Origin of the sequence: Cryobacterium sp. TMT1-2-1, from assembly GCF_004403955.1 — a bacterium.
Lineage (GTDB): Bacteria > Actinomycetota > Actinomycetes > Actinomycetales > Microbacteriaceae > Cryobacterium > Cryobacterium psychrotolerans.
The window spans coordinates 57,672-106,341 of the sequence record NZ_SOHC01000066.1; the positions used below are offsets into that span (position 1 = coordinate 57,672).

Sequence of the window (48,670 nt, forward strand, 5' to 3'; positions counted from 1 at the left end):
TCAGAGATGCGCTGGGCCAGGTTCGACGGGATGGCGAAGCCGACGCCGATGCTGCCGGCTGCGGCTTCGGAACCTCCGCCGGCGTTGGCGATGGCCACGTTGATCCCGATCAGCTGGCCCTTGCCGTTGAGCAGCGCGCCGCCGGAGTTGCCGGGGTTGATCGCGGCATCCGTCTGGATGACGGGCAGGGAAATGCTGCCACCCGACTGGCCGGACTGCGGCTGCTGGCTGCCGTCCTCGTTCGGGATGTCGAAGTTCCAGAAGTCGAACGGGTTCTGGCCGTCGTTCTGGTCCGGCGTGGCCTCTTCGGTCTTCGGCGCGGCGGAGGAGGCGACCGTGATGCTGCGGTTGAGCGCGCTCACAATCCCGTTTGTCACGGTGCCGGCCAGCCCCAGCGGTGCGCCGATGGCGATCGCCGTGTCGCCGACGTTGAGCTTGGCCGAGTCGGCCCAGTCCATCGCCTTGAGCCCCGAAGCATCGGTCAGCTTGATGACCGCGAGGTCGGAGACCGGGTCGGTACCGACGAGGGTCGCCTTGTACAGCTTGCCGTCCTGGCCGGTCACCGAAATCTTCGCGTCGGCCACGGCGCCGTCGAGGGTCACGACGTGCGTGTTCGTGAGCACGTAGCCGTCTTCGCTGAGGATGACGCCGGAGCCCGTGCCGCCGGCACTGCCGCTGGCCACGCTGATCGTGACGACGCTCGGCGATGACTTTGCGGCCACCGCGGTGATTTCGTTAACGCTTTCGCTGTTGTTGACGACGACGTTGCCGGGTCCCTCGGCCTGGCTGACCGGCACGCCGCTGCCCTGCTGGGTCAGGACCAGCGCGGTGACGCCGGCACCGGATGCGCCGCCGACGAGGGCGCCGATGGCCAGGGCCGCGATGAGGGCGACGCTCCCTTTGCGTCGCTCCTTCGGCGGGGCGGAGCCGAGCTGTTCGGTCGGGTAGTCGCCGGGGTATGCGGCGGTCGCCTGGGCCTGCGGCGCGCCCTGGACACCGGGGCCCGCGGCGCCGGGCACCGGGAACGGGCGTCCGAACGCATCGGTGCCGTAGGACTCGGTCGGACCGGTCTCGTTGAATTTGGGGGCCGTGGGGGCCGAGGGGGCCGTCGGTTCGGCGGGGACCTCGGGCGTGCCGTAGCCTCCGGATGCCTGCGGCCGGGCCGGCGGAGCATCCGTCACGGGAGGCGCGACGGGCGCGGCCTCGACGGGCGCAGACCCGGCGGGCTCGGGGGCCTTCGGCTGGTCTGGAGTGCTGCCTGGTTCTTCAGTGCTGTCGGTCATGGTGTGCTCCTTCCAAGCGTTGCCAGCTTTGCGCCCGAACCTGAACGTTTTATATGCACAGACTGAGAGCGTCCCATGACGAGGCCGTGACCTTACCCGGGGTGGCGCGGCTGCGTTCGGTCAGCAGCCGGGGCCGCTCGGGTTGCGGGTGCACTCCCGATCGACCAGCACGGTTCTCGCTGTGCCGGCGCGGGCGGTGATCGGGTTAGCCGGCACGGCCAGCGTACCCCCAATGCCCCGCCACGGCTGGCCCGCGAAACGGTACTGGGCCGAGTAGTCGACAGTGAGCGCGATGACGAAATCCCCGGCATCGAGGTAGGTGTGGCTGGTCGCCGTTTCCGAGAACTCGGGCAGGTGCAGATCGGCCCAGCTGGCCCCGCCCGTGGCCGAACCGCCCGTCGTTCCGTCGCCGTAGGCCCAGCGGTAGCCCGCGGGCGTGAACCTCACCTCGGCGGGGAACCCGAGCAGCAGTCCCGACCTGGTGTGCGCGGATGCCGCGGCGAAGAAGTTGGTGGGGAGCCCGATCACGATCCAGCCGTTGGGTTCCATCCCCTGGGTCGGGATGACGGGCTGGAAGTTCACCAGGTCGCTCATGCTCACCACGAGGCTCGGGTCGCAGGGCGATCCCGGCGCGCAGTTGACGAAGAAGGGGTCCCGCACGATCACCAGCGGGTCCACGACGGTGACGGTGCCCTGGTCGCCGTTCTGGTCGGGGTTCTCATCGGTCTGGGCCCCTCCGTCGGCCCCGGGAGGCGCTCCACCGCCTCCGCCGGAGTTGCTGTCGAACCCTGCCGACAGGTCCACCCCGCCGTGGTCGAACACGCCGTTGGCTTCCGGGCAACTGCCCATTTGTACGTCTGCGCGACTGCAATCCCCGCCCGCGGCCGACGCCGCTGGCGGGCCCCCGATCGACAGAATAATTCCGATGAGCACTACTATCAACGCGGCCTGTCGGATCATCAGCAGATCCCCGCGCCTTGCCAGACGTCGGCACTTGCAACGAGGAGTTCTACGGGATCCATGGATGCGAGATCGAATGACACCTCGAAAGGGGTGCGATCTGGCCGACTCGGCGAAACCACGGATTGACCGCGTGAGTCCAGGAAGTCCACCTCAGACACGTCTGAACACAGGTACACGGTGAGCACTCCGCGACCCTGCACCGTAGCGTCACCGCGCGACTGAATTGTCATGTTTGAGAACAGGCTCCCGCCCGTGCTTCTCAGTCCTTTTGCCTTGGTTCGCCCGTAGCTTTCGATCTCAAGTTCCGCGAGGCGTGTCGACGCGTATCCCTTGATGCGCTCTGGACCGGACCCCCCATCCATAAGAATCTGATCGGACATGTGTAGGTAGCCGGCGTAGGCCTTCTTGGCAGCGGCGAGTGCTTCCTCGTCTGACGCGAAGACCGGGGCATCCGTGGCGGCGGCCGTGTGGCCGGGAACGGGAGTCGGCGCCGGGGCACACGCGGCGAGCGCCGGCAGCGCGAGCATCACCGTGGCGCACACGGCGAGTAGGTGATGGGACTGAGTCCGCATGCGCTCACGCTAGGGCAGAAGCCCACCGCAGCGCGCGATCTATCCACAGGGTCCGAGACACGAGGCGACGACACATGTCGTAGCTTGGACCCATGCAGGTGACACGATGACGATTCCCGGCGGCTGGCAGCGCACGGCCCGCGGGGCCGGACTCCTCGCCGATGACGGCAGCGTCACCGCGAGCATCTTCGCCGAGATGAGCGCCCTGGCCGGTCGAACCGGAGCCATCAACCTCGGCCAGGGCTTCCCCGACGAGGATGGGCCAACCGAAGTACTCGAGGCCGCCCGGAAGGCGATCGCCGACGGAATCAACCAGTACCCGCCGGGGCGCGGCATGCCGGTGCTCCTCGAGGCCATCGCCCGGCACCAGCACCGGTTCTACGGCCTCACCGTCGACCCCGGATCCGAAGTACTCGTGACCGCCGGCGCGACCGAGGCGCTCGCCGCCACGATGCTCGCGCTCCTCGGGCCGGGCGACGAGGTCGTCACGTTCGAGCCGTTCTTCGACGCCTACGGCGGACTGATCGCGCTCGGCGGGGGCATCCATCGCACGGTGCGGCTGCGTGCCCCCGATTTCCAGCCCGACCTGGATGAGCTTCGCGCCGCCGTCACCGACCGCACCCGCCTCATCGTCGTGAACAACCCGCACAACCCGACCGGCGCGATCTTCCCCCGGGAGACGCTCGAGCTCATCGTGCAACTCGCGCACCGGCACGACGCGATCATCGTCACCGACGAGGTCTACGAGCACCTCACCTTCGGCGAGCCCCACGTGCCCGTTGCGACCCTGCCCGGGGCGAGGGAGCGCACCATCTCGATCTCCTCGGGCGGCAAGACGTTCAACACCACCGGCTGGAAGATCGGCTGGCTCACCGCGCCCGCCCCGTTGGTGACGGCGATCCTGGCGGTCAAGCAGTTTCTCACCTACGTCAATGGGGCACCGTTCCAGCCGGCGATCGCCACCGGCCTTGACCTGCCCGACACCTTCTTTGCCGGAATCGCGGCGGACCTCAGAACCAAGCGCGACGTTCTGGCTCGCGGGCTGACAGCCGCGGGGTTCGGCATCACCGTGCCGCAGGGGTCTTATTTCATCGTCGCGGATGCCGCGCCGCTGGGTTACCCGGACGGCGCGGACTTCTGTCGCCGGCTGCCCGATCTCGCCGGGGTCGTCGGGATTCCGATCTCGGCCTTCTGCTCCCCGGAACACCGGGCCGAGTACGCGTCGCTCGTGCGCTTCGCGTACTGCAAGAAGCCGGACCTGCTCGAACAGGCCGCCGCCCAGCTGTCCGGGATCTCGCGGGGTTCCGCCCACTGAGTTGCGGACAAAGTACCTTTACCAGCGACATGAAGGTGCGATGTCCGCAACTCAATCGGGAGGCGGGCGGATGCGGCGGGTGGCTAGTGGACCAGCGCCGGGTAGTCGGTGTAGCCGGCCGCACCGTCGCCATAGAAGGTCAGCGGGTCCGGCGTGTTCAGCGGCAGGTCTTCCAGCCACCGGCGCACGAGGTCGGGGTTGGCGATGGCCGGGCGCCCGACGACGACGGCGTCGGCGAGCCCGTCCGTCAGGAGCCCCCGCGCTTCGTCGCGGGTCGTGACGGTGCCGAAGCCGCTGTTGATGAGCGCCGGTCCGCCGAACCGTGCCCGCAGCTCCTGCACCAACTCACCGGCCGGGTCCTTGTGCAGGATGCTCAGGTAGGCGAGCTTGAGCGGGGCGATCGCGTCGACCAGGGCGCCGTAGGTGGCCAGCACGTCCGCGGCATCCGGCTCGAGGGCATCCTGGATGTTGTGCTCCGGCGAGATCCGCAGACCGACGCGCCCGGCGCCGATGGCCTCGGCCACGGCCGTGACCACCTCGGCCACGAAGCGCGCCCGGTTGGCCGGGGATCCGCCGTAGGCGTCGTCACGCACGTTCGAGGCCGGGGAGAGGAATTCGTGCAGCAGGTAGCCGTTGGCGGAGTGAATCTCCACGCCGTCCAGGCCGGCCGCGATGGCGTCCCTGGATGCCTGGATGAACTCGGCAAGGATGCCCGGCAGCTCATCCGTGGCGAGCGCCCGTGGCACCGGGAATGCCTGCTTGCCGTCATAGGTACGCGTTTCGCCGTCGATCGCGATCGCGCTCGGTGCGACGACCTCGCGGCCACCATTCGTTCCCTCGTGCGAGACACGTCCGGCGTGCATGACCTGCGCGACGATGAGGCCGCCTTCCGCGTGCACCGCCTCGGCCACGTTCTTCCAGCCCTCGAGCTGCTCCGGCGTCACGAGGCCCGGCTGACCGGGGAAGGCCCGCCCGGCATGGCTGGGGTAGGTGCCCTCTGAGACGATCAGCCCCAGCGACGCCCGCTGCCGGTAGTGCTCCACCACGAGCGGCCCGGGCACGCCCGCAGTTCCGGAACGCAGGCGGGTCAGGGGAGCCATGACCATCCGGTTGGACAGTTCCAGCTCGCCGAGGGTCAGGGGGGTAAACAAATTCACAGAGAACTCTTTCCGTTGAAGCGGTAGTACGTGGGGGAAGCGGGTTCCCCCTGTCGCCAACCTCGCCGTCCACAGCCCTATTCCGCCACCCGGCCAATCCACAGCCCCCGCCGGCGCCGAACTCCAGCCATGAGCACCCTGTTCCCGCCCACGCGACCCGCAGCGGAGCGCACGCCAATTCCCTCGGGATACTGCCCCTTCCCGATCACGACGGATGCCCGGACGTTCGGCCTGGCGACCAGTTCCGTGGCGGTGGGTTCGGGCCCCGTCACGGTGCGGCACGGCCGCCGAACGGGCGGCGACACCGCAACGATCCTGCTGCACGGCGCGGCCGGGTCGTGGTCGACCTGGACTCCCCTGCTGCGCGCCGCCGACGCGCTCGCGACCGGCGATACGCCGTCCGGCGCCTCCCTCGGCGACCTGATCATCCCGGACCTCCCGGGCTGGGGCGACACTCCCCTGCCGAGCGACGAGGACGCGCTCACCACCGAGGCGATGGCGGCCCTGGTTGCCGAGCTCGCCCGGGCGCTCGGCTACAGCCGCTGGGTGGTGATCGGCCACTCGATGGGCGGCTTCATCGCGCTGGAGCTGGCCTCAGCCGAGGTGCGCGCGACGGTGTCCGTCGGCCTGGTTTCGGCCACGACGTTCTCGGTGATCGAGAGTGTCCGGCATCCGCTGGCCCGGTTCACGCTGCTGCCCGGATTCACCGCGCTCCGCCAGGTCATGCGGGCCCTCGGCCTGGCCGGGCGGGCCGGCACGGCGTTCGTTCGCGGCCTCGAACGGATGTCGCTGCTCCGCCCTCTCGTGGCGCCCCTGTTCAGCCGGCCCGGCCTGATCAGCGCCAGCGTCGTCGCCGCCCTCGGCGCCGAGGCCCGCCCGCGCGCGTTCGGCCGCGCCTCGAGGCGCGCCGGAGACTACGACCCCGAGTCGGCGTGGTCACGCATCGAGTGCCCGGTGCGTGCCCAGCAGGGCGACACGGATGTCTTCGTCGCCGACTCCGACGCCGCGCGGCTGGGCCGCGTCATCCGCGACTTCACGTCCTGCACTCTGGTCGACACCGGACACTTCGGGCACATCGAGCGGCCCGAGGAGACGCTGCGTCTGCTCCCCCGCCGAGGCTAGGGAACCCTGGACACCTTGTTCTCGACAGCGGCCAGGCGTGCGTCGAGCGCGTCGAGGCGAGCCAGCACCTGCCGATTGACCTGAGCGTTGTCCTCGCCGGCCCGCGTGGCGCCGGTTCCCGCCAGGGCGATGTCCTTCTTGTTCTTGAAGTACATCGCGAAAATGGCGATCGTGATCCCGCCGATGATCGCAGCCAGGGGTATTGAGTAGACCCAGTAGTCCATGTCAGTGCGTCCTTTCCCGGTGCGGGCGCCGACTCAGTCGTTCTGACACCCGCTGGGCCACACCCTACCCACGGGGCCGCCCGGTGTCGCTTCTCTTGCGGTGGGCTTGTGAAGCGAGGATAGTTGAGAGAACCTCCAGCTCCTTTGTGAGTGGTTATAATCGCTTTCATCAGCTTCCGGAACCCCAATTTACCGACCGACTGAAAGCGGCACCATGGGCTCGTTGACATACGACAGGGTGACAGTCGATTTCGATGATCGAATTCTGGCTCACTTGCAGATCGTCATTGTGCAGAAGCTCCGCCGGGGCGAGAGCTTCCTGCTCTCCTGGAGGAATGCCGCGGAGGTCGGTGACGGCCGCAGCTCAGCCTGGCTGCACCCCGCCATCCCGCTCTACTTCAAATTCTCGGGAGGCCAGCCTCCCTCGATCAATCCGCTGTGGCTCGCCCAACTCACCCGCTCCGCCAACAGCTCGCAGGGGCTCGTGGCCACCGGTGAGGACCGCTCAATGGTCGAACCGGCTCATTCCTCCCGGCCCGAAGCCTCGTTCCACATCCACGCCGCTCCAACCTCGCAGTCGACCGTGGCAAGAGAAGGCTGAGCCGTGCTGCCGGCCCAGGCTAGCGAGGGCCGACGCCGAATCGACGCAGGGCGAGAGCCGGGTTGAGGGCCCGCACGGCCGCGATACGCTGCGCCGAGACCCAGGCCACCGCGACGTCCGTCGCCTCGCCGATCGTCACGAGTTCGACGCCCATCGGATCGACGACCATGCTGTTGCCCGCCCCCACGGGCGGGGCGTGGTCCGCTGCGGCCAGATAGATCGTGTTCTCCAGGGCGCGGGCCGTGACGAGTGTGCGCCAGTGGTGTTCTTTCAGCGGTCCGCGCACCCACTCGGCCGGCACCAGCACGAGCTCGGCCCCCGCGTCGACGAGGCGCCGGGTCACCTCGGGGAACCGTATGTCGTAACAGGTCTGAAGTCCGACGCTCAGGCCGGCCAGGCCGAACGTCTCCGGCGGCTCGATCTCGCCCGCCAGCACCCAGTCGGATTCGCGATCGCCGAAGGCATCGTAGAGATGAAGCTTGCGGTACTTCGCCACCAGGCGCCCCGCGGGGTTCACCGCGACGACGGTGTTGGAGAACCGCTCCCGCCCTGCGGTCTGCTCCAGCATCCCGGCCACGACGTACACGCCGAACTCCGCGGCCAGCTCGCCGAGCGCGACCACGAACGGGCCGTCCAGCGGCTCAGCCGCGGCGACGAAGGCCGGCCCCATCACCGGCTCGAAGAAGGCCGAGTACTCGGGGAACACGACCAGGGCCGCCCCGCGGTCGACCGCGGTTGCGGTGAGCGCGCGCATTGCCCGAAGGTTCTCTGCCCGGTCGGCTCCCGGCCGGAACTGCGCGACGGCGACCCCGATGGCGGCCGCGGAGCCGGCGGCGGGAAGGCGGGGGGGCAGGGGATGTTTCATGGCGCCAGCCTATCCGCGGTGCGGCGGTGCGGCGGTGGGGCGGCCGTGCGGCGGCCGTGCGGGCGTTCCGAATGGGCGGGGTCGCGATAACTGCATCACGTCGTGGCACCATGTGGGCAGGGCTCAGCCGACGCAGAGGACGTGACGATGAGGATCCTGGTCGTGGAAGACGACGATCAGATGGGCGAGCTGATCGAGCGCGGGCTCAGCGCCGAGGGCTACGACGTCGTTCGGGTGTCCAACGGGGTCGACGCCCTCATCGCCGCATCCGCCGACGGGTTCGCCCTGGCTGCAATCGACGTGATGCTTCCGCACATGTCCGGATTCGAGATCTGCCGCCGCATCCGCGAAACCGGCAACACGATGCCGTTGCTCCTGCTCACAGCCCGGGACACGGTTGACGACCGCGTGTTCGGGCTGGACAGCGGGGCAGATGACTACCTCACGAAGCCGTTCGCCTTCCCCGAGCTCACCGCCCGGGTACGCGCACTCCTGCGGCGTCACGCGATGGGGACGCCTCCGATCCTGGAGCTGGGCGCGCTCGTGCTGGATTCGCGCGACCTCACCGTGACGGTGGCCGGCCGCCCGGTACCGATGAGCCCCAAGGAAGGGGCACTGCTTCGCCTGCTCTGCAGCCGTGCCGGAACCACCGTGAGTCGGACGACGATCCTGGAAGAGGTCTGGCACGGCACCGGGCACATCGACCCGAACATCGTCGACCAGTACGTCAGCTACCTGCGTCGGAAGATCGATCCGAGCACTTCCGGAGTGCGGATCGTGACCGTGCGCGGCTCGGGGTACCTGGCCGAGGCGGCGGAATGAAGGGGCTGCGGGCGCTCTCGATCCGCGCCCGCATCACCCTGGGAAGCCTGCTGATCGCCGCGGTCTTGTTCGGCATTGCGGCCACGTTCTTCCGGCTCGAGGTGCAATCGATCCTCGATCAGACAACGGCGACGTTGCTCGAAAACGACACGGCGCCGGTCGCGGCCGAGCTCGGCAACGACCCGACCCGGGCGCCGGACCCGGCGGGCGAGGGACAGCTCATCGCCGTGGTGGATCCCAACGGCACCGTTCGGGTGAGCTCCCTTCCCCGGAGCCTCATCAAACGCATCTCGTCACTGGTCACGCTGGGCGACGATCCCGAGCTCGTCGATACCGGCAGGAACACCTATCGCGTCGTGGCAGAGCAGGTTCGCACACCGGACGGAACCTGGATTGTCGTGGCCGCCCGCAACCAGGAAGCGTTGACGCTGCTCCTCGACGAGCTCACCCGGGTGCTCATGATCGGTGCCGCCGTGCTGCTGGTCGGCTTCGGCATCGCGTCCTGGCTGCTCACCGGGGCCGCCCTGCGACCGGTGAACCGGCTGCGAGCAGAGGCAGAGAGCCTGAGTTCGAGCGGGTCGGGGGCGCGGCTGGCGGTGCCACCGGGTCGCGACGAAGTCAGCCTGCTCGCCGTCACTCTCAACACGTTCATCGGTGCGCTGCGTCGCGGCATCGACCGGGAAAAACAGGTCGTGTCGGATGCGAGCCATGAACTTCGCACTCCCCTGGCCGTTCTCAAGGCCCAGCTGGACCTGGCCCACCTGGATGCCGGCGACGCTGCCGCTCTCGAGCGGGACATCGATGAGGCATCCGCCACCGTTGACCGGCTCACTCGACTGGCCACCAATCTGCTTGAGTTGTCGAAGTTGGAGAGCGAACAGACCAGGCCCGAAATCAGCTGGACGGACCTCACCTCCGAGATCACGGCCTCAGTCGACCGGGCGCGCGCCGTCCAGGACAGTCGCGGCCTCGAAGTGGGCTACGACACCGGCGGCGCCGATCCCGCCGGCCGCTACCCGATCTCGCGCACGAACCTCGGCCAGCTTCTCGACAACCTCATCTCCAACGCAATGACCGCCATGGACGGGCACGGGACGGTGACGGTGAGTGTTCGCCAGGACGACAGTGCGGCGCTGCTGACGGTCGCGGATACCGGCCCCGGGATGCCCGACGAATTCATCCCGCTGGCCTTCGATCGGTTCTCCCGCCCGGACCCGTCCCGCGCGGGCACATCCGGTGGCTCCGGCCTGGGTCTGGCCATCGTGCGGGCGATCGTCGATCGGGCGCACGGATCCGTCGAATTGCGAAACACCGACCCCGGGCTGTCCGTGCTGGTGAAGCTCCCCCGCACCACGCCGGGAAGTCTGTGAAACTTCGCAGGAATACCGCTCTGATCCGCATGCAAAATTCACACGACCCGGCCTAGATTCGGGGCGTGACCTCCGTACTCGCCCCTCCGATGACCGCCGCCGCCCCTCGGCTCCGGTCGGCCGGGGAGCGGACATTCGCGCCGACCGCCGCCCTCCTCGGGCTGGTCGGATTCGTCGTCTCGGCCGCAGGGTCGTGGCAACCGTCGTTGTGGGGAGACGAGGCAGCGAGCGTCATGTCGGCGGAAAGGCCGTTGCCCTCCTTGTTCCGGATGCTCGGACACGTGGACGCGGTGCACGGCGGCTACTACCTGTTCCTCCACGTCTGGATCCGGGTGTTCGGTACCTCCGAGCCGGCGGTCCGGCTTCCCAGCGCCATCGCCATCGGTGCGGCGGCCGCGGGAACCGCAGTGCTGGCGCGGAACCTGTTCGACGCCAGGGTCGCGGTCATCGCTGCGCTCGCATTCGCCGTGCTTCCCCGCGTGACGTACATGGGTGCGGAGGCGCGATCGAGCGCCCTCGCGAGCGCCGTCGCCGTGTGGCTGAGCGTCTTGCTCGTGCTGGCCCTGCGCGCCGACGAGAAGCCGACCTGCCACCGACTAGCGCTGTGGACCGGCTACGCCGTGCTGTGGGCCGCCGGGCTCTACCTGTTCCTCTACCTGGCCCTGCTGATTCCCGTGCATGCCCTCGCGGTGCTGCTGCTCGGGCGCACGCGGACGCGGGGCATCCCCGCGCTCGGCCGTTGGGCCGTCGCAACAGGCGCCGGCCTCGCGCTCGCAGCCCCGATCCTCTACTGGGGCGTCAGCCAACGCCATCAGGTCGACTTCCTCGGCCGCCGCCCGCTGCCGACGCTGGACGACGTCGCCGTGCTCCAGTGGTTCGGGAACGCCGCGGTCGCCTCCGCCGCCTGGGCACTCATCCTGTTCGCCGTCGTCAGGGCATTCCGCGGGTGGCGGCGACGGGAGGCCGGCAGGGCCGCGTTCCCCGGGGCGCTGGCGACGATGCTCGCCTGGCTGATCATCCCGACCGCGGTCCTCGTGCTCGGAACCTGCCTCGGCGCGCCACTCTACTCGCGCCGCTACCTCTCGTTCTGCGCCCCCGCTGCCGCGATCGCCCTCGCAGCGGGCCTGGCCGCGATGCGGTGGCGCTGGTCGCATGCGGCCGGGGTGCTCCTCATCGCCGTGCTCGCCGTGCCGACCTATCTGGCCCAGCGCGGGGAGTTCGGAAAGAACGGCGGCAGTGACTGGCGTCAGGCCGCCGCCGTCCTGCAGGAGGAAGCCACTCCGGGCGACGCCGTCGTGTTCGACGAGAGCGTCCGACCGTCCCGGCGGCCGCGGGTGGCGATGCACGTCTACCCCGCCGCCTTCCGCGGCCTCCGAGACATCACCCTCGCCCAGTCGTATCTCACTGCCGCCGGCCTCTGGGATCGCACGGTGCCGCTCTCCGCCGCCGTCGGTGCCCTCGACGGCTCCGACACGGTCTGGCTGCTGCAGAACCAGGGCAGCCGAACCAGCACGCGCGGCAGTGACGTCCGGACTCTCCGCGAACACGGCTTCACGGTCGCCGAGGTCACCGTCGTCCACCGCACCCTGATCATCGAAATGACAAGATAGCACTATGCCGCAGACGCTCGTCATCATCCCGACGTACAACGAACGAGAGAACATCCAGTCGATCGTTGCCCGCGTGCTGTCCGCAGTTCCCGGCAGTGAGGTTCTGGTCGTCGACGACGCCTCCCCGGACGGCACGGGCGAACTCGCCGGCGCGCTCGCCGCCCGGCACCCGAACGTGCACGTGCTCCACCGTCTCACCAAGGAGGGCCTCGGCGCCGCCTACCTCGAGGCCTTCACCTGGGCTCTTTCCCGCGGCTACGACAGGCTGGTGCAGCTGGATGCCGACGGCTCGCACCTTCCGGAACAGCTGCCCGACCTGCTCGCCGCGGCCGAAACGGCCGACGTGGTGCTGGGATCGCGCTGGGTGCCCGGCGGAGCGGTGCGCAACTGGCCGTGGCACCGCCTCGCCCTGTCGAGGGGCGGGTCGACGTACTCCCGCATCCTGCTGAATCTGCCGCAGCAGGACGTGACCGGCGGCTTCCGCGTGTACTCCGCGAACGCCCTCGAGCGGATGCAGCTCAATCGCGTCGACAGCCTCGGGTACTGCTTCCAGATCGACATGCTCCTGCACGCCGTGCGGGCCGGGCTGCGCGTGGTCGAGGTTCCCATCACGTTCATCGAACGCACCCACGGCACGTCGAAGATGAGCGGCGCGATCGTTCTCGAGGCGATGGCCAGGGTCACCCGGTGGGGTCTGACCGGCCGCGGGATCCGCCGCCAGGGCGCAGCGGCGCCGACGCCCTCGTCTCGTCTGGGCTAAAGCCGGCCTCCCCCGGCCACTCCGCGAGGTAACCGGTTGGGAGTTATGGTCATTGTGACTATATGATGGAGTCCTGCAGTTAGAGTCACTATGACCTTTACCTAGTGGGTGCCCCTATGACGTCACAGAACCAGGCCACGCTCGCCGTGTCGACGGTGATCTTTGCCCTGCGCCCAGACGAGGCATCCGGACTCATGACGCTGTGGCTGCCGCTCGTACGGCGCATCCGGGAACCGCACCTCGGCCAGTGGGCGCTGCCGGGCGGCTGGCTTCCGGGCGACGAGGAACTGGCGGCGGCGGCGTCCCGGACCCTGCGGGAGACGACGGGCCTGACTCCGAAGTACCTCGAGCAGCTCTATACCTTCGGCGACCTGGGCCGCTCCCCCGGCACCCGCGTGGTGTCGATCGTCTACTGGGCGCTCGTGCAGTCCGACGAGGCCGCGCTGGCCGCCGTCGGCGAGAACGTGCAGTGGTTCCCCGCCGACCGGCTGCCCGAGCTCGCCTTCGACCACAACCGCATCGTCGACTACGCGCTCTGGCGCCTCCGGACGAAGGTCGAGTACGCCCGCATCGCGCACGCCTTCCTCGGCGAGACCTTCACCCTCGCCCAGCTGCGCGACGTGCACGAGGCCGTGCTGCAGAAGCCGCTCGACCCGGCGAACTTCCGGCGCACGGTCGAGGCGTCCGGCACGGTCGTCGACACCGGCCAGCACCTTGCCGGAGCCCGTCACCGCCCCCCGCGCCTGTACCGATACAACGATTCCAGCCGCCTCGCCGACCAGGGGCCGCTCGGCCCGTCCATCGGCTGAACCACACGCCTCGCCTGACCCGACACATTCGCACCCTACCCACCTGAACCCGAGACCAAGGAACAACGCCATGACGATTGAATCGGTTGACCGGACCATCCAGCTCATCACCACGGGAGAGACCGTCGGCAGCACCTGCAGCCCCGATCTCGCCACCGCCCCGTGGGAGTTCGATTCCGGCACGCCCGGCTACGGCCCCGGGTCTTCGATGGGCGACGTGATCCCGACCGGGTCTCCGCGCCAGGGCGAACTGCCGGAGCGGTACCGCACGGCCTCCACGGAGGAGCTGCGCGCGAGCATCCGGGCCGCCAAGGAGACCCTCGGCGACCGGGTGCTCGTGCTCGGGCACTTCTACCAGCGCGATGAGGTGCTCCAGCACGCCGACTTCGTGGGCGACTCGTTCCAGCTCGCCCAGGCGGCCAGGAGCCACCCGGAGGCCGAGGCGATCGTCTTCTGCGGCGTGCACTTCATGGCGGAGACGGCCGACCTGCTCTCCGGCCCGGAGCAGGCCGTCATCCTGCCCAACCTCGCCGCCGGCTGTTCGATGGCCGACATGGCCGACATCGACTCGGTCACCGAGTGCTGGGAGCAGCTCGAGGACCTGTACGGCACCGAGCCGGATGCCGACGGCCGGGTCCCGGTGATCCCGGTCACCTACATGAACTCCTCCGCGGCGCTCAAGGGCTTCTGCGGCGAGCACGGCGGCATCGTCTGCACCTCCTCGAACGCCGAAACCGTGCTCGAGTGGGCGTTCGAGCGCGGCCAGCGCGTGCTGTTCTTCCCCGACCAGCACCTCGGCCGCAACACCGCCAAGGCGATGGGCGTTTCGCTGGAACAGATGCCGATGTGGAACCCGCGCAAGCCCCTCGGCGGCAGCACGGCCGAGGAGCTGGACGACGCCCGGGTGATCCTCTGGCACGGATTCTGCAGTGTGCACCGGCGCTTCACGGTCGACCAGATCGCCACGGCGCGCATCGAGCACCCGGGCGTGCGCGTGATCGTGCACCCGGAGTGCCCGATGCCCGTCGTCGACGCGGCCGACGAGTACGGCTCGACCGACTACATCCGCAAGGCGATCGCGGCCGCGCCGGCCGGCTCGACGTTCGCGATCGGCACCGAGATCAACCTCGTGCAGCGGCTCGCCGCCCAGCACCCCGAGCACACGATCTTCTGCCTCGACCCGGTGGTCTGCCCCTGCTCGACCATGTACCGCATCCACTCCGGCTACCTCGCCTGGGTGCTCGAGGGCCTGGTCGGCACGGCGGAACGCCCGGCCGAGGTGATCAACCGGATCACGGTGTCAGCGGACGTCGCCGGGCACGCGCTCGTCGCCCTCGAGCGGATGCTCGCCGCGAAGCCGCCCGCCTCGGTGGTCGAGCCTGTCGAGACCCCCGTGGTCGCGGCCCCGGGGGTCTCGCGCGCCGATACTGTCGTCAGCGCCGAGGCCTGACCATGGGATCGGTGCTGGTTGTCGGCAGCGGCCTCGCCGGGCTCACTGCCGCGGTGCGCGCGACGGATGCCGGCCACGACGTCACCCTGGTGACGAAGGCCTCGCTGCCGGAAAGCAACACCCGCCACGCCCAGGGCGGGATCGCGGCCGCCATGTTCCGGGACGACTCCGTCGACACGCACATCCTCGACACGCTCCGGGCGGGGGCCGGGCTCTGCGATGCGGAAGCGGTGCGCGTGCTCTGTGCCGAGGGGCCGGCACGCGTGCGTGACCTGATCCGCTTCGGCGTCGACTTCGACCGCGACGACTCCGGCCTGACCCGTGGCCTCGAGGCCGCCCACTCGCGCTCGCGCGTGCTGCACGCCGGCGGCGACGCCACCGGCGCGGAGATCGAGGCGGCCCTGGTGGCGACGGTGCGGGCGCGGGCGGCGGCCCAGGGCTCCGCCGCGGTCGGCAGGCTCCGCATCCTCGAGCACACGATGCTCACCGACCTCGTTGTGCGGGGCGGGCGCGTGGTGGGCGCGACCGTGGTGGGCGCGGGGGGTCTCGACATGCTCGACCACCGGGAACTCGACCACCGGGTGTTGGACGCCGACGCGGTGATCCTCGCGACCGGCGGCGCCGGTTCCCTCTACCGGCACACCACGAACCCCGCCCTCGCGACGGGCGACGGGGTCGCCGCGGCCTGGCGGGCCGGGGCATCCGTTGCCGACCTCGAGTTCTACCAGTTCCACCCGACCGCGCTGGCGATCCCCGGAACGCCGCTCGTCTCCGAGGCCGTCCGCGGCGAGGGCGCCGTGCTGCGGAACGCGAAGGGCGAGCGCTTCCTGCTCGCCGCGCACCCCGATGCCGAGCTCGGCCCCCGCGACGTCGTGGCCCGGGCCATCGCGCGCGAAATGGCCGCCCAAGGCGGCGAGCCAGTGCTGCTGGACGCCACCGGCCTCGGCCGCGAGCTGCTCGAGGCTCGCTTCCCCACCATCACCGAGGCCTGCCGCGCGGCCGGCCTCGACTGGGCCCTGGAACCGATCCCGGTCGCCCCGGCGGCGCACTACTGGATGGGCGGCATCGTCACCGATGTCTGGGGGCGCAGCTCGCTCCCCGGCCTGTACGCGGTCGGCGAGGCCGCCCGCACCGGCGCCCACGGCGCCAACCGCCTGGCCTCGAACTCGCTGCTCGAAGCGGCCGTCTTCGCCGACCGTGCCGTGCGCGCGCTCTCCCTCCCCTTAGCGCCGTCCGATCCGTTGCCCGATCCGTTGCCCGATCCGTTCTCCGAATTCGACGCAGATTTTGCGCGACACGCCGCCCTGGCCCTGCCGCGCGCGGTCACGCCGCCGGAAATGTCCGGCGAATTCGGAGGGGCCGAGCGTGACGGCGAGAGAGGCCGGGCCTCCGGATTCTCGCGGGAGGCGCTGCAGGGGCTGATGTGGGAGTCGGCCGGCGTGCTGCGAAGCGGTGCCGGGCTGGCCGCGGCAGCCGTCACCCTGGCCGGCTGGACCAGGCCCGAGACCGGGCCCGGCGCCTCCGTGAGCGCCCACGAAGACGCCAACCTGCTCGACCTCGCGCGGCTCACCGTGCAGGCGGCCCTGGCCCGTGAGGAGTCCCGCGGCGCCCACCACCGCGTCGACTTCCCCTCCGCTCGCGCGGAGCTCGCCTACCCGCTGGTCTGGGCGCTCGGGGGCGACCGGGCGACGGGTCTCACGAACCGCACACCGCTCGCAAACCACACAGACCCCGCACCCGTCATCCAGGCCGAGGAGGCCATCGCATGCTGACCAGTCACGCCATCGACACCGTTGTGCGCGCCGCCCTCGAGGAGGACGCCCCCTGGGGTGACCTCACCTCCGAGGTGCTCATCCCCGCCGGCGCGCTGGCGACCGCGCAGCTCGTGGCCCGCGAGTCCGGCGTGTTCAGCGGCGAAGCCGTGTTCGAGGCCGCTTTCCGGCTCACCGACCCGCGCATTCTCGTGCGCCGCCTCGTCGCCGACGGTGCGAACTTCGAGGCCGGGGAGGTGCTCGCGGAGGCGTCCGGTCCGGCCCGGGGCATCCTGCAGGCCGAACGGATCGGCCTGAACTTCGTGCAGCGGATGAGCGGGATCGCCACCCTCACCGCCCGGTACGTGGCCGAAACCGAGGGCACCCCGGCCCGGATCGTCGACACGCGCAAGACCACGCCGGGACTGCGCGCCCTCGAGCGCCAGGCCGTGCGCGACGGCGGCGGGCGCAACCACCGCTTCAGTCTCTCCGACGCCGTGATGGCCAAGGACAACCACCTCGCCGTGCTCGGCGCCGGCGGGCTCGGCCTCACCGAGGCTCTGCTCCAGGTGCGCGACCGGCTCTCGCACACGACGCATTTCGAGGTCGAGGTCGACCGGATCGACCAGATCGAGCCGGTGCTCGCCGCCGGGATCGACACGATCATGCTCGACAACTTCACCCCGGACCAGCTCCGCGAGGGCGTCGCGATCGTCGCCGGACGCGCGATCGTTGAGGCGAGCGGCGGGGTGTCTCTCGAGACCGTCCGCGCGATCGCCGAGACCGGCGTCGACGTGATCTCCGTGGGCGCGCTCACCCACAGCGTGCGCTCCCTCGACCTCGGCCTCGACATCGTCATCCTCACCGAGGGCTGATCGGCCCGGCCATGATCTACCTCGACAACGCCGCCACCACGCCGGTGCGCCGGGAGGTGCTCGAAGCCCTCTGGCCGCATCTGGCCGGCGGGTTCGGCAACCCCTCGAGCCACCACCGGGTGGGCGAGGCGGCCGCCCGGGCCCTGGCGGATGCCCGCCGCACGGTCGCCCGCCTGCTCGGCTGCCGTCCGGGCGAGCTCACCTTCACCAGCGGCGGAACAGAAGCGGCCAACCTCGCGGTCAAGGGCATCGCCCTCGGCGCTCCGCGCGGCCGGCACCTGGTCACCACCCCGATCGAGCATGAGGCGGTGCTCGAGTCCGCCGACTTCCTGCGCCGGCTGCACGGCTTCGAGGTCACCATGCTGGCAACGGATGCCTCCGGCCTCGTCGATCCGGACGAGCTCCGCCGCGTCATCCGCCCGGGCACCACCCTCGTCTCGGTGCAGTACGCGAACAACGAGGTCGGCACGGTGCAGCCCATCTCCGACCTCGCCCGGATCGCCAGGGACGCAGGCGCCCCCTTCCACACCGACGCCGTGCAGGCCGCCGGCTGGCTCCCGCTCAACGTGGGCGACCTCGGCGTCGACGCGCTCGGCATCTCCGGCCACAAGATCGGCGCGCCGCAGGGCGTCGGCGCCCTCTACCTGCGCGGCCGGCTGCCGATCGAGCCGGTCCTGCACGGCGGCGGCCAGGAGCGCGGCAAGCGCAGCGGCACCGAGAACGTTGCCGGGGCGGTCGCGCTGGCCACGGCGCTCCGGCTGGCCGAGCAGGAGCGCGAGGAGGCGGCCCTGCGCACGACGGAGCTGCGCGACACCTTCATCGCCGCCGTGCTTCGCGACACCCCGGGCGCCCGGCTCACCGGCCACCCCGGCCGGCGGCTGCCCGGCAACGCGTCGTTCGTCTTCCCGGGCACGAGCGGCGAGGCCGTGCTGCTCGAACTCGAGCAGCACGGCATCGTCTGCTCCAGCGGGTCGGCCTGCGCCGCGGGCAGCGACGAGCCGTCCCATGTGCTCACCGCGCTCGGGTACCCCGCCGAGGTCGCCCAGACCGCGGTGCGGTTCACCCTCGCCGCGACGACGACGGCCGAGGAACTGGCCGAGGCCGCGGCATCCGTGCGCGCCGCCGTGGACGCGGTCAGGCGTCTCGGCGCCCGTTAAGACCCCGCGCGCGCTACGCGGGTCGTGCGCCGCTGCGCGCGCAGTGCGCCACCAGCGCAACGGCGTACCGCCCGCGCAACTCGAAATCCGTTGAAGCTAGAGCCAGACCGGTGCGTCCGTGAGCTCCGTGCTCGAGGTGACGCCGTCGACGCCTCGGCCCGTCGCCCACGCGGCCAGATCTGCCAGCGACCCGGACACGACCTCCGCGTCGGCGGCCAGGTCGCCGAACACGGGCTTCGTCCCGTCGGTGGCTTCCAGCCGCAGCCCGGCGTCCTCGCCGCGCGCCTTCCAGTCGTCCGTGACGTCGGTGAGGATGTGTTCGAGCACCTCGGCCGGGATGTCGTCGAAGGATGCCCCGTCGTCCAGGTCGACGGCGTGGATCCAGACCTCGCGGGTGCGCATCCACACCGTCTCCGTGGCAGGCACCATGCGCCCGGAGGAGGTCTTCACCTGCTTGGTCCAGTTCTTCTCCGGCAGTCCGCGCCAGGCGCGCTCGAGCTCTGCGGCCGAGTGCTCGAAGAGGCGGCGCAGTTCCTTCGCGCTGAGCGCGGCCCCGTGGGCGATTTCGCTGTCGCGCGCGTCGGGCGACTCGTACATGCGCGTTTCCACACCGGTGGTCGCCCAGTCGACCAGGCGGGCAATCGCCAGGGCGTTGTAGCCGACGTGCGCCACGACGTGGCGGCGGGTCCAGCCCGGCAGCAGCGAATCTCCGTCGAGGTCGGTGTCGTAGAGTTCGGCGAGGGCCTCGGCGAAGTGCTCAGTGCCGCGCCGGACCATCACCAGCCGCTCATCGAGTTCCATGGCGGAATGGTGCTTCTTCATGAGTTCTCCTGACAACGCTGTTACGAGGACCTGATGAAATACTGTGCGAAATACCGTGCGAGCCCCACGCTACGCGACCGGCCGGTCCACGTCGGACCGCGGGCGTGAATTGACACCCGGCGACGCCACCCCTAGCCTGCCAGAGGCGCGCACCCCCGTTCGGGGGCGCCGGCGTCCGCAGCATCCGCCACGCGGCATCCGCCACGAAGACCGACGATTTACTCAACGAAGAGGTTCCGGCCGCATGACAACGCTTACACAGGACACCACGACCGAAAAGGGGCTGGCACGCGTTGCCCAGACCCTGGCCCGATGGACGGAGAAGTGGTTCCCGGACGCGTATGTCTTCGCCCTGGTCGGCGTCTTCATCGTCGCCCTCGCGGCCCTGGCCAACGGGTCCTCACCCCAGACCATCGTCGACTCGTTCGGCAACGGCTTCTGGGACCTGACCGCCTTCACCCTGCAGATGTCGATGGTGGTGTTGACCGGATACGTCGTGGCGACCTCCCCGCCGGTGGCCCGGCTGATCAACCGCCTGGCCGCCGTGCCGCAGAGCGCGGCCACCGCCGTGAGCTTCGTGGCCTTCCTCTCGATGTCGGTCTCCTTCCTCAACTGGGGCTTGAGCCTGGTCTTCGGCGGGCTGCTGGCCCGCGCCATCGCCCGACGGGTCGACCTGCGCGTCGACTACCGTGCCCTCGGCGCTGCCGCGTTCATGGGCCTCGGCGCGGTGTGGGCGCTGGGGATGTCGTCCTCGGCCGCACAACTGCAGGCCACCGAGGCCTCCCTGCCGCCGGCGCTGCTGAAGGTCACCGGCATCCTGGACTTCGGCACCACCATCTTCACCTGGCAGTCGCTGACCATGTGCGCCATCATCATCGCGCTGACCGTCGCCATCGCCCACTTCTCCGCCCCGCGCGGCGACGCGATCAAGACGGCGTTTGAACTCGGCGTCGACCTCGACGACTCGCCGGTTCCCGCGGCGCTTCGCTCCCGCCCGGGTGAATGGCTGGAGTACAGCCGCATCCTGCCCATTCTCGCCGGACTGATGACCCTGGGCTGGCTGGTCTCCCAGTTCCTGACGAAACCGCTGCTCTCCGTCGTCAGCAACCTCAACGGCTACCTGCTGATCTTCCTGATGCTCGGGTTGCTCCTGCACGGCACGCCCCGCAACTTCCTGCAGGCCGTGACCAAGGCCGTCCCCGCGACCGCGGGCATCCTCGTGCAGTTCCCGCTCTACGCCGCCATGGCGGCGATCCTCACCGGCGCGGTCGGCAACGGCGGGCTGACCGTGTCGCAGCACCTGGCCGAGTTTTTCACGAGCGTGGGCAGCGGCGGCGGCTTCGCCGTCGTCGTGGCGATCTACACGGTCATCCTGGGCATCTTCGTGCCCTCGGGCGGCGGCAAGTGGCTGGTCGAGGCCCCGTACGTGATGCAGGCGGCGACGGATGTCCAGATGAACCTGGGCTGGACGGTGCAGATCTACAACGTGGCCGAGGCCCTGCCCAACCTGATCAACCCGTTCTTCATGCTGCCGCTCCTGGCGGTGCTCGGGCTCAAGGCCCGCGATCTGGTGGGTTTCACGTTCCTGCAGTTCATCTTCCACCTGCCGGTGGTGCTGCTGCTCGTGTGGGTGCTCGGGCTGACGTTCAACTTCGTCGCGCCGGTGATTCCGTAGGTCATGCCCCCGCGAACGCGTCGCGCCGGGCGCGTTTCTCGTTGAGTTGCGGAAAAAGTACTCTCAATTTCGAAACGAAGGTACTTTCTCCGCAACTCAACCCCGTGCGGGGAGACACGTCGTCCCGTCAGGCGTGGTGTCGGCGTTCGAGTGCCGCACCCTCGACATCGACGTTGGGCATGATCCGGTCGAGCCACCGCGGGATCCACCACGCCGACCTCCCCAGCAGGTGCATGACCGCCGGCATGAGCAGCATCCGCACCACGAACGCGTCGACGAGCACACCGAACGCGAGACCGAAACCGATAGAGCGGATCATTGTCGACTCGGAGAAGATGAAGCCGCCGAACACCGACACCATGATCAGCCCGGCCGCGGTGACCACGGATCGGCCGGCCCGGAAACCGATCGCGACCGCGAGGCGCGCCGGTGCGCCGTGCACGTACGCCTCGCGCATGCCGGAGGCCAGGAACAGCTGGTAGTCCATCGCCAGCCCGAAGAGGATGCCGACGAGGATCACGGGCAGGAAGCTCAGGATCGGACCGGGGTGGATTCCGAGCACGTCCGCGAACCAGCCCCACTGGAAGATGGCCACGATCGCACCGTAGGTGGCGAACAGCGACAGGACGAACCCGCCCGTCGCGATGACGGGCACCAGGATCGAGCGGAACACGAGGATCATGATCAGCAGCGACAGGCCGACGACGACCGCGAGATAGGTCGGCAGCACGGCGGCGAGGTTCTCGGAGATGTCGATGTTGATGGCCGCCTGGCCCGCGAGGCCGAGCTCGATGTCGTCGGCGATTGACGGCAGCGAACGGATGTCCCGCACGAGCTGCTCCGTGGACTCGCTGTTCGGCCCCCCGCTCGGCAGCACCTGGAACGCGGCGAGCGTGTTGTCGTCGGAGACCGCGATCGGGGCGACCGCGACCACTCCGTCCTGCTCGGCGAGCGTTCGTGCGACGTCGACCTGGGCCGTGAGCACCTCAGCCTCATCGAGTCCCTCCGGCAGTGCTGCGGTCACGAGGAGCGGCCCGTTCGCGCCGGCCCCGAAGGCGTTCTCGGTGGTCATGAACGCCCGGTAGGACGCCGAGTGGACAGGCTCGGAAGACCCGTCGGGCAGGCCGAGCCGCATCGACAGCGCGGGGATGGCGACGATGAGCAGCACCACGGCCGCCACAATGACGGTGACGACGGCGCGCCAGGTCGACATCGGCTTCGCCTTCGTGTCCTCGTGGTGCTCCTGGCCGATGCGCGCGCGGGCGCGGCGTCCGAGCACGCGCTCACCGAGCACCCCGAGGGCCGCGGGGGTGAGCGTGATCGAGATGAGCACGGCGATCAGGACCGCGACTGCGCCGACGGTGCCCATCAGGCCCAGGAAGGGCACGCCCGTGACGTTCAGGGCGAACAGGGCGACGATGACCGTGGTACCCGCGAAGACCACCGCGTTGCCGGCGGTGCCGTTCGCCAGTCCGATCGATTCGCGCACGTCGGCTCCCTGGAGCAGCTGCTTGCGGTGCCGGTTGATCACGAAGAGCGAGTAGTCGATGCCGACCGCGAGGCCGAGCATCACGCCGAGCACCGGTGTGACGGATGCCATCTCCACGACGCCGGAGAACGCGAGGGCGCCGAGGCTGGCGATCGCTACGCCGACAAGGGCCGTGACCAGCGGCAGGGCCGCGGCGAGCACGGAGCCGAGCATCACGAGCAGGATGATCGCGGCGAAGGCGACGCCCACGATCTCGCCGGCGCCGATGAGCTGCGGGACGGCCTGCGCCATGTCTGAGGAGAATGAAACCCGGGTGCCGTCGACTTGCTCGGACTCGAAATGGTCGATGACGGCGTTCTTCGACTCCTCCTGCAGCTCCATGCGCGGCTCGGTGAAGGCAACGTTGACGAGGGCGGTCGACCCGTCCTCCGAGACGACCCGGATCTCGTCGGCGAAGCCCAGGAGTTCGGCGCCGAGCCCGAGCCGGGCAGCCTGCCGGTCGAGCTCCTGACGTGAAGCGTCGAGCTGCGCCTGCTGCTCTGCCCGCTGCTGGTCCGGCAGCTGCTGCCCCGCGGCGTCGAGTTGCGCCTGGCCGGCGTCGAGCTGGGCGCGTGCGCTGTCGAGCTGGGTCTGTCCGACGACCAGCTCCTGTGCCCGGTCGGCGCGCTGCTGCTCGGTCTCGAAGGGGTCGATGATGTCCGCGACATCCGGCAGGTCGTCGCCGGCGGCGACGAGCGCACTGATCTGCGTTCTCTGCTCGTCGCTGATCGGCGAGCCGTCTGTGGTCTCGAAGACCACGGTGCCGGAGGCGCCGGCGAAGTCGGGAAGCTGCTCCTCGAGCTCGTCGATCACCGCACCCGACGCGGTGCCGGGGATGTCGAAGCTCGTGGCAAGACCGCTGAACCCCGCGGCGAATCCGAGGCCCGCGATGGCGAGCAGGGCGACCCAGGTCGTGATGACCAGCCAGGCCCGCCGTGCTGCGAACTTGCCCAGGCGGTAAAGCAGCTCAGCCATGGATAATTCCCTTCAACCCGGAATTATTCAGTCTATGCAACTTTTTCAGGCCGCTTGCCGCTACCGGCCGGGCCTCGAAGTAGGCAAGACAAAACCCCCGGAATCGCAATGATTCCGGGGGTTTACTTTGTTGCGGGGGCAGGATTTGAACCTACGACCTCTGGGTTATGAGCCCAGCGAGCTACCGAACTGCTCCACCCCGCGCTACAAGAACTAACTTACCACAGCCCCGAACCCGGGTCGAACCGAGCGGGCCGATTCGAGCGGATTCCCCCACCGACTTTGGCTGTTCCGGTCGAGTTTGCCCGGTGTGCGGGGCAAACTCGACCGGAACCATCCAGGTCGGCGAGGTTCGGGCGGTGCGGCCTACTGGCCGAGCAGGGCGAGCATCTTGGCGATGGTGTCGTTGAGCCGCTTGTCGGCGGCGCCGTACTTCGCGAAATCACCAGCGACAAGGGCGGCCTGCTTGTCGACGAGAGCCTGCTTGGCGACCTGGAGCAGCGACTTCAGCTCGGCATCCGTCGCCGGGTCACCGGTGGAGGACTTCGGCGGAGTCTCTTCGCCGTCTGCCGGCGGTGTGGTCGTCGGCGGAACATCCGTGTCGCCGGCGGTGGCACCCGAGTCGCCTCCGAAGAGCACGTCGAGGGATTCATCGAGCGTGTCCTCGAACGCGATCTCATCGCCGAAGGCCACGAGCACCTTCTGCAGCAGGGGGTAGCTCGTCTCACCGGTCGACTGCACGTAAACGGGCTGCACGTACAGCAGGCCGCCACCGACGGGAACGGTGAGCAGGTTGCCGTTGAGCACCTTGGACTGGCCCTGCTTGAGCAGGTTCAGCTGGGCGGAAATCGACGGGTCACCGTTGAACTTGTTCTGCACCTGGCCGGGGCCGGGAACGGTGTCTTCCTTGGGCAGGGTGAGTAACCGGAGGGCTCCGTAGCCCGCGGCGCGTTTGCCGTCTTCGGCACCGGCATCCGCATCGACGGCGAGGTAGCCGGTGAGCACGCTGCGGCTCGTGGCGCCGGTCGCGTCCGGGATGTAGGTCGAGTACAGCGAGAACGAGGGCTTGTCCTGCCCGGGCATCTGCATGGTCAGGTAGTACGGAGGCTGCAGCGTCGGGTTGCTGGCCGAGGACTGCGGGTCGTCCGGCGTGATCCAGGCGTCGTCCCTGGAGTAGAACGATCCCGGCTCGGTCACGTGGTACTGACCGAGGATCTCCCGCTGCACCTTGAACAGGTCGGCCGGGTAGCGCACGTGGCTCATCAGCTCGCCGCTCATCTCGCTCATCGGCTTGACCGTCGACGGGAAGATCTTCTGCCAGGTCTGCAGGATGGGCTCCTTGGCATCCCAGGCGTACAGCGTGACCGAACCGTCGTAGGCGTCGACGACGGCCTTGACCGAGTTGCGCATGTAGTTGATCTGGTCGAGCGCGAACGGCTGCGCCGGCGTCTCCGTGTCGGTGATCGCATCGCTCAGGCCGACGTGGGTCGAGTACGGGTAGTCGGCGGAGGTCGTGTACGCGTCGACGATCCACTTGACCCGGCCGTCGACGACCGACGGGTACGCGTCGGAGTCGACCGTCAGGTAGGGCGCGACCTTCTGCACGCGATCGACGGGATCGCGGTCGTAGAGGATCTGGGACTTCTCGTTGACCGAGTCGGCTAGGAAGATCTGCTCCGACTGGAACTTGAGGGCGAAGATCAGCTTGTTGAAGGCGTTGTCGAGCTTGGGCCCGGCGTCACCGTCGAATGTCGTGTAGGTCTGCTGGGCGCCGTCCGTTCCGGACGGATAGTCGAGCTCGACCGGCTTGGTGCCCTCCGGGGCGCCCACGATGGAGTACGCCGGAGAGCTCTCTCCGAAGTACACGCGCGGTTCGAACTTGCCGAGCGCACCGGCAGTGGGAATGCCCGATTCCATGAACACGGGCTGGCCGTCGGCCGAGCGCTGGTTGCCGAAGGCGGCGACCATGCCGTAGCCGTGCGTGTAGACCGTCTTCGAGTTCACCCAGGTGTCACCGGCCCCGAGGCCGGCGAGGTTGAGGTCACGCACGGCGACAACGGCGTCCTGGGACTTGCCGTCGATCGTGTACCGGTCGACGTCGAGGTTCTCCGGGAACTTGTAGTACTGCTTGAACTGCTCGAGCTGGGCGAACGAGTCCGTGACGAGGGCAGGGTCGAGGATGCGGATGTTGGCCGTGGTCTCCGCGTCGGCGCGCAGGGCGCCCGGCTCGGCATCCGTCGTCGCGTTGTACGGGATCTCCTTCACATCGGCCACGCCATAGGCATCCCGGGTGAGGTCGATATTGCGGTCGATGTAGGGCTCCTCCAGCGTCTTGGCGCTGGGGACCACCTGGAACCGCTGGATGACCCACGGGTACAGCGAACCGATCAACAGGCTGCTGACGATCAGCAGGGCCGTGCCGACGACGGGCAGGCGCCAGCGTCCGATGATCGCGGTCACCAGGAAGAGCACGGCCACGACCGCGGCGATGCCGGCGAGGATCGCCCGACCGGGGATGGTGGCGTTCACTTCCGTGTAGCCGGCGCCCGTGATGAGCTCCCCCGCGTCGGTCAGCGTCGAGTACTGGTCGAGCCAGATGCTCACGGCCTGGATGAGCAGGTAGAGGCTGGCGGTCACGGCGATCTGGATGCGCGCCGACTTGGAGACGAGGGCCGTGCGGCCGCTGATCCGGATGGAGCCGTAGAGGTAGCTGGTTGCGATCGCAACGAGTCCGGAGATGAGCACGACGGCCGACGCGAAGCCGAGCACGGCCTGGTAGAACGGCAGGTCGAACAGGTAGAACGAGATGTCCAGGTTGAACTGCGGGTCCTTGCGGCCGACCTCGGTGCGGTTCAGCCACATCAGGATCGGCTGCCAGCGCGTGGACGCGGCCACACCGGCGAACAGTCCCAGCAGTGCCGGGATGCCGAACATGGCGAGGCGGCGCAGCGGCTCGATGACCTGCTGGTAGCGGTCCAGCTGCGAGTTGAGCTTGGCGTAGACCGGGCGCAGCCGGTAGGCAAGCTGGATGCTCACGAACACCGGGACCGCCATGGCGACGAACCCGATCAGGAACAGGGCCGTTCCGGCCAGCCACTGGGTGGTGAGCACGCTGAGGAATCCGAGCTGGTCGAACCAGAGCACGTCGGCGTAGAGGCCCGCGAAGATGAAGAACAGCACCACCAGCCCCGCGATGATCGCAGCGGTGATTGCGAGGGGCGCTCTACCGCGTCGGGGAGCGCTTGCGGCGGCGGGCGATGACGTCACGAATTGGCCTCTTGCTCTTAGTGATAGGGGACAGACTCCATCCTAGACAAGCCCCACCGAGAGAACTCTGCGTGTTCGCTGAGGGCAGGCTGCGGACGTCAGGCTCCGCGGAGCTCACCCGGCCGGGCAGGTGGGGAGATCGCTGGTGTCGGCGTCGGTGCGGATGGCGTCCAGCGCGGCCAGGGAATCGTCCAGGGTCTCCACCGCGAACACCGTGAGCCCGTCGGGCACGTGCCCGGTGACCTCGCCGCAATTGTCGGCGGGGGCGAGGAACCACTCGGCGCCGGAGTTCTTCGCGCCGTACAGCTTCTGCCGGATGCCGCCGATCGGGCCGACCTGGCCGGACTGGTCGATCGTTCCGGTGCCCGCGACATCCGCCCCGCCCTGGAGGGCGCCGGGAGTGAGCTTGTCGATGATGCCGAGGGAGAACATCATCCCGGCGCTCGGCCCGCCGACCCGGTCGAGTTGGATCTGCACCTCGAACGGGAACTCGTAATCCATGCGGACGTTGATGCCGATGACAACGGCGCCGTTGGCATCGATCGGCGTGACCTTCACCGTGTCCTCCGCGCCGTCGCGGATGATGCCGAGGTTGGCCTCCGTGCCGGCGCCGCCGGTCTTCAGCGCCTGGCGCAGCTCCGTGACATTGGCGACGACTTCGCCGTTGACCGAGACGACCTGGTCATCCGCCTTCATCACTCCGGCGGCCGGCGAGTTCTTCGGCAACGACACCACGGAGATTTTGCTCGGGTAGTCGTAGCCGAGGTGGGTGAGCGCGGCGGCGACGGCATCCCGCTGGGAGTCGACCATCGCGGCCTGGTTGGCGGCATCGCGTTGTTCGGTGGTGACATCGGCCGGGAACGCCTCGTCGATCGGGATGACGGCCGAGCTCGGGTCCAGCCACGCGCCCGTCACTTCCAGCCAGCTCGGCCGGTTCTCGGGATCGCCGACCAGGGAGACGGTGAGCAGGTCGAGGCGGCCGTCGGTGGGGTACACCTTCTGATCAGGGATGGTGATCAGCGGGATCTCTTTGCCGTCGTGGTCCGCCGTGCCGAGCGTGTTGTAGACCGGCCCGGGCTTCTCGATCGCGTACGGAGCGGGGACGACGCCGAGGACGACGCCGGACGCGAAGGCGATCCCGAGCACCGTCCAGCCCGCTTTCCCGGCGCGCCGGGTGCGGACCGCGGGGGAAATCGGGCTAGCGCCGAAGAGGGCCAACGGGCACCTTCCGTGAGTTCGGGGGGATGTTCGCGACAGGCGGACACCGGACCCAACAGCCTAGGTCATTTCCCAGTTGCGGCCGGTGGTTCTCCGGATAGCGTAGAGGCAAGCAACTGAGAGGGGCCTGAAGTGGCCGACGACTCACGACCCGACGAGGGTCAGAATCCCGAAGACGAATTCAAAGACATGCTGCGCGACATCCTGTCGGGCGCGTCCTCCATGGACCCCAGCCAGCTGGCCGGCGCAGCAGGACTGCCCAGCGACCCGGCGAGCGTCGCCGCACTGATGAGCCAGTTGCAGGGCGCGCTGCGGGGCGGCGGCGGCATCAGCTCGGACGTGGCACTCAAACAGGGTCAGGATCGCGCGGCGGCCGGGCAGGTCACCACGACGCCCGAGCAGCGCACGCAGCTCGACCAGGCCTTCCACATCGCCGCGCTGTGGCTCGACGACGTCATCTCGGTGGCCGAGCTGACGACGGAGCCCAAGCTGATGACGCGCAAGGAGTGGGTCACCGCCACGATGCCGATCTGGAGCCAGCTCGCCGAGCCGGTCGCGACCAGCATCTCCGATTCGCTCACCCGCGTGCTCACCGAGCAGGCTCCGGAGGAACTCCAGGGCATGATCGCCAACGCCAGCCAGGTCATGCGCAGCATCGGCGGCACACTCTTCGCGATGCAGCTCGGCCAGGTCGTCGGCCAGCTCGCCAGCGAGGTGGTCTCCGGCGGTGACGTCGGCATTCCGCTGCTCAGCGATTCGCAGGCCGCGTTGCTCCCCCAGAACGTCGCCGAATTCGGCGCAGGGCTCGATGTGCCCGCCGACCAGGTGCAGATCTACCTGGCCGTGCGCGAACTCGCGCACGCCCGCCTGTTCCGGCACGCCCGGTGGTTGCGCCTGCACCTGATCAGTTCGATCACCGACTTCGCCCACGGCATCCGCATCGACTCCGAGCGCCTGCAGGACCTCGCCGAGGGCTTCGACCCGACGAACCCGGAGGAACTGCGCGAGGCGATGGTCAACGGGTCCCTGATCCCGCCGAAGACCGAGGGACAGCTCGCCGCGCTCGCCCGCCTCGAAACGATGCTCGCCCTGGTCGAAGGCTGGGTCGACGTCGTCACCCTCGAAGCGACCAGCCGGCTGCCGAGGGCGGATGCCATCGCCGAGATGGTCAAGCGCCGCCGGGCCTCCGGCGGGCCTGCGGAGTCCGCCTTCGCGACGCTCGTCGGGCTCGAGCTTCGGCCGCGCCGGCTGCGCGAGGCGGCCGCGATGTGGCAGGCCGTGACGGATGCCGTCGGCAACGAGGCGCGCGACTCGCTCTGGGCGCACCCCGACATCGTTCCCTCCTCGGCCGACCTCGACGACCCGAAGGTCCTGGTCGAGCGCCTGACCAGCACGGCCGCCGGCGCGCCCCCGGTCCTCGACGAGATAGACCAGGCGCTGGAGGACCTCCTCCGCGACGACGGCACCGACCGTCCGCACGAGGCGTAACCCCCTCCCTCCCCGTCTCGCTTCGCTCTTTGACGTCTCTTTTCTCTCCGACTTCTCTTCGCCGAACTGTGAGTTTGGCACCTTCGTTGGGCTCGGGAAGGTGCCAAACTCACAGTTCGGCGAGCGGGCCGGCTGGGGTGTGGATGGATCTGGCGCGGGTCGGCGCGGGTGAGGCATCATCTGCGGATGGTTATCCGACTGAATCCGCGCTACCCGCTGGTGTGGCGCTCCCCCGACACCATCCAGTTCGGCGTCGACCGCGCCCTGCTCGTGCTGCCCGGCATCACCCGGGCTGAGGAACATGTGCTCGCTGCCCTCCGCGGCGGCGTGCCCCAGGACGGCGCGGTGATGCTCGGCAGTCGGGCCGGGGCCTCCCCCGCCGACACCGCCGCCTTCCTGCGCCGGCTGCGTCCGGTGCTGGAAACCACGGTGCCGGCAACCGCGGCGCCGGGACCGAGGGCGCTCCCGGCCCCCGCGGCCACGGCACCCGGACCGAGGGCGCCAACGGTCCATGGGACCGTCTGCGTCGACGGATCCGGCCCGACCGCCGATCGGATCCGCGGGCTGCTCGGCGACCTCGGCATCCCGACCCGGCTGACCGACGCCGACCCCGCCCTGGCCATCGTCGTCGGGCACTACGTGCTCGAGCCGGCGCGTCACCGGCGCTGGCTGCGCCGCGACATTCCGCACCTGCCGGTCGTGTTCAGCGACGGTGAGGTGCGGGTGGGACCGCTTGTCGAGCCGGGCAGCGGGCCGTGCCTGTACTGCCTGGAACTGGACCGGGTCGATGCCGACCGGGCCTGGCCGGCGATGGCCAGCCAGCTCCTCGGCCGCGAGGCGCCGACCGAGTCCGCACGGGCGAGCATCGACGTGGCCGCCCGGGTGGCCGGACTCGTGCAGGACCGCCTGGCCGGCGGCCGCTCCGAACTCTGGAGCGCCTCACTGGCCCTGGACGCCCAAACCGGTGAGGTCAGGCGCCGCGAGCACCGGCCGCACGAGCGGTGCGGATGCCGATCTCTGCCAGGAAACGTGACCGTTCTCGCGGGGATCGCTGCTGCAGTCCCGATGCCGCCCAGCTCAGCGCCAGCCGCCGCCGTGCCCGCGTAATTCCCACGTACAGCAGGCGGCGCTCCTCGTCGACCTCCTCGAACGTGCCGGCGTAGCTGATCGGCACGAGCCCCTCGGACAGGCCGACCAGAAAGACCGCGTCCCATTCGAGCCCCTTGGCCGAGTGCAGGGTGGCGAGCGTCACGGCGGCCACGGTCGGCTCGTGCTGGCCGGCCTGGCGTTCCATCAACTCGTCGGTGAACTGGCGGAAGGTGGTGCCGGGCGGGGACTGGTCGACGAGGCCCATGATCGCGTTGAGCGACTCCCACCGGTCGCGCACCGCACCGGGCGCCTCGGGCGCCGAGTGGCTCCAGCCGAGCGAGCGCAACACGTCGCTGACCGACTTGAACAGCGGCTCACCCACGATCGAAACGGATGCCGCGCGCAGCGACATCACCGCCTGCTTGACTTCCTGGAGGTCGAAGAACCGCTTGGACCCGCGGATCTGGTAGCTCACGCCGACGTCGCCGAGGGCCGTCTCGAGTGCCGCCGCCTGCACATTCACCCGGTAGAGCACGGCTATATTCTCGGGCCGTGTGCCGGCCTCGATCAGTTCGACGATGTGCTGGGCGACGCCGCGGGCCTCGGCCATGTCGCTCGAGTACTCGCGGACGGACGGTTCTGCGCCGGCCTCGGTCACCGCGGCGTGCAGTGACAGCGCGCCCGGCCGCCCGCGCATGAGCTGGTTGGCGGTGGCGACGATCGGCGCGGTCGACCGGTAGTTCTGCTCGAGGCGCACCACCGTGGCATCCTCGTAGCGCCTGGGGAAGTCGAGCAGGTAGTCGCTGCGCGCGCCCGCGAAGGAGTAAATGGTCTGGCTGGCGTCGCCGACGACGCAGAGGTCGCGGCGATCGCCGAGCCAGAGCGCCAGCAGGTCGTGCTGCAGCGGCGACACGTCCTGGTATTCGTCGACCACGAAGAACCGGTACTGTTCCCGCACCTGCATGGCGACGGATGCCTCCGACTCGATCATGCCGGCCATCGCCAGCAGCACGTCCTCGAAGTCGATCTGCTTGCGGCCGTCCTTGAGGTGCTCGTATGCCTCCTGCATGGCGACGACCTGGCCCAGGTCGAGCCGCCCGGGCAGGCTGCGCGTGTGCGAGCCGGAGCCGTACTTTTCGATGCTGAGCCCGGAGGTTTTGCGCCACTCGATCTCCGCCGCAAGGTCGCGGAGGGTGGCCGTGTCGAGCTTCAGCTTCAGGGATTCGGCGGCGTGCCCGAGGAGACGACCCTTGCCGTCGAGGATGCGCGGGGCCTGCCCACCGACGACGTGCGGCCAGAAGTAGTTGAGCTGGGACAGCGCGGCCGAGTGGAACGTGCGCGCGGCCACTCCGCCGGCGCCCAGCTGGCGCAGCCGGCCGCGCAGTTCGGAGGCGGAGCGAGAGGTGAAGGTGAGCGCCATCACCCGGTTGGGCGCGTACGCGCCGGTCATGACGCCGTAGGCGATCCGGTGGGTGATCGCGCGCGTCTTGCCCGTTCCCGCCCCGGCGAGCATGCACACCGGCCCGATCAGGGCCTCGGCGGCCACGCGCTGTTGTTCATCGAGCCCGGCGAGGAGCGACTCGGGGGTCAGGGTCATCCGCGCACCCAGTCAGGCCCGGGGGCGATCGGTTCGCCGAGCCACTGCTCGAGCATGCCGCGGGCGATCGACGACGGGCCGGGCAGCACGACCGTGCCGGTGGACGCGCGGAGCTCGTCGCGGCTGAACCAGCGCAGCTCGAGGATCTCCTCGCCGTCGGGGAGCAGCCCGTCGGCGTGCTGGCCGTCGTCCAACCGGGCCGTGAAACCGCACATCAGCGAGGCCGGGAAGGGCCACGGCTGCGAGCCCATGAAGACCGGATCGGTCACCCGCAGGCCTGTTTCCTCGAACATCTCCCGGATGACGGCCGCCTCGAGCGACTCTCCCGGTTCGACAAAGCCGGCCAGGAGGGAGTACCGGTTGTTCTCCCACATCGCGTTCGAGCCGAGCAGGATGCGATCGGCGGAGTCGGTGATCAGCACGATCACCGCCGGGTCGGTGCGGGGGAAGACCTGGCTGCCGCAGGTCGGGCAGCGCCTCGTCCAGCCGCTGTCTTCGACTGTGCTGGCGGTGCCGCAGCGCGGGCAGTGCGTGTGCGACTTGTGCCAGTTGAGCAGGCCGAGCGCCTCGGCGAACGCCCCGGCGTCCCGGTCGGACAGAGATGTCGCCAGCTCCCGGAGGCTCGCCCAGCGAGACTCGTCGGGCTCGAGCGCCCGCGCCGCGTCATCGCCGAGTTGCGCGGCGACCAGCGGCGTGCCGACGGGCTCGGCCGAACTGTCGTCGAGGGAGAGCCCGAGGTAGATGCGCAGCTCGCTCGGCGGCAGCCGGTCGGGCGCGAGCAGGGCGAGCCGGGGGACGTCGTCGCCGCTTTCGTGCTCGCCCCGCCCTGCAATCAGAGCCTTGCCGTTCCACAGCGCGACAACGCGGGTGCGGGCATCCGCCCACAGTGCGTCAAACAGTTCGGGGTTGGCGCGCGCCGAATGGTCCCGGTCGACCGCGTGTCGGGACAGCGGCAACCGAGTCGTGAAGGCGAACGACATGGACAACCTCTCCGGGTCTGGCAACGGATTTCGGCCCGATCTCGGCAACCTGTGAAGTCGCGTGCAGGCGTGGCGATCGGTGACGCCGGACGGAAGTCGACCTAACCTAGAAGGCATGGCCAGATCCCCCCTCACTCTAGCCGCGTTGGCCACCTCCGCTGTTGCGGAACTCGACGTCGCCCAGGCCCGCGCGCACAGTCTTCGCTCGCACGGTCGCTTCGATTCCGCACTGCTCGTCGGCCGTGACGGCCGCCGGCTGATCATCCGCGTTCCCAGGTCCCAGGCGGCCGAAACCGAGCAGTCGGCCGATCTCGTCGCCCTGCGCGCGCTGACCATCGGCAACCGCAGCCGCCTCCCCTTCGACGTGCCCCAGTTCGTCGGCCAGGCGCCGGCCGGCGGAACCCGCGCGGTCGTCTACGAACTGCTCGCCGGTGACACCTTCGACGCGGATGCCCTGACCGGGCATGCCGGGGTGTCGGGCTCGATCGGCCGCGCGATCGCGGCGATCCATGGCCTGCCGACCGCGTTCGTCGGCACCGCGGGCCTGCCGCAACAGACCGCAGCGGAGTGTCGGGCCGCCGCCATCGACGTGATTGACCGTGCCTCGGACACGGGCTACCTCCCGGCCGCCATCCTGCGCCGGTGGGAACAGGCCACGGACGATGAGGCGCTCTGGCAGTTCCCGCCGACCGTGATCCACGGCTCCCTGTCGGCCGAATCCTTCCTGATCACCGACGATGCCGTGTCCGGCATCCTGGGCTGGGCCGGACTCAGCGTCGGCGATCCCGCTCGCGACCTGCACTGGCTTCTGGCCGCGCGAGGCAGGGAAGCGGAGGCCGCGATGAGCGCCTACTCCACCGCCCGGCAGGGCAGCGACTCGCGGATCACCCAGAGGGCGATGCTGTACGCGGAGATGGAACTGGCGCGGTGGCTGCTGCACGGCACCGCGACCCGCAACCAGGCCATCGTTGACGATGCCGTGGCGATGCTCGACGGGCTGGTCGAAAACGTGCACAGCCAGACGATGCATCCGCTGTCCCCGGCCACCGCCCCGGTCCTGGACCTGTCAGCGGTCGAATCGATGCTGCGGTCGACGCCGCGGGGCGAGCCCCGCCCGGGCAACGGATCGGCCATGCAGACCGACGCCTACGACCTGTCGGAGTTCCGGAAGAGCGAGTTCGACGACGGCGAATCCGACCGCGGCGCCCGAGACAACGGCGCCCGGGACAATTCCGGCCGGAACGACTCGGCCGATACGGGCGCGATCGATCAGCCGCGCCTCTTCCACGACTCGGAGGCGGCGACGGGACCCGTCGACATCGGCGCCACGACCGACGACCAGGCCAACACGAGGTCCTCCTCGGAGTAGAGCCTGTGCGGCACCACGATGGTGTCGTCGGCGACGAAGTAGAAGACGGCGTCGACCAGTTCCGGGTCGATCCCCTTCCAGCGCGCGTAGGCGAGGCGGTAGAGGGCGAGCTGGGTCTGCTTGAGTTCGAGGTCGGCGGCGTTCCGGGGAGCCTTGCCGGTCTTCCAGTCGACGACCTGGTAGCCGGTCTCGGTGCGGTAGACGGCATCGAGCTTGCAGATGAACACCTGGCCGCACATGACGTGGTGGATCTCGAGTTCCACCTCTTCGGGCTTCCGCCCGGCCCATTGGGACCGCTCGAAGGTGGCCTTGAACCGCTCGAATTGCTGCTCTTCGGCCAGCGCCGCATCGTTAACGGATCCGGTGGCGCTGTCGAGGTCGCCGTCTCCGGCGCCATCGAGGCCCGAATCCAGGTCGAAATCCAGGTCGAGTTCCTGCGGGCCCGCATCGACCAGGTCGCCGGAGCCGACCCCGCCGGCCCGGCGTTCCACCCACGAGTGGAACAGGGTGCCCAGGCGGGTCGCGCGGTAGGGCTTCTCCGGCATGGGCCGGCGCAGCCCGGCGGCAACGGCGGCGGGGTCGTCGAGGTAGTCCTTGAACCGAGACGCCGGGATGCGCGTGGGGAGCGCCATGACACCGGCCCCCGCCTGCCGCAGCGCCCGTTCCTCGAGCAGGAGGGTGACGTCGCGCGACCAGATCGTGGGGCGGTCCTGGCCCGAGTCCCTGGCGCCGCGCACGAGGTCGGCCGCCGCCTCAACGAACGGTCGGCGGGTGCCCAGCGGGTCGAAGGGCCACGACTCCCGGCCAACGCCGGCCGCCTCGGGCTTCTCGGAGTCCGCGCTGTCCGCGGCGACGGGCTCGATGAGCCCGGCGTCGGAGAGCTCGACGAGGAAGCGGCTGGGCTTCCGGATGGTCAAGCCGCCGCCCCAGAAGGAGCCCGTGAGCAGCAGCTCCCGCTGGGCCCTCGTCGTCGCAACGTAGATGAGGCGCCGTTCCTCGGCGGCGTGCCGGTCGCCGAGCTCGGCCTTGTACCGGGCGAACTCGGTGTCGAAGGACTTCTGGGTTTCGTGGCCGGAGTGGAGCAATTCCGGCAGCTCTGCCCTGTCGCCGCGCATCGGATAGGGCAGCTCGCCGAAGCGGAGCCAGCCGGCCCCCTCTTTCGCCTTGGCCGGCAGGCTGTTCTCGGTGAGGTTGGGGATGGCGACGAAGTCCCATTCGAGCCCCTTGGCGCCGTGCACGGTGAGTAGCTGCACGGTGCCCGGCTCGGACGCCTCGCCGCGGGGGCCCAGGTCATCCTGCCGTTCGGCGCGCGCCAGCCAGCGCAGGAAGCTGCCCAGGGTGCCCTGCTCGTCGCTGTCGAGGAAGGCGGTCACGGTGTCGTGGAAGGCGTACAGGTTCGCCAGCCCGCGGCCGTGCGACTCGTTGGCCACCAGCTCGACGTCGAGCAGCGTCTCCTGTTCGATCAGCCGCACGAAATCGAGCAGCGGCAGCCCGGCCCGGGAGCGGAACCAGGCCAGTTGCCGGCCGGCCTCGCGCAGGCGACCACGGCCTTCCTCGCTGAAACCGGCGAGCTGGCCGTGCGTTTCGGAGGCGGTCGCAACGAAATCGAGGGCATCGACGAGGGAACTCACGTCGTCGCCGGCGACGGATGCGCGGATCTTCGCCTTCAGCTCGTCGCTGACCGCCTTCTGCGCCCAGTCGTGGGAAGCGAGCCAGGACGCGACCCCGGCGAGCGCCTGGAGGTCGCGCGGGCCGATGCGCCAGCGGCCACCGCTGAGCAAACGCACCAGTTCGCTGCCCGCCGAGGGGTCGTGCGCCACGCGGAGCACGCTCACCACGTCGGCGACCTCCGGGGTCGAGAGCAGGCCGCCGAGTCCGAGCACGTGCGCCTTGACGCCGTTCGCGCGCAGCACCTCGGCGAAGAACTCCATGTCGCGCCTGGCCCGGAACAGCATGGCGCCCGAGCGCGATCCGCCGTCGAGCCGGGCGGCGAACCACCGGGCGACGTGGTCGGCCTCCTCGGCCATGGTCTCGAGCATGAGGCCTTCGACCCGTCCGGCCTCCTTGCCGCCGGGCACCTTGAGGGTTTCCACCTGGATGCCGCCGGGCCTGGCCCGGAGCGCCTCGCTGAGCGGCGCCACCAGGGTGTTCGCGGCGTCGAGGACGGAGGCCGGGTTGCGCCAGGTGTAGGAGAGGGACATGGACGGGCGGCTGCCCGGCCCGGCGTCGGCACGGTCGGCACGGTCGGCACCGTCGCCACGGTCGGCACGGTCGGCACCGTCGCCACGGTTGAAGTCGGCGCGGAAGCCGAGCAGGTTCGCCGAACTGGCGCCGCGCCAGCCGTAGATCGACTGGTGGGGGTCGCCGACGGCCATGACCGGATGGTCGGCGAAGAGCGTGTGCAGCAGCTCTGTTTGCAGCACGGAGGTGTCCTGGTATTCGTCGAGCAGCACGATGCGGTGCTGGTCGCGGGCGCGGACCCCGACGCCGGCCACCTTCCGGCACACCTGCAGGGCGAGGGCGACCTGGTCGGAGAACTCGATCAGGCCGAGGCGCCGCTTCTCGAGCTGGTAGCGGTCGGCCAGTTCGGCCAGCACCGGCAGCGGGGCGACCGCCGCGAGCGAGCCGGTCACCGAGTCGTAGGGCTTCTTCTTGGCCGCGGACCCGTACGGGAGGTCCGGCAGGTAGTCGAAGCCGGCGGCCAGCCCGGCGAGGTCGTGCGACCCGGCCGGCTCGCCAGGGACGAACGGCGCGGGATTCTCGGCGAGCGCCCGGCTGAGCCGCAGCACGGCATCCGTCACCGTGTCGAGGTTCTTGCCGAACGGCACGAGCCGGTCGTCGCCGTGCTCGATCACCGTGCGCCGGGCCAGCAGCCACGCGGAGGTCTCCGAGAGCAGCACCGATTCCGGCTCCCGGCCGAGCAGGAGGGCGTTGTCGCTGAACAGGCGGCTGGCGAAGGAGTTGTACGTCGACACCGTGGGCGTGTCGAACAGGTCGGAGGAGTCGCGGGAAACACCGTCGCCGACGATGCCGGCGGGCCGGGGCATCAGGCCAACCTTGTCGAGCTGCGCGATGCGCAGGTTGATGCGTTCGGCCAGCTCCCCCGCCGCCTTGCGGGTGAAGGTGAGGCCGAGGATCTGGTCGGGGGTGGCATGCCCGTTGGCGAGCAGCCAGAGCACCCGGTTGGCCATGGTCTCAGTCTTGCCGCTGCCGGCGCCGGCGACGACGAGGGTGGGCACGAGGGGCGCCTGGATGACGGCCTGCTGTTCGGGGGTCGGCGTCGGCTTCGCCAGCGCCTCGGCGATCTGCACGGCCGAGACGGAGGGCGGGATGGTGGGATTCATGAGCTGACCTGCTTGATGACGTGGATGCGGCAGGACCCGAAGGACCAGGGGTCGAGGCAGTGGTTGGCGATCTCGGCGAGGAAGACGGCGCCGCCCATGACCTTCGCGTCGTCGCCGACTCGGGTGCGGAACGTCTCGATCTGCTCCGGGGTGAAGGCCTGCTGGGTGGGATTGCGGTAGTTCTGCTTCTGTGTGCCGGAGGACACGATGAGCAGCCGGGCGCCGGCCAGCTCGGTGCCGGGCGGGATGCCGGCGATCGCGCCGTCATGGAAGGCGAGCTGGTAGGCGCCGAGCTGGGGATGCTCGGCCACCCCGGCGTCGGCGATGGGGTCGCCCTTTCCGGTCTTCAGGTCGACGATGACGGCTCGTCCGTCGCTGAGCTGCTCGACCCGGTCGACCGTGCCGGACAGCACCGCCCCGCCGACCTCGAGGGTGAACCGGCCCTCCGCGCTGAGCAGCGTGGTTCCGGCCCGCCCGGCGTCGCGGAGGTAGGCGGCGAGCCGGTCGACGAGGGTGCGGGCCTCGAGCTTCTGCAGCCGCGACTGCCAGTCGGCGTCGAAGACCAGTTCCCCCCACCGGGCCTCGACGTCGTTCCACAGCGACTCCGGGCTGATGTCGGTGGCGTCCTCCATGACCTTGTGGATGATCGTGCCGAGGTTGGCTGCCGTGCTGCCGCCTCCGCCGCCGACCTGGCCGATCATCCAGTGCAGCGGGCAGGTCTCGACGGCGGACATCTTCGACGGGGAGACGCGCACCGGACCGTCGCCGGCATCCGGGTCGTTGAGCGGGCGGGATGTGCTCTGCTCCCGGATGCCGTACCACTCGAGCGGGTCGGCGCCGGCGACCGATTCCCGGGCGAGGCGGGCCAGGGTCGCCGCGGCATCCTGCGCCCGTCGGCTGGTCAGCTCGTCGGGGTTCGCCGCTCGGCGCAGCGTGCCGGTCAGCTCGCTCCGCAACCGGCCGACCATGCCGCGCAGGGACAGCGGGTACCGGCTGAGCGCGTCGGCCTCCGTCTTCGGGTCGGGGAGAAGCCGCTCGAGCAGCCGGGTGGCGAACGCGGACGGCTGGTGGTCTTCGTCGTCGACCGCGGTCAGGAGCAGCTCTCCCCTGGCCCGGGACGCGGCCTGGGCGAACATGCGCAGCTCGTCGTGCAGCACCGCCCGGCGGGGGTCAGGGTCGGGGTTCTGGTGGCCGGCCGCGGCGGGCAGCTCGCCGGCTCCCAGCAGGGAACCGCGGATGCGCAGGTCGGGCCAGACGTTCTCCTGGAGGCCGGCGAGCACGACCACCTCGAATTCCCGGCCGATGGTCGCGCTGGGAGTGGATACGACGACCGCGTCGCCGAGGGCCCGGGGCGCCAGCGTGTCTTCCGGCACGTCGGTGTCGACGAGGTGTTCGAGGAACAGCACCGGCGGGGCAGCCGGCGTGCGCTCCACGAACCGTTGGGCCGCGGCGAAGAGGGCCACAACAGCGTCGAGGTTGCGGTTGGCCTCATCGGCGACGATCCCGGTGCCGGCCGACTGGTCGAACCAGGTGTCGGCCAGGCGGCTGCGCTGCCACAGGCCCCAGAGGAGTTCTTCGATGGTCGAGCCGGAACGATACTCGGCGGCGGCCGTGCGCAGGCTCTCGCCGAAAGCGGCGGTCTTGCGGGCGGTGCGGTTGTCGATCAGCGCGAGCGCGCCGGGCACGGTGAGCGCCTCGACGAGCAGGTGGTCGGGGCTGCGCTCGTTGTCGGGGCGTTCGTCGTCGGACCCCAGCGCCTGCTGGCGGAGCGCCGCCCGCAGCCGCCGCAGGGTGATCGGGTCGAGGCCGCCGAGCGGTCCGCGGAGGAGGTCGGCCGCCGCATCCGCATCGAGGGGCCGACGGCCGAGCGTCACCTCGAGGGCGAGGATGAACGCCCTGACCGCGGGTTCGTCGCGGAGGGCGGTCTGCGCCGTCGCAACCTGGGTGGGGACCTCGAGCGCGGCCAGTCCCTTGGAGAGCGCAGGGACGAGCGAGCCGGTGCGCACGATCACGGCCATCTGCCCCCACGGGACGCCACCGATCACGTGGCGCTCCCTCAGCCGGCGGGCGATCACCGCCAGCTGCTCGGCCGGGCTGGCGGCGATGGCGGACTGCACGGCCGGCGCGGGCGGGGCCGGAAGCGGGTGCGGCTGCGGCTGCGGGTGAGGCGCTGCCGGACTGAGCAGCACGGAGCGCTGGGTTCCCGCGGCCGCGGCTCCGATCCGTCCGGTGATCTCGTGCACGACCGCCCGAAGGGCAGCGCCGTGACGGTGCACGTGGCCGAGGGTGAGGGTCTGGACCGTGCCGAGGCCGAGGTACGCGCCGAGCCGGCCGAGGGCATCCGGGTGGGCGCCGCGGAAGGAGCCGGTGCTGATGTCGGGGTCGCCGAACGCGACGACGGCGACACCGCGCGCGGCGAACTCGGCCAGCAGCGCGAGCGTGCCCTGCGTGGTCTCCTGCGCGTCGTCGAGCACAATCAGGCGCAGCCCGTCCAGGGCGCCGAGCGCCCCGGGTGCCCCGGTTCGCGCGTTGACCCGAGGGACGCCCCGCACGACCGCCGCCGCGTACTGGGCGAGTTCGGTGGAGTCGTATTGCCCCGGCCGGGTCTGGTCTTTCACCTCTTCATAGCCGCGGATGAACTCCGCAGCCGCCACCCATTCCGGCCGATCGGCGCCGTGGCCGAGGGCGGCCAGCCGCGCCGGGGTCACGCCGTATTCCACGGCGCGCATCATCAGATCGCGCAGTTCGGTGCGGAAGCCGCGCAACCGCCTGACCTCCGGCCCGAGCGGGTCGGGCCAGTTCGGGCCGGTGCCGTCGAAGAGGTGGCCGGCGAGCAGTTCGGCGATGATCTGGTCCTGCTCACCGCCGGTGAGGAGGGTAGGGGCCGTGCCACCGGCGCGCGCCTCGGCGTCCCGCACGATCTGGAAGGCGAGCGAGTTGGCGGTCCTGGCGAGCGGGCCGTTCGTGGGCACGCCGAGCCGCAGGGCCAGGCGATCGCGGAGCGAGGTGGCGCCGGAGCGCGTCGGAACCAGCACGAGCACCTCGCTCGGCGAGTACCCGCGCCGGAGCACGCGGTCCGCGACGAGCTCGACCAGCGCGGTCGTCTTGCCGGTTCCGGGGGCCCCGATCACGGCGGCGGATGCCCCGTCGGCGATGTCGAGGACGGCCCGCTGGGTGTCGTCCAGGTGGTGGGCGTCGGCCGAGGGATCGGGGTCGGTACGGCGCTCGAATCCTGGGGTGGTCACGAATTCAAAGCTAGCGGGTTCCGCCGACAGTGAACGGTGGCGGGGCGGCCGGGCGTTCTGTCGTACTCTGGGCGGACAGGCTACGAAAGGCGCATCTGGTGGATATCCGTATTGGCATCTTCAACTCTCCCCGTGAGATCGGTTTCGAGACATCGCAGCCGGCGGCCGAGATCGAGGAAACGGTGACCAAGGCTCTCGCCGGGTCCACCGGCTACCTGAAGCTCTCCGACGACAAGGGAAAGGTCTACATCATTCCCACGATCGGCCTCGCCTATGTCGAGTTGGGCTCTGAGACCTCGCGCCGCGTCGGCTTCGTCGCCTAGCAGCAGCCGTGGAACTCCTGTTCGTGGCCCTCGGCGGGGCCATTCTCGGGCTGGCCGCACGGTACCTTCTGCCCGGTCGTGACTTCCACGGGGCCGTGCTGGTGCCCGCGGTCGGAACGATTGTCGCATCCGTCGTCTGGGTCGCCCTGACCTGGCTCGGCTGGAACTGGGACGGTGGCTGGATCTGGTGGGTCACCCTCGGCCTGTCGGCCACGGCCTCGGTCGCGGTGGACATCGTGCTGCACCGACGGCGCGAACACGCCGACCGGGAAATGCAGCAGCGCCTTACGACGGCCGAGGCTGCGCACACCGCCTGAGTTATTCCGGGCGGCGCGTCAGGCATTCGGTCGGCGCGTCAGGCTTTCGACCGGCGGGTCAGGCCGTGAGTCCCAGCCCGTCCATCCGGCGGGTGTGCGCCGCGATGAGTTCGGTGAAGACCGGCTCGATCCGGGACTCTTCGGTGCCCGATGCGGACGACAACGCCATCGCCGACCGAGCGACCAGCAGGGTGTCCCCCACGAGCCGTCGACCCCACATGGCCAGGCGTGAGGCCAGGGTCGGATCAGCATTGATCGCAGCCTTGAGCTCGTGCACGAGCACCTCGGTGCCGGCATCCTCGCCGAGCAGGTGCGCGATCCGAGGGCCGACGTCGCCGGGCAATCCGTCGGCCAGCCGGATGAAGAAGTCGTCGAGCAGTCCGCCGGTGAGATAGCAGCTGAGCAGCACCTCGGGCCAGTCGGCGCCGGTGGTCTTCTGTCGGTAGAGGTCGAGCGCGGGCGCGAACGGGCCCATCTCCACGGCGGGCTCGCCTCCGCGCCGGCGGATCTCGTTGATCAGGCCGTGGTGCTTGGAGAGCGCGCGGCCCGCTGCGGCGCTCAGGCCCTCCCTCGCTGCCAGGTCCGGCGCGGTTGCGACCGCGGAGGCGAGGCTCTCGAACACGGCAAGCTCGAAGTAGGCGGCCTGGCCGAGGTAGGGCATCACCCGCGGCGTGAGGTCGCTGATGTCGACTTTCGTCGTCGACTGCTTCACCCTGCGGGCGCTCAGCCGGGGTGTCTCCGACCGCTTCGGACGCTTACCAAACCACGAGATCACGGGCTCAGCTTAGGACAGCTCGACGCGCCGCGCAGCGCCGGAGCCCCGTCAAGGCCGGTTCCCAGCGGCCGCCCGGTAAGCTGGACTCACGCCATCGGCATGGATCGGTGGCAGTGCGCCTGAAGCAAAAGACGGGCGCATCCCGCTTCAAGCTAATGACAGGCATACATTCGTGACTTTCTCCGAACTCAATATCGATCAGGACATGGTTCAGGCTCTCGCCGACAAGGGCATCCTGGAACCGTTCCCCATCCAGGTGCAGACCATCCCCCTCGCCCTCAGCGGCCAGGACATCATCGGCCAGGCCAAGACCGGCACCGGCAAGACCTTCGGCTTCGGCCTCCCCCTCATCCAGCGCCTCGGCCGGAGCCCGGCGCCCGGAGTGCAGGCGCTCGTCGTCGTGCCGACCCGCGAGCTGTGCGTGCAGGTCTCCGAAGACCTCGAGCTCGCCGCGAAGAACCGCGACACCACGATCGTCTCCATTTACGGCGGCAAGGCCTATGAAGGCCAGATCGAGGCCCTCAAGGCCGGCGCGCAGATCGTCGTCGGAACCCCCGGACGCCTGCTCGACCTCGCCAGCCAGCGCCTGCTGAGCCTCGCCAACGTGCAGGAAATGGTGCTCGACGAGGCCGACAAGATGCTCGACCTCGGCTTCCTCGCCGACATCGAGAAGCTCTTCGCCCAGACCCCGGCCACCCGCCACACCATGCTGTTCTCGGCCACGATGCCCGGCCCGATCGTCGCCCTCGCGCGCCGCTTCATGAACCGGCCCATCCACATCCGCGCCACCGACCCCGACGAAGGCCTGATGCAGGCCAACATCGAGCACCTGGTCTACCGCGCGCACAACATGGACAAGGACGAGGTGATCGGCCGCATCCTGATGGCCGACGGCCGCGGGAAGACCGTCATCTTCACCCGCACCAAGCGCGCCGCCGCGAAGCTCGTCGAGGAGCTCGGCGACCGCGGCTTCAACGCCACCGCCGTGCACGGCGACCTGAACCAGGAACAGCGCGAACGCGCCATGGCCTCGTTCAAGGCCGGCAAGAAGGACATCCTGATTGCCACGGATGTCGCCGCCCGCGGCATCGACGTCGAAGACGTCACCCACGTGATCAACCACACCATCCCCGAAGACGACAAGGCGTACCTGCACCGTGTCGGCCGCACCGGCCGCGCCGGCAAGACCGGCATCGCCGTGACCTTCGTCGACTGGGACGACATGCACAAGTGGACGCTCATCAACAAGGCGCTCGACTTCGGCACCCCCGTGCCGATGGAGACGTACTCGTCCTCGCCGCACCTCTTCACCGACCTGAACATCCCGGTCGGCTCCAAGGGCCGCCTGCGGGCCACCCCGATCAAGGAGGTCGTCGCCGGCGCCGCTGGGGGTCGCTCGGACTCCGGCCGCTCCGGTGGCGCGGGCCGCTCCGGTGGCGCCGGTCGCTCCGCCGGTGCGGGCCGTTCCGACTCGGGCCGTTCCGACTCAGGCCGTTCAGACCACGGGCGCTCCGGCGACGTGGCCGGCGGCCGTCCGCCCCGCACCCGCACCAGGGTCAGCAGCAGCACCAACCCGGATGCCCCCGCGGCCACGCCGGCGGCCGGCACCCACGATGGCGGAGGCGCCGAGCACCACGACGGCAACAGCGCTCCCCGCCGCCGCAGCCGCAGCCGTCGCCGCTCGCCGCAGGCCGGCAGCACCGGCGCGGTCTAGACCGGCCGTCTCTCCCTCACCCAGCCGCAACTGAGTTGCGAGAAACCACCCTCCCGGCGCCAGGGAGGGTGGTTTCTCCGCACCCGCACCCGCACCCGCACCCGCCGCGCAACTGAGTCGCGGACAAAGTACCTTCCCAGCGCCAACGAAGGTACTTTCTCCGCATCTCAACCCTGAGACACCTCGCGACCCATTGCGCGCGGGCTGACGACACTGAAGGCAGCAGGCAGCGGGCAGCAGGCAGAGTGCAGCAGCACTCGCGCATCCGCCAGCGCAACGAAACTGAGTCGCGGACAAAGTACCTTCCCAGCGCCAACGAAGGTACTTTCTCCGCATCTCAACGGATGGTGACGCGCGCGGCCGGGCGACCGCGTCAGCCGTAGATCGGCGGGGTGCCCGTTCCCTGCTCGATGATCTGCTCGAGCACCTCGGACGACGTCGTGTTCTCGCCCAGCCGGTTCGGCTTGCCGGTGCCGTGGTAGTCGCTCGACCCGGTCACGGCCAGTCCGTACTTGGCCGCCAGCTCGTACAGGCGCGCCTTGGCAGCCGGCTCGTTTTCCCGGTGCTCCAGCTCGAGTCCGAACAGCCCCGCCTCGACCATTTCCGCGAGCCGCTTCTCCGGAAGCATGTGCGCCAACCCGCGCGTCGCCGGATGCGCGAGCACCGGTACTCCGCCGGCCGCCCGAACCAGGCGAATCGCGAAGAGCGGATCGGGAGCGTAGTGCGGCTGGTAGTACCCGGCCTCCCAGTGCAGGATGCCGGCGAAGGCCTCGCTGCGAGTGAGGACCAGGCCGCGCGCGACCAGCGCGTCGGCGATGTGCGGTCGGCCGACCGTGGCGCCCTCCGTCGTCTGCGCGAGGACATCGTCCCAGGTCAGCTCGTAGTCGGCCCCGATCCGTTCCACCATCTGCTCGGCCCGGGTGAGTCGCGCCGCGCGGATCCGTGCCGTCTCCGCAACGATTCCGGCATCCGACGGGTCGAACAGGTAAGCCAGCAGGTGCACGCTGGTGAAGCGCTCGCGGGTGCTGAACTCCATGCCGCGGATGAGCGTGATGCCCACTTCGCCGGCCATCCGAGCGGCCTCGGGCCAGCCGGCGGTCGAGTCGTGGTCGGTCAGCGCGACCGTGCCGAGGCCGGCCGCCGCGGCCGCCCGGATCAACTGGGACGGGGACTCCGTGCCGTCCGAGACGCTGGAGTGGGTGTGCAGGTCGATGGGACCCCTGAAACGCCGCTCGCCTGCCATGTCCCCATGCTAGTTGGGCGGGACGGCCGGGGCGTGGCTGAGCCGACTTCCAGCAATCTCGCCTAGCCTGAACAGGCCATGCCTACCCGATTCCTCAGCGCCCTGATTGTCATCGGGGCCTCCGTCGCCCTGCTGATCCTCAGCTGGCCGCAATTCTTCGGGCTGCAGAACACCTGGATCATCGCCCACGCGGTGTCGCTGCGCGGCCTCATGCTCGTCGGCGCGGCCGCGCTCGTGGTCGTACTGCTGCTGATCATGCTCTTCCGCCCCCTGCGCGCCCTGGCCGGGCTGCTCGTGGCGGCCCTCCTCGTGTTCGGCGTTGCGAACCTCGCCATTGTGGCTTCGCGGGGCATCGGACCGGATGCCGCGGTGCCGGCCGCGGCCGAGACCGGGTCTCCGGCCGAGGAGGCAGGCACGGCCCAGCGCGTCACCGTGCTCAGCTGGAACACCCTCGGGGACGCGCCCGGGGCCGAGGAGATCGCGAAGCTGGCCCTCGAGCAGGATGCCGACATCCTCACCCTGCCCGAGACGACCGAGAAGACCGGTGTGGCCATCGCCGAGGCGATGCGCGTCAGCGGGCGGCCGATGTGGGTGCACACCGTCGCCTTCGACCTCGTCTCGAAGGCGCGATCGACGACGCTGCTGATCAGCCCGGAACTCGGCGACTACGAGGTGACCAGCGCCGCGGGCTCCGGCCCGCCGGGCAACACCAACGTGCTGCCGACCGTCGTCGCCGCCCCGACCGACGGGAAGGGACCGACGGTGATCGCCGTGCACGCCGTCTCGCCGATCCAGTTCGAAATGTCGAACTGGCGCTCCGACCTGGACTGGCTGGCCACCCAGTGCACCGGCGACGACATCATCATGGCCGGGGATTTCAACGCGACGATCGACCACATGGCCGGTAGGGCTCCGGTCGACTCGGCCGTTTTGGGCGACTGCCGGGATGCCGCGTTGTCGGCCGGATCTGCGGCCGTCGGCACCTGGCCGGCCTCAGCGCCGAAGCTGCTGGGGAGCCCCATCGACCACGTGCTCACGACCCCGAACTGGCAGGTCGACAGCATGAGCGTGATCGGCTCGCGGGACGCCTCCGGCAGCGACCACCGTCCGATCGTCGCCACCCTCTCCCTCGCCCCCTGACCCGCGCGTCCCCGCGCCGCGCCGCCGCCGCCGCCGCGCCGCCGCCGCCTCCTATGCCGCCGAACTGTGAGTTTGGCACCTTCCCGACGGCCACGAAGGTGCCAAACTCACAGTTCGGCGAGAGGAACGAGCGGAGGCACGAGCCGAGGACGGGCCCGCGCTCAGCGGATGCGCGACGAGCAGTGGGAGAATGGCGCAATGGCCTCTACCGACACTGTGATCACCCCCGTCCCCCGTTCGAACGAGAACCGCTCCACCACACCGAATTCGGACGTCTTCAAGTCATATATCTCCAGCCAGTGGGCGGACCGCACTGACGCGGTCCCCACGGCCCGGGAGCAGGCTCCGTTTGCCGCGGCCCGCCGCGCACGCCTGTCCGCGCTGTACCCGGGACAGCGCCTGGTCGTCCCCGCCGGTCGTCTCAAGCAGCGCTCGAACGACACCGACTACGCCTTCCGTGCCCACTCGGCCTTCGCGCACCTCACCGGCTGGGGCGCCGACGCCGAGCCCGGCGCCGTGCTCGTGCTCGAGCCGACCGCCGCCGGCCACGAGGCGACCCTGTACTTCCGCGAGGCTGCGGGTCGCGACTCCGACGAGTTCTATGCCAACGCCGAGATCGGCGAGTTCTGGATCGGCCCGCGGCCGTCGATCGAGCAGGTTTCGGCCGACCTCGGCCTGGCCGTGCGCGGCATCGCCGAGCTCGAGTCCGTGCTCCGGTCCGTCGACAGCGAGACCCTCGTCGTACGCGGCGCGGATCCCGAATTCACCGAAGAAGTAGACGAGGCCCGCCTCCGGTTCGCCGCCGACAAGGTGCTCAGCATGAACGCCTCCGACTCGCCGTTCAGCCTCGAGGTCAACGCCGAGCACGACCCGGACAAGCAGCTCGCCCGCGACCTGTCGGAGCTGCGCCTCGTCAAGGACTCGTACGAGATCGAGCAGATGCGCCTCGCCGTCGCGGCCACCGGGCGCGGCTTCGACGACGTCATCAGTGACCTGCCCCGGTCGAGCACGCACCAGCGCGGCGAGCGCCTCGTGGAAGGCGTGTTCAACACGCGCGCCCGGGTCGACGGCAACGCGGTCGGCTACGACACGATCGCGGCCTCCGGCCCGCACGCCTGTATCCTGCACTGGACCCGCAACGACGGCCCCGTCGTGCCGGGCGACATGATCCTGCTCGACGCCGGCGTCGAACTCGACAGCTACTACACCGCAGACATCACCCGCACCCTGCCGGTCAACGGCAGCTTCAGCGAGGTGCAGCGCCGCGTCTACGACGCCGTGCTCGAGGCAGCGGATGCCGCCTTCGCCGTCGTCCGCCCCGGCATCGTGTTCCGAGAAGTGCACGCCGCCGCAATGGCCGTCATCGCCCGCCGCACCGCCGAGTGGGGCATGCTCCCGGTCACTGCCGAGGAGGCGCTGCAGCCCGAGAACGGCCACCACCGCCGCTACATGGTGCACGGCACGAGCCACCACCTCGGTCTCGACGTGCACGACTGCGCGCAGGCGCGGCGCGAGATGTACATGGACGGCGTGATCGAAGCCGGCATGGTGTTCACCATCGAGCCAGGCCTGTATTTCCAGTCGGACGATCTCACCGTTCCCGCCGAGTACCGCGGCATCGGCGTGCGGATCGAAGACGACATCGTCGTGACCGCGGACGGTGCGGAGAACCTTTCCGCCGCGATCCCGCGCACCGCCGCCGACGTCGAGACCTGGATCGCCACCCTCACGTCCTAGTCGCGCGTCCTAGTCGTGCGTCCTAGGGCGTGTCTCCTAATCGAATCGTGATTCGTTTGGGAGGGTGGAGGGATGTCTCGTACTGCTTTGCTGACCGATCACCAGTGGGCTCGGATCG

36 protein-coding genes, 1 tRNA gene and 1 pseudogene (1 of these 38 running past the window's edge) are annotated in these 48,670 nt (G+C 70.0%); 21 read left to right on the plus strand and 17 right to left on the minus strand.

Annotation, left to right across the window (positions count from 1 at the left end):
• From E3T33_RS12265 to E3T33_RS12275, 3 genes are all read right to left on the minus strand, one after another.
• Nucleotides 1-1,283, minus strand: partial view of a trypsin-like peptidase domain-containing protein gene (locus E3T33_RS12265; protein WP_134575409.1) — the 5' portion only. The gene continues 310 nt to the left of window position 1, outside the view; 1,283 of the gene's 1,593 nt are visible here — the first part of the coding sequence; its start codon is at nucleotides 1,281-1,283; the stop codon falls past the left edge of the window.
• 120 nt (nucleotides 1,284-1,403) lie between these two features.
• Nucleotides 1,404-2,132, minus strand: coding sequence for a hypothetical protein (locus E3T33_RS12270; RefSeq protein WP_134575411.1), 729 nt, complete (start codon nucleotides 2,130-2,132; stop codon nucleotides 1,404-1,406).
• 110 nt (nucleotides 2,133-2,242) lie between these two features.
• Entirely contained in the window at nucleotides 2,243-2,818 is a 576-nt protein-coding gene (locus E3T33_RS12275; RefSeq protein WP_134575413.1) for a hypothetical protein, read from the minus strand.
• 106 nt (nucleotides 2,819-2,924) lie between these two features.
• Between E3T33_RS12275 and E3T33_RS12280 the strand changes: the two genes are divergently transcribed.
• Nucleotides 2,925-4,133, plus strand: coding sequence for an aminotransferase class I/II-fold pyridoxal phosphate-dependent enzyme (locus tag E3T33_RS12280; protein WP_134575415.1), 1,209 nt, complete (start codon nucleotides 2,925-2,927; stop codon nucleotides 4,131-4,133).
• Nucleotides 4,134-4,216: 83 nt separating this feature from the next.
• On the opposite strand, the gene E3T33_RS12285 is transcribed toward E3T33_RS12280, so the two are convergent.
• A complete protein-coding gene (locus E3T33_RS12285; RefSeq protein WP_092324152.1) occupies nucleotides 4,217-5,290 on the minus strand; it encodes an alkene reductase in 1,074 nt (357 codons plus the stop codon).
• Between the two features lie 129 nt (nucleotides 5,291-5,419).
• Here E3T33_RS12285 and E3T33_RS12290 point away from each other — a divergent pair, with 129 nt between their 5' ends.
• Nucleotides 5,420-6,412, plus strand: coding sequence for an alpha/beta hydrolase (locus tag E3T33_RS12290; protein ID WP_092324151.1), 993 nt, complete (start codon nucleotides 5,420-5,422; stop codon nucleotides 6,410-6,412).
• Here E3T33_RS12290 and E3T33_RS12295 read toward each other — a convergent pair.
• Complete coding sequence (locus E3T33_RS12295; RefSeq protein ID WP_092324149.1) at nucleotides 6,409-6,636, minus strand: hypothetical protein; 228 nt, start codon at nucleotides 6,634-6,636, stop codon at nucleotides 6,409-6,411. The two genes, E3T33_RS12290 and E3T33_RS12295, sit on opposite strands and share 4 nt — an antisense overlap.
• 274 nt (nucleotides 6,637-6,910) lie before the next feature.
• Between E3T33_RS12295 and E3T33_RS12300 the strand changes: the two genes are divergently transcribed.
• On the plus strand, nucleotides 6,911-7,237 hold the full coding sequence (locus E3T33_RS12300) for a hypothetical protein (protein ID WP_338419128.1): 327 nt from the start codon (nucleotides 6,911-6,913) through the stop codon (nucleotides 7,235-7,237).
• A 19-nt stretch (nucleotides 7,238-7,256) separates the two neighbouring features.
• Here the strand turns inward: E3T33_RS12300 and E3T33_RS12305 are convergent, their stop codons facing one another.
• Nucleotides 7,257-8,102, minus strand: a complete 846-nt coding sequence (locus E3T33_RS12305; RefSeq protein ID WP_092324148.1) for a carbon-nitrogen hydrolase family protein — start codon at nucleotides 8,100-8,102, stop codon at nucleotides 7,257-7,259.
• A 147-nt stretch (nucleotides 8,103-8,249) separates the two neighbouring features.
• Here E3T33_RS12305 and E3T33_RS12310 point away from each other — a divergent pair, with 147 nt between their 5' ends.
• The 9 genes from E3T33_RS12310 to E3T33_RS12350 all read left to right on the plus strand — a co-directional run bounded on the left by E3T33_RS12310 (nucleotide 8,250) and on the right by E3T33_RS12350 (nucleotide 18,706).
• Nucleotides 8,250-8,924 carry a response regulator transcription factor gene (locus E3T33_RS12310; protein ID WP_092324146.1) on the plus strand — a complete coding sequence of 225 codons (675 nt, stop codon included), beginning with the start codon at nucleotides 8,250-8,252 and terminating at the stop codon, nucleotides 8,922-8,924.
• Nucleotides 8,921-10,294 carry a HAMP domain-containing sensor histidine kinase gene (locus tag E3T33_RS12315; RefSeq protein WP_134575417.1) on the plus strand — a complete coding sequence of 458 codons (1,374 nt, stop codon included), beginning with the start codon at nucleotides 8,921-8,923 and terminating at the stop codon, nucleotides 10,292-10,294. The genes E3T33_RS12310 and E3T33_RS12315 overlap by 4 nt, the downstream gene beginning before the upstream one ends.
• Before the next feature lie 65 nt (nucleotides 10,295-10,359).
• Nucleotides 10,360-11,904 (plus strand): glycosyltransferase family 39 protein, encoded by a 1,545-nt coding sequence (locus E3T33_RS12320; RefSeq protein ID WP_134475827.1) that lies wholly within the window; start codon nucleotides 10,360-10,362, stop codon nucleotides 11,902-11,904.
• Nucleotides 11,905-11,908: 4 nt separating this feature from the next.
• Complete coding sequence (locus E3T33_RS12325) at nucleotides 11,909-12,664, plus strand: polyprenol monophosphomannose synthase (protein ID WP_092324142.1); 756 nt, start codon at nucleotides 11,909-11,911, stop codon at nucleotides 12,662-12,664.
• Between the two features lie 116 nt (nucleotides 12,665-12,780).
• On the plus strand, nucleotides 12,781-13,473 hold the full coding sequence (locus E3T33_RS12330; RefSeq protein ID WP_092324140.1) for an NUDIX domain-containing protein: 693 nt from the start codon (nucleotides 12,781-12,783) through the stop codon (nucleotides 13,471-13,473).
• A 70-nt stretch (nucleotides 13,474-13,543) separates the two neighbouring features.
• A complete protein-coding gene (nadA, locus tag E3T33_RS12335) occupies nucleotides 13,544-14,923 on the plus strand; it encodes a quinolinate synthase NadA (protein ID WP_134575419.1) in 1,380 nt (459 codons plus the stop codon).
• A gap of 2 nt (nucleotides 14,924-14,925) precedes the next feature.
• Nucleotides 14,926-16,695, plus strand: a complete 1,770-nt coding sequence (gene nadB / locus E3T33_RS12340; protein ID WP_092324136.1) for an L-aspartate oxidase — start codon at nucleotides 14,926-14,928, stop codon at nucleotides 16,693-16,695.
• A complete protein-coding gene (nadC, locus tag E3T33_RS12345) occupies nucleotides 16,689-17,549 on the plus strand; it encodes a carboxylating nicotinate-nucleotide diphosphorylase (RefSeq protein ID WP_092324135.1) in 861 nt (286 codons plus the stop codon). Before nadB ends, nadC begins: the two co-directional genes overlap by 7 nt.
• 11 nt (nucleotides 17,550-17,560) lie before the next feature.
• Nucleotides 17,561-18,706 (plus strand): cysteine desulfurase family protein, encoded by a 1,146-nt coding sequence (locus E3T33_RS12350; RefSeq protein ID WP_134575421.1) that lies wholly within the window; start codon nucleotides 17,561-17,563, stop codon nucleotides 18,704-18,706.
• A 96-nt stretch (nucleotides 18,707-18,802) separates the two neighbouring features.
• Here E3T33_RS12350 and E3T33_RS12355 read toward each other — a convergent pair whose 3' ends face one another.
• Nucleotides 18,803-19,528: a maleylpyruvate isomerase family mycothiol-dependent enzyme gene (locus E3T33_RS12355; protein WP_092324132.1), complete on the minus strand. Its 726-nt coding sequence runs from the start codon at nucleotides 19,526-19,528 to the stop codon at nucleotides 18,803-18,805.
• Between the two features lie 244 nt (nucleotides 19,529-19,772).
• On the opposite strand from E3T33_RS12355, the gene E3T33_RS12360 reads away from it, so the two are divergent.
• Nucleotides 19,773-21,203, plus strand: coding sequence for a TIGR00366 family protein (locus E3T33_RS12360; RefSeq protein ID WP_092324130.1), 1,431 nt, complete (start codon nucleotides 19,773-19,775; stop codon nucleotides 21,201-21,203).
• A 127-nt stretch (nucleotides 21,204-21,330) separates the two neighbouring features.
• On the opposite strand, the gene E3T33_RS12365 is transcribed toward E3T33_RS12360, so the two are convergent.
• From E3T33_RS12365 to E3T33_RS12380, 4 genes are all read right to left on the minus strand, one after another.
• A complete protein-coding gene (locus E3T33_RS12365) occupies nucleotides 21,331-23,706 on the minus strand; it encodes an MMPL family transporter (protein WP_134575423.1) in 2,376 nt (791 codons plus the stop codon).
• Between the two features lie 130 nt (nucleotides 23,707-23,836).
• Nucleotides 23,837-23,910 (minus strand) — tRNA-Met (locus tag E3T33_RS12370).
• A 162-nt stretch (nucleotides 23,911-24,072) separates the two neighbouring features.
• Entirely contained in the window at nucleotides 24,073-26,973 is a 2,901-nt protein-coding gene (locus tag E3T33_RS12375) for a UPF0182 family protein (protein WP_241982933.1), read from the minus strand.
• A gap of 114 nt (nucleotides 26,974-27,087) precedes the next feature.
• Nucleotides 27,088-28,191, minus strand: coding sequence for a S16 family serine protease (locus E3T33_RS12380; protein WP_134575425.1), 1,104 nt, complete (start codon nucleotides 28,189-28,191; stop codon nucleotides 27,088-27,090).
• 189 nt (nucleotides 28,192-28,380) lie between these two features.
• Between E3T33_RS12380 and E3T33_RS12385 the strand changes: the two genes are divergently transcribed.
• Both E3T33_RS12385 and E3T33_RS15615 read left to right on the plus strand, forming a co-directional pair.
• Nucleotides 28,381-29,679 carry a zinc-dependent metalloprotease gene (locus E3T33_RS12385; RefSeq protein ID WP_092324195.1) on the plus strand — a complete coding sequence of 433 codons (1,299 nt, stop codon included), beginning with the start codon at nucleotides 28,381-28,383 and terminating at the stop codon, nucleotides 29,677-29,679.
• A 348-nt stretch (nucleotides 29,680-30,027) separates the two neighbouring features.
• A pseudogene (locus E3T33_RS15615) lies at nucleotides 30,028-30,642 on the plus strand (TOMM precursor leader peptide-binding protein); the annotation flags it as partial.
• 7 nt (nucleotides 30,643-30,649) lie between these two features.
• On the opposite strand, the gene E3T33_RS12395 reads toward E3T33_RS15615, so the two are convergent.
• Together E3T33_RS12395 and nudC are read right to left on the minus strand one after the other, a co-directional pair.
• A complete protein-coding gene (locus E3T33_RS12395) occupies nucleotides 30,650-32,365 on the minus strand; it encodes an ATP-dependent helicase (protein WP_092324124.1) in 1,716 nt (571 codons plus the stop codon).
• The gene (nudC, locus tag E3T33_RS12400) at nucleotides 32,362-33,345 is read right to left on the minus strand and encodes an NAD(+) diphosphatase (RefSeq protein ID WP_092324123.1); all 984 of its coding nucleotides are present in this window, start codon (nucleotides 33,343-33,345) and stop codon (nucleotides 32,362-32,364) included. The genes E3T33_RS12395 and nudC overlap by 4 nt, the downstream gene beginning before the upstream one ends.
• A gap of 115 nt (nucleotides 33,346-33,460) precedes the next feature.
• On the opposite strand from nudC, the gene E3T33_RS12405 reads away from it, so the two are divergent.
• On the plus strand, nucleotides 33,461-34,714 hold the full coding sequence (locus E3T33_RS12405; protein WP_092324121.1) for a phosphotransferase: 1,254 nt from the start codon (nucleotides 33,461-33,463) through the stop codon (nucleotides 34,712-34,714).
• On the opposite strand, the gene E3T33_RS12410 is transcribed toward E3T33_RS12405, so the two are convergent.
• Both E3T33_RS12410 and E3T33_RS12415 read right to left on the minus strand, forming a co-directional pair.
• A complete protein-coding gene (locus E3T33_RS12410) occupies nucleotides 34,615-38,058 on the minus strand; it encodes an ATP-dependent DNA helicase (protein WP_134575427.1) in 3,444 nt (1,147 codons plus the stop codon). The two genes, E3T33_RS12405 and E3T33_RS12410, sit on opposite strands and share 100 nt — an antisense overlap.
• On the minus strand, nucleotides 38,055-41,303 hold the full coding sequence (locus E3T33_RS12415; protein ID WP_092324118.1) for an ATP-dependent DNA helicase: 3,249 nt from the start codon (nucleotides 41,301-41,303) through the stop codon (nucleotides 38,055-38,057). The genes E3T33_RS12410 and E3T33_RS12415 overlap by 4 nt, the downstream gene beginning before the upstream one ends.
• Nucleotides 41,304-41,401: 98 nt before the next feature.
• On the opposite strand from E3T33_RS12415, the gene E3T33_RS12420 reads away from it, so the two are divergent.
• Nucleotides 41,402-41,626: a DUF3107 domain-containing protein gene (locus E3T33_RS12420; RefSeq protein WP_092324117.1), complete on the plus strand. Its 225-nt coding sequence runs from the start codon at nucleotides 41,402-41,404 to the stop codon at nucleotides 41,624-41,626.
• A gap of 8 nt (nucleotides 41,627-41,634) precedes the next feature.
• A complete protein-coding gene (locus E3T33_RS12425) occupies nucleotides 41,635-41,943 on the plus strand; it encodes a hypothetical protein (RefSeq protein WP_092324115.1) in 309 nt (102 codons plus the stop codon).
• A gap of 58 nt (nucleotides 41,944-42,001) precedes the next feature.
• Here E3T33_RS12425 and E3T33_RS12430 read toward each other — a convergent pair whose 3' ends face one another.
• On the minus strand, nucleotides 42,002-42,718 hold the full coding sequence (locus tag E3T33_RS12430) for a ferritin-like fold-containing protein (RefSeq protein WP_092324114.1): 717 nt from the start codon (nucleotides 42,716-42,718) through the stop codon (nucleotides 42,002-42,004).
• A 172-nt stretch (nucleotides 42,719-42,890) separates the two neighbouring features.
• On the opposite strand from E3T33_RS12430, the gene E3T33_RS12435 reads away from it, so the two are divergent.
• A complete protein-coding gene (locus E3T33_RS12435; protein ID WP_092324112.1) occupies nucleotides 42,891-44,432 on the plus strand; it encodes a DEAD/DEAH box helicase in 1,542 nt (513 codons plus the stop codon).
• Nucleotides 44,433-44,805: 373 nt separating this feature from the next.
• On the opposite strand, the gene E3T33_RS12440 is transcribed toward E3T33_RS12435, so the two are convergent.
• Nucleotides 44,806-45,675, minus strand: a complete 870-nt coding sequence (locus tag E3T33_RS12440; protein WP_134575429.1) for a PHP domain-containing protein — start codon at nucleotides 45,673-45,675, stop codon at nucleotides 44,806-44,808.
• Between the two features lie 78 nt (nucleotides 45,676-45,753).
• Between E3T33_RS12440 and E3T33_RS12445 the strand changes: the two genes are divergently transcribed.
• Together E3T33_RS12445 and E3T33_RS12450 are read left to right on the plus strand one after the other, a co-directional pair.
• Complete coding sequence (locus E3T33_RS12445) at nucleotides 45,754-46,815, plus strand: endonuclease/exonuclease/phosphatase family protein (RefSeq protein ID WP_134575430.1); 1,062 nt, start codon at nucleotides 45,754-45,756, stop codon at nucleotides 46,813-46,815.
• A 198-nt stretch (nucleotides 46,816-47,013) separates the two neighbouring features.
• Nucleotides 47,014-48,552, plus strand: coding sequence for an aminopeptidase P family protein (locus tag E3T33_RS12450; protein ID WP_092324108.1), 1,539 nt, complete (start codon nucleotides 47,014-47,016; stop codon nucleotides 48,550-48,552).
• The last annotated feature ends 118 nt before the right edge of the window (nucleotides 48,553-48,670 follow it).

What these genes read in the sequence shown, in the direction of transcription:
- E3T33_RS12315 (WP_134575417.1), top strand. Translation starts at nt 8,921, where the DNA reads ATGAAGGGGCTGCGGGCGCTCTCGATCCGCGCCCGCATCACCCTGGGA.
- E3T33_RS12295 (WP_092324149.1), bottom strand. Translation starts at nt 6,636, where the DNA reads ATGGACTACTGGGTCTACTCAATACCCCTGGCTGCGATCATCGGCGGG.
- E3T33_RS12355 (WP_092324132.1), bottom strand. Translation starts at nt 19,528, where the DNA reads ATGAAGAAGCACCATTCCGCCATGGAACTCGATGAGCGGCTGGTGATG.
- E3T33_RS12360 (WP_092324130.1), top strand. Translation starts at nt 19,773, where the DNA reads ATGACAACGCTTACACAGGACACCACGACCGAAAAGGGGCTGGCACGC.
- E3T33_RS12350 (WP_134575421.1), top strand. Translation starts at nt 17,561, where the DNA reads ATGATCTACCTCGACAACGCCGCCACCACGCCGGTGCGCCGGGAGGTG.
- nadB (WP_092324136.1), top strand. Translation starts at nt 14,926, where the DNA reads ATGGGATCGGTGCTGGTTGTCGGCAGCGGCCTCGCCGGGCTCACTGCC.
- nadA (WP_134575419.1), top strand. Translation starts at nt 13,544, where the DNA reads ATGACGATTGAATCGGTTGACCGGACCATCCAGCTCATCACCACGGGA.
- E3T33_RS12280 (WP_134575415.1), top strand. Translation starts at nt 2,925, where the DNA reads ATGACGATTCCCGGCGGCTGGCAGCGCACGGCCCGCGGGGCCGGACTC.
- E3T33_RS12410 (WP_134575427.1), bottom strand. Translation starts at nt 38,058, where the DNA reads ATGAATCCCACCATCCCGCCCTCCGTCTCGGCCGTGCAGATCGCCGAG.
- nadC (WP_092324135.1), top strand. Translation starts at nt 16,689, where the DNA reads ATGCTGACCAGTCACGCCATCGACACCGTTGTGCGCGCCGCCCTCGAG.
- E3T33_RS12275 (WP_134575413.1), bottom strand. Translation starts at nt 2,818, where the DNA reads ATGCGGACTCAGTCCCATCACCTACTCGCCGTGTGCGCCACGGTGATG.
- E3T33_RS12310 (WP_092324146.1), top strand. Translation starts at nt 8,250, where the DNA reads ATGAGGATCCTGGTCGTGGAAGACGACGATCAGATGGGCGAGCTGATC.
- E3T33_RS12440 (WP_134575429.1), bottom strand. Translation starts at nt 45,675, where the DNA reads ATGGCAGGCGAGCGGCGTTTCAGGGGTCCCATCGACCTGCACACCCAC.
- E3T33_RS12395 (WP_092324124.1), bottom strand. Translation starts at nt 32,365, where the DNA reads ATGACCCTGACCCCCGAGTCGCTCCTCGCCGGGCTCGATGAACAACAG.
- E3T33_RS12445 (WP_134575430.1), top strand. Translation starts at nt 45,754, where the DNA reads ATGCCTACCCGATTCCTCAGCGCCCTGATTGTCATCGGGGCCTCCGTC.
- E3T33_RS12270 (WP_134575411.1), bottom strand. Translation starts at nt 2,132, where the DNA reads ATGGGCAGTTGCCCGGAAGCCAACGGCGTGTTCGACCACGGCGGGGTG.
- E3T33_RS12385 (WP_092324195.1), top strand. Translation starts at nt 28,381, where the DNA reads ATGCTGCGCGACATCCTGTCGGGCGCGTCCTCCATGGACCCCAGCCAG.
- E3T33_RS12325 (WP_092324142.1), top strand. Translation starts at nt 11,909, where the DNA reads ATGCCGCAGACGCTCGTCATCATCCCGACGTACAACGAACGAGAGAAC.
- E3T33_RS12330 (WP_092324140.1), top strand. Translation starts at nt 12,781, where the DNA reads ATGACGTCACAGAACCAGGCCACGCTCGCCGTGTCGACGGTGATCTTT.
- E3T33_RS12405 (WP_092324121.1), top strand. Translation starts at nt 33,461, where the DNA reads ATGGCCAGATCCCCCCTCACTCTAGCCGCGTTGGCCACCTCCGCTGTT.
- nudC (WP_092324123.1), bottom strand. Translation starts at nt 33,345, where the DNA reads ATGTCGTTCGCCTTCACGACTCGGTTGCCGCTGTCCCGACACGCGGTC.
- E3T33_RS12305 (WP_092324148.1), bottom strand. Translation starts at nt 8,102, where the DNA reads ATGAAACATCCCCTGCCCCCCCGCCTTCCCGCCGCCGGCTCCGCGGCC.
- E3T33_RS12450 (WP_092324108.1), top strand. Translation starts at nt 47,014, where the DNA reads ATGGCCTCTACCGACACTGTGATCACCCCCGTCCCCCGTTCGAACGAG.
- E3T33_RS12290 (WP_092324151.1), top strand. Translation starts at nt 5,420, where the DNA reads ATGAGCACCCTGTTCCCGCCCACGCGACCCGCAGCGGAGCGCACGCCA.
- E3T33_RS12365 (WP_134575423.1), bottom strand. Translation starts at nt 23,706, where the DNA reads ATGGCTGAGCTGCTTTACCGCCTGGGCAAGTTCGCAGCACGGCGGGCC.